The 57,671-nt window shown below is 62.6% G+C and carries 46 protein-coding genes (2 of these 46 cut by a window edge); 23 read left to right on the top strand and 23 right to left on the bottom strand.

Features of this window, described 5'->3' with window-relative positions; genetic code table 11:
• Positions 1-435: the 3' portion of an AraC family transcriptional regulator gene (locus GOB93_RS01295; protein ID WP_173581710.1), read on the top strand. It extends 339 nt beyond the left edge of the window; the window shows 435 of its 774 coding nt (coding positions 340-774); its start codon lies beyond the left edge, outside the window; it ends in the stop codon at positions 433-435.
• A 391-nt stretch (positions 436-826) separates the two neighbouring features.
• Here GOB93_RS01295 and GOB93_RS01290 read toward each other — a convergent pair whose 3' ends face one another.
• The 4 genes from GOB93_RS01290 to GOB93_RS01275 form a co-directional block, all read right to left on the bottom strand.
• Positions 827-1,033, bottom strand: a complete 207-nt coding sequence (locus GOB93_RS01290; RefSeq protein WP_173581709.1) for a cold-shock protein — start codon at positions 1,031-1,033, stop codon at positions 827-829.
• Between the two features lie 434 nt (positions 1,034-1,467).
• A complete protein-coding gene (locus tag GOB93_RS01285; protein ID WP_173581708.1) occupies positions 1,468-2,805 on the bottom strand; it encodes an NCS2 family permease in 1,338 nt (445 codons plus the stop codon).
• 65 nt (positions 2,806-2,870) lie between these two features.
• Positions 2,871-3,851, bottom strand: a complete 981-nt coding sequence (locus tag GOB93_RS01280) for an isopenicillin N synthase family dioxygenase (protein WP_173581707.1) — start codon at positions 3,849-3,851, stop codon at positions 2,871-2,873.
• A complete protein-coding gene (locus GOB93_RS01275) occupies positions 3,848-5,680 on the bottom strand; it encodes an adenine deaminase C-terminal domain-containing protein (RefSeq protein WP_173581706.1) in 1,833 nt (610 codons plus the stop codon). Before GOB93_RS01275 ends, GOB93_RS01280 begins: the two co-directional genes overlap by 4 nt.
• Positions 5,681-6,164: 484 nt before the next feature.
• On the opposite strand from GOB93_RS01275, the gene GOB93_RS01270 reads away from it, so the two are divergent.
• A complete protein-coding gene (locus GOB93_RS01270) occupies positions 6,165-7,103 on the top strand; it encodes a LysR family transcriptional regulator (protein WP_173581705.1) in 939 nt (312 codons plus the stop codon).
• A gap of 243 nt (positions 7,104-7,346) precedes the next feature.
• Here GOB93_RS01270 and GOB93_RS01265 read toward each other — a convergent pair whose 3' ends face one another.
• A complete protein-coding gene (locus GOB93_RS01265; RefSeq protein ID WP_173581745.1) occupies positions 7,347-8,144 on the bottom strand; it encodes an aminotransferase class IV in 798 nt (265 codons plus the stop codon).
• A gap of 501 nt (positions 8,145-8,645) precedes the next feature.
• Between GOB93_RS01265 and GOB93_RS01260 the strand changes: the two genes are divergently transcribed.
• Both GOB93_RS01260 and GOB93_RS01255 read left to right on the top strand, forming a co-directional pair.
• Entirely contained in the window at positions 8,646-9,869 is a 1,224-nt protein-coding gene (locus tag GOB93_RS01260) for a Gfo/Idh/MocA family protein (protein WP_173581704.1), read from the top strand.
• A 428-nt stretch (positions 9,870-10,297) separates the two neighbouring features.
• On the top strand, positions 10,298-10,744 hold the full coding sequence (locus GOB93_RS01255) for a DMT family transporter (RefSeq protein WP_173581703.1): 447 nt from the start codon (positions 10,298-10,300) through the stop codon (positions 10,742-10,744).
• Positions 10,745-10,765: 21 nt separating this feature from the next.
• Here the strand turns inward: GOB93_RS01255 and GOB93_RS01250 are convergent, their stop codons facing one another.
• The 4 genes from GOB93_RS01250 to GOB93_RS01235 all read right to left on the bottom strand — a co-directional run bounded on the left by GOB93_RS01250 (position 10,766) and on the right by GOB93_RS01235 (position 14,018).
• Positions 10,766-11,527, bottom strand: coding sequence for a M15 family metallopeptidase (locus GOB93_RS01250; RefSeq protein ID WP_173581702.1), 762 nt, complete (start codon positions 11,525-11,527; stop codon positions 10,766-10,768).
• A gap of 59 nt (positions 11,528-11,586) precedes the next feature.
• Complete coding sequence (locus GOB93_RS01245; RefSeq protein WP_173581701.1) at positions 11,587-12,918, bottom strand: anthranilate synthase component I family protein; 1,332 nt, start codon at positions 12,916-12,918, stop codon at positions 11,587-11,589.
• Between the two features lie 106 nt (positions 12,919-13,024).
• The gene (locus GOB93_RS01240) at positions 13,025-13,789 is read right to left on the bottom strand and encodes a DUF1275 family protein (RefSeq protein WP_173581700.1); all 765 of its coding nucleotides are present in this window, start codon (positions 13,787-13,789) and stop codon (positions 13,025-13,027) included.
• A gap of 64 nt (positions 13,790-13,853) precedes the next feature.
• Positions 13,854-14,018 carry a hypothetical protein gene (locus tag GOB93_RS01235; RefSeq protein WP_173581699.1) on the bottom strand — a complete coding sequence of 55 codons (165 nt, stop codon included), beginning with the start codon at positions 14,016-14,018 and terminating at the stop codon, positions 13,854-13,856.
• Between the two features lie 117 nt (positions 14,019-14,135).
• Between GOB93_RS01235 and GOB93_RS01230 the strand changes: the two genes are divergently transcribed.
• Together GOB93_RS01230 and GOB93_RS01225 are read left to right on the top strand one after the other, a co-directional pair.
• Entirely contained in the window at positions 14,136-15,170 is a 1,035-nt protein-coding gene (locus tag GOB93_RS01230; protein ID WP_173581698.1) for a bifunctional enoyl-CoA hydratase/phosphate acetyltransferase, read from the top strand.
• 524 nt (positions 15,171-15,694) lie between these two features.
• Positions 15,695-17,086 carry an NAD-dependent succinate-semialdehyde dehydrogenase gene (locus GOB93_RS01225; protein WP_173581697.1) on the top strand — a complete coding sequence of 464 codons (1,392 nt, stop codon included), beginning with the start codon at positions 15,695-15,697 and terminating at the stop codon, positions 17,084-17,086.
• Positions 17,087-17,222: 136 nt separating this feature from the next.
• On the opposite strand, the gene GOB93_RS01220 is transcribed toward GOB93_RS01225, so the two are convergent.
• The gene (locus GOB93_RS01220) at positions 17,223-17,546 is read right to left on the bottom strand and encodes a hypothetical protein (protein ID WP_173581696.1); all 324 of its coding nucleotides are present in this window, start codon (positions 17,544-17,546) and stop codon (positions 17,223-17,225) included.
• 120 nt (positions 17,547-17,666) lie between these two features.
• Between GOB93_RS01220 and GOB93_RS01215 the strand changes: the two genes are divergently transcribed.
• Positions 17,667-18,224: a nucleotidyltransferase family protein gene (locus GOB93_RS01215; RefSeq protein ID WP_173581695.1), complete on the top strand. Its 558-nt coding sequence runs from the start codon at positions 17,667-17,669 to the stop codon at positions 18,222-18,224.
• A 327-nt stretch (positions 18,225-18,551) separates the two neighbouring features.
• Here GOB93_RS01215 and GOB93_RS01210 read toward each other — a convergent pair whose 3' ends face one another.
• The 4 genes from GOB93_RS01210 to GOB93_RS01195 all read right to left on the bottom strand — a co-directional run bounded on the left by GOB93_RS01210 (position 18,552) and on the right by GOB93_RS01195 (position 22,404).
• Positions 18,552-19,214, bottom strand: a complete 663-nt coding sequence (locus GOB93_RS01210; RefSeq protein ID WP_173581694.1) for a YoaK family protein — start codon at positions 19,212-19,214, stop codon at positions 18,552-18,554.
• Positions 19,214-20,386: an oxalate decarboxylase family bicupin gene (locus GOB93_RS01205; protein ID WP_173581693.1), complete on the bottom strand. Its 1,173-nt coding sequence runs from the start codon at positions 20,384-20,386 to the stop codon at positions 19,214-19,216. Before GOB93_RS01205 ends, GOB93_RS01210 begins: the two co-directional genes overlap by 1 nt.
• A 145-nt stretch (positions 20,387-20,531) precedes the next feature.
• Entirely contained in the window at positions 20,532-21,032 is a 501-nt protein-coding gene (locus GOB93_RS01200) for a (2Fe-2S)-binding protein (RefSeq protein ID WP_173581692.1), read from the bottom strand.
• Positions 21,033-21,087: 55 nt separating this feature from the next.
• Complete coding sequence (locus tag GOB93_RS01195) at positions 21,088-22,404, bottom strand: solute carrier family 23 protein (protein ID WP_173581691.1); 1,317 nt, start codon at positions 22,402-22,404, stop codon at positions 21,088-21,090.
• A 460-nt stretch (positions 22,405-22,864) separates the two neighbouring features.
• On the opposite strand from GOB93_RS01195, the gene GOB93_RS21120 reads away from it, so the two are divergent.
• Together GOB93_RS21120 and GOB93_RS01185 are read left to right on the top strand one after the other, a co-directional pair.
• Positions 22,865-23,764, top strand: coding sequence for a helix-turn-helix transcriptional regulator (locus tag GOB93_RS21120; protein WP_198912651.1), 900 nt, complete (start codon positions 22,865-22,867; stop codon positions 23,762-23,764).
• On the top strand, positions 23,761-26,943 hold the full coding sequence (locus tag GOB93_RS01185) for a molybdopterin cofactor-binding domain-containing protein (protein WP_173581690.1): 3,183 nt from the start codon (positions 23,761-23,763) through the stop codon (positions 26,941-26,943). The genes GOB93_RS21120 and GOB93_RS01185 overlap by 4 nt, the downstream gene beginning before the upstream one ends.
• A gap of 377 nt (positions 26,944-27,320) precedes the next feature.
• Here the strand turns inward: GOB93_RS01185 and GOB93_RS01180 are convergent, their stop codons facing one another.
• Positions 27,321-27,905 (bottom strand): lipocalin-like domain-containing protein, encoded by a 585-nt coding sequence (locus GOB93_RS01180; RefSeq protein ID WP_338422259.1) that lies wholly within the window; start codon positions 27,903-27,905, stop codon positions 27,321-27,323.
• 114 nt (positions 27,906-28,019) lie between these two features.
• Between GOB93_RS01180 and GOB93_RS01175 the strand changes: the two genes are divergently transcribed.
• A complete protein-coding gene (locus GOB93_RS01175) occupies positions 28,020-28,964 on the top strand; it encodes a LysR family transcriptional regulator (protein ID WP_173581689.1) in 945 nt (314 codons plus the stop codon).
• A gap of 296 nt (positions 28,965-29,260) precedes the next feature.
• Positions 29,261-30,154 (top strand): hypothetical protein, encoded by an 894-nt coding sequence (locus GOB93_RS01170; RefSeq protein WP_173581688.1) that lies wholly within the window; start codon positions 29,261-29,263, stop codon positions 30,152-30,154.
• Between the two features lie 43 nt (positions 30,155-30,197).
• On the opposite strand, the gene GOB93_RS01165 is transcribed toward GOB93_RS01170, so the two are convergent.
• From GOB93_RS01165 to GOB93_RS01145, 5 genes are all read right to left on the bottom strand, one after another.
• Positions 30,198-31,127 (bottom strand): hypothetical protein, encoded by a 930-nt coding sequence (locus GOB93_RS01165; RefSeq protein ID WP_242010453.1) that lies wholly within the window; start codon positions 31,125-31,127, stop codon positions 30,198-30,200.
• Between the two features lie 199 nt (positions 31,128-31,326).
• Positions 31,327-32,808 carry an FAD/NAD(P)-binding protein gene (locus tag GOB93_RS01160; protein WP_173581687.1) on the bottom strand — a complete coding sequence of 494 codons (1,482 nt, stop codon included), beginning with the start codon at positions 32,806-32,808 and terminating at the stop codon, positions 31,327-31,329.
• A gap of 119 nt (positions 32,809-32,927) precedes the next feature.
• Complete coding sequence (locus GOB93_RS01155; RefSeq protein WP_173581686.1) at positions 32,928-34,076, bottom strand: DegT/DnrJ/EryC1/StrS family aminotransferase; 1,149 nt, start codon at positions 34,074-34,076, stop codon at positions 32,928-32,930.
• A 411-nt stretch (positions 34,077-34,487) separates the two neighbouring features.
• A complete protein-coding gene (locus tag GOB93_RS01150) occupies positions 34,488-35,237 on the bottom strand; it encodes a tetratricopeptide repeat protein (protein WP_173581685.1) in 750 nt (249 codons plus the stop codon).
• Positions 35,238-35,329: 92 nt separating this feature from the next.
• Entirely contained in the window at positions 35,330-36,349 is a 1,020-nt protein-coding gene (locus GOB93_RS01145) for a LacI family DNA-binding transcriptional regulator (RefSeq protein ID WP_173581684.1), read from the bottom strand.
• A 235-nt stretch (positions 36,350-36,584) separates the two neighbouring features.
• Here GOB93_RS01145 and GOB93_RS01140 point away from each other — a divergent pair, with 235 nt between their 5' ends.
• From GOB93_RS01140 to GOB93_RS01110, 7 genes are all read left to right on the top strand, one after another.
• On the top strand, positions 36,585-37,634 hold the full coding sequence (locus GOB93_RS01140) for a substrate-binding domain-containing protein (RefSeq protein WP_173581683.1): 1,050 nt from the start codon (positions 36,585-36,587) through the stop codon (positions 37,632-37,634).
• Complete coding sequence (locus GOB93_RS01135) at positions 37,631-38,398, top strand: ATP-binding cassette domain-containing protein (protein WP_198912650.1); 768 nt, start codon at positions 37,631-37,633, stop codon at positions 38,396-38,398. Before GOB93_RS01140 ends, GOB93_RS01135 begins: the two co-directional genes overlap by 4 nt.
• Positions 38,379-39,467, top strand: a complete 1,089-nt coding sequence (locus tag GOB93_RS01130; RefSeq protein ID WP_173581682.1) for an ABC transporter permease — start codon at positions 38,379-38,381, stop codon at positions 39,465-39,467. Before GOB93_RS01135 ends, GOB93_RS01130 begins: the two co-directional genes overlap by 20 nt.
• The gene (locus GOB93_RS01125) at positions 39,457-40,668 is read left to right on the top strand and encodes a phosphotriesterase family protein (RefSeq protein WP_173581681.1); all 1,212 of its coding nucleotides are present in this window, start codon (positions 39,457-39,459) and stop codon (positions 40,666-40,668) included. Before GOB93_RS01130 ends, GOB93_RS01125 begins: the two co-directional genes overlap by 11 nt.
• Positions 40,669-40,688: 20 nt before the next feature.
• Positions 40,689-41,453: a glutamine amidotransferase gene (locus tag GOB93_RS01120; RefSeq protein ID WP_173581680.1), complete on the top strand. Its 765-nt coding sequence runs from the start codon at positions 40,689-40,691 to the stop codon at positions 41,451-41,453.
• A 5-nt stretch (positions 41,454-41,458) separates the two neighbouring features.
• Positions 41,459-42,607, top strand: coding sequence for a M20 family metallopeptidase (locus GOB93_RS01115; RefSeq protein ID WP_173581679.1), 1,149 nt, complete (start codon positions 41,459-41,461; stop codon positions 42,605-42,607).
• A 266-nt stretch (positions 42,608-42,873) separates the two neighbouring features.
• Positions 42,874-45,309 (top strand): TonB-dependent receptor, encoded by a 2,436-nt coding sequence (locus GOB93_RS01110; RefSeq protein ID WP_173581678.1) that lies wholly within the window; start codon positions 42,874-42,876, stop codon positions 45,307-45,309.
• A gap of 244 nt (positions 45,310-45,553) precedes the next feature.
• Here the strand turns inward: GOB93_RS01110 and GOB93_RS01105 are convergent, their stop codons facing one another.
• Genes GOB93_RS01105 through GOB93_RS01095 form a run of 3 tightly spaced genes read right to left on the bottom strand, consistent with a single transcriptional unit; the run spans position 45,554 to position 48,790 of the window.
• Positions 45,554-46,330: a GntR family transcriptional regulator gene (locus tag GOB93_RS01105; protein WP_338422258.1), complete on the bottom strand. Its 777-nt coding sequence runs from the start codon at positions 46,328-46,330 to the stop codon at positions 45,554-45,556.
• A gap of 5 nt (positions 46,331-46,335) precedes the next feature.
• Complete coding sequence (locus tag GOB93_RS01100; protein ID WP_173581677.1) at positions 46,336-47,499, bottom strand: iron-containing alcohol dehydrogenase; 1,164 nt, start codon at positions 47,497-47,499, stop codon at positions 46,336-46,338.
• Positions 47,500-47,509: 10 nt separating this feature from the next.
• Positions 47,510-48,790, bottom strand: coding sequence for an NAD(P)/FAD-dependent oxidoreductase (locus tag GOB93_RS01095; RefSeq protein ID WP_242010452.1), 1,281 nt, complete (start codon positions 48,788-48,790; stop codon positions 47,510-47,512).
• Positions 48,791-49,158: 368 nt separating this feature from the next.
• On the opposite strand from GOB93_RS01095, the gene GOB93_RS01090 reads away from it, so the two are divergent.
• The 5 genes from GOB93_RS01090 to GOB93_RS22100 all read left to right on the top strand — a co-directional run.
• The gene (locus tag GOB93_RS01090; RefSeq protein ID WP_173581675.1) at positions 49,159-51,657 is read left to right on the top strand and encodes a TonB-dependent receptor; all 2,499 of its coding nucleotides are present in this window, start codon (positions 49,159-49,161) and stop codon (positions 51,655-51,657) included.
• Positions 51,658-51,659: 2 nt separating this feature from the next.
• Positions 51,660-52,955, top strand: coding sequence for an MFS transporter (locus GOB93_RS01085; RefSeq protein ID WP_173581674.1), 1,296 nt, complete (start codon positions 51,660-51,662; stop codon positions 52,953-52,955).
• 12 nt (positions 52,956-52,967) lie between these two features.
• Positions 52,968-53,909 carry a 2-hydroxyacid dehydrogenase gene (locus tag GOB93_RS01080; RefSeq protein WP_173581673.1) on the top strand — a complete coding sequence of 314 codons (942 nt, stop codon included), beginning with the start codon at positions 52,968-52,970 and terminating at the stop codon, positions 53,907-53,909.
• A 16-nt stretch (positions 53,910-53,925) separates the two neighbouring features.
• Positions 53,926-55,248 carry an LLM class flavin-dependent oxidoreductase gene (locus GOB93_RS01075; RefSeq protein WP_173581672.1) on the top strand — a complete coding sequence of 441 codons (1,323 nt, stop codon included), beginning with the start codon at positions 53,926-53,928 and terminating at the stop codon, positions 55,246-55,248.
• Positions 55,249-56,169: 921 nt separating this feature from the next.
• Positions 56,170-57,671, top strand: the 5' portion of a protein-coding gene (locus tag GOB93_RS22100; protein ID WP_338422257.1) for a TonB-dependent receptor plug domain-containing protein. 877 nt of this gene lie beyond the right edge of the window; only the first 1,502 of its 2,379 coding nucleotides appear in the window; its start codon is at positions 56,170-56,172; its stop codon lies off the right edge, out of view.

Genomic DNA, 57,671 nt, shown 5'->3' with positions numbered 1-57,671 from the left:
CGTGCCGTGGATCTGCCGGCCGAAAACGAGCCTGCGGCCGGCACAATGGCCCTGATGAATCTCATTCGGTGTGAGATGCAGTCACTGACAGCGCTGCCGTTATCCCTGCCGTTCCCGGGCGATAAGAAGCTTGCATCCCTGTGCCGGAAATTCCTTATCCGTCCTGATATTCACACTACAATTGATGAGTGGTGCCAGTCGCTCCGCATGAGCCGCCGCACCTTTACACGTCTGTTTCGGCGTGAAACCGGTCTGTCCTTTGCAGAGTGGCGGCAACAGGCGTGCCTGGTTGCCGCCCTGCCCCGTCTCACGGCAGGAGAATCCGTGACTGCCGTGGCGCTCGCTCTTGGGTACGATAATCCCGCCGCCTTCACAACAATGTTCCGACAGCGGCTGGGAACGTCACCGCGTTATTATCTGAACCGATCGCACTGATCGTTTGGCCGGGTTTCGGTAAGCCCGGAATGAAATGGTACCATCCCTTTAAACATACAAATCGTTGACAGTTCCCCGGGCGGCTAAACATGTCTAAACGACATTTTTGAGTGCAGGATTGAAAAAACCAAAGGGAGGCAAGGCAGGCGCATAAAGCTGCCGGATGCTGCCCCTGATCTGATCTCCCGACGACAACTTGCGGAGACAGCCGCACAGATCGAAACACTGCGCACCCCGGCGCGAATGTAATGTCCGCTTCAGGGACGTTGACAATTGCGTACCAGGGTCATCAGGGATGGGCGTAAAAAAAAACAGTCCCAAACGACACAAAAACAAAAAAAAGCCGCCCCGGAGGGCGGCTTTCTGCACATCGGAAATGTGTCTTAAAGCGTCAGGCCGCCTTGAGACTCACTGCAGATGATTTGCCGTTCCGGCCAGCCTCAAGCTCGTAAGAGACATGCTGACCTTCGGTCAGGGTATGCATTCCGGCGCGCTCGAGTTCAGAGATATGAACGAACGCATCCTGCCCTCCGTCATCAGGCTGAATGAAACCAAAACCCTTGGTAGAGTTGAACCATTTTACGGTGCCTGTTGCCATAACGAGGCTCCTTTTTAACAACAGCGGTCGTGCACAAAACACACACGAAATCATAACTTTTAAGGAGAAAAACTGACGCAACACGCGTCGATACCCGAATAAAAGCACCCGCTGGCCGACACAGATGCGCCGAAGACAGGACAAATGCAAGGAGAAACTGTCCGGCGCGTCAGATCAGACGACAAAACATCCCCCGGCGCACGATCCGCACCGATGCCGCCCGCACCGGATCACCGCAGCGGTCGCCATCCAAATCAGATCCATGACCCGACGCCATAATCCGTCCGGTAATCACACCGGACAATACCATCCCATTGCATAACAGAACCTGAAACACCCCGGAATTTCTTTGCATCATCAGAATATTATTCAATATCGGGATAATACTCCATCATATTCTTCCCGCGTGAACCGCCATAATCAGTCCTCATCCCTCACCCCGGAATCAGCCGGACCTTCAGAACCAGATCGACCGTCAGCATCACATCGAGCAGAAGGATGACCGGCGACATGTCCCGGTGCCGGCGCGAGAAAACCATGATGAGCGTGTAGGAAAGACAGCCCGCCGTCAGCGCCACCATGAAATCACCGGCGACCGCCATGATGAGGATGATCAGCAGGGCCGGCACCCAGTCCTCGGCCCGCTGCATATCCACATCCGCAAGGCTGCGCAGCATCGAAAGTCCGATCATGACCAGCGCCGGAGCGATCGCCTGTGGTGGAACAGCCGTCAGCATCGGCCACAGACACAGCGAAAGCAGGAACAGGGCGGCCGTGATAACCGAGGCAAACCCCGTCCGTCCCCCGCTCTCGACGCCTGCCGAGGATTCGAGAAAGACGCCGGCCGTGCTGGTGCCCAGGACTGAACTGGTCAGTTCGGAAAACGCATCGCACAGAAACAGACGGTGTCCCTCCGTCACCACGCCGGGGGTCATGGACAGAGGTGGCCGGCCGGCCACCGCCACGATCGTTCCGGCGGCGGCGAAGAATTCGGAGAGAAAATAATAGAGCGTCAGCGGCAGAACCACGGGAAGATTCGCGAGGTAGCCGTGGAAATCCATCGCGAAAAAATACGCGTCCGGCAGACCGGGCCAGTCCAGCAGCCGCGACGGCAGATGCGTCACGAACCCGCCCCCCGGCAGAGGCACGAACAGGCCGCCCGCCGTCATCACCAGAATAGAGATCAGCAGGGCTCCCGGCGTCCCGGCCGCGAACAGCGCCGCCGTCACCAGCAGACCCACCGCCGTATAGATCACCGCGGGCTGAACAAGCGGCGCCACGTGCAGTCCGGACGCCGTCGCATGCACAAGTCCGCCATTCTGCAGGCCGATATAGGCGATCAGCAGCCCAAGCCCGCCCTGGATTCCGGCGCGCACCGCCAGAGGCAGCGCCAGCAGCAGGCGCTGTCGCAGCCCGCTGACAGCCAGAAGCAGAAAGAGACTGCTGCTGATGAACAGCATCGCCAGCCCGACAGCCGGCGAGAGGGACATCTGCCCGACGATGACCTGCGCGAACAGAACATTCGCCGCCATGCCGGGCGCGACCGCCAGCGGCATGCGCGGCCAGAGCGCCACCAGCAGCGTGCCGGCGAACGCCACCCAGGCCGTGATGGTCGTCTGCGCATGCCGGTCGAGGCCTGCCCCGGCCATGATCATCGGATGCACGATGAGGATATAGCTCATCGCGCTGAACGTGGTGACGCCGGCCAGAACCTCACGCGGGACCGTCGAGCCCCGCGCCGTGATGGCGAAGAAAGCGTCCAGCCGTCTCATCCCGGTGCTCTTCTCCGTCCGTTCCCGGGGGACGGCGCCGCTTCCCTCATCCCGCACGCGGCGGATCAGGCGGCCGGAGCCCGGCGGGCCTCGTCGAACCGGTGCCCCGCACGCAGGCGTTCTTCCAGATACGCTCCCGACCGCATCGGCGCATAGCGCGGCGTCTCCCCTTCCCGCAGGCAGGTTGGCAGGCAGGAGACGGACGTGTCAAAATCCGGGCTGAAAAAGGTCGGAATGGAATAGCGCTCGCGTCCGGTCCGGTTGACCACGCGATGCGGCGTGGACACGTACAGATCGTTCGTCCACACCGAGAACAGATCGCCGACATTCACGACGAACGTATCCTCGATCCAGGGGGCGGCGATCCACTCCCCGTCCCGCCGGCGCACTTCCAGGCCGCCGATCGGGTCCTGGTTCAGAATGGTCAGCATGCCCAGATCGCTGTGCGGCGGAATGCCGAACTGATCGTCCGGAGACTGCGGCGGCTGTGGCGGATAATGGAACAGCCGCAGATGCATGGTCGGTTTCTTCGCCAGGGACACGAAAAACTCCGGTTCCAGATCAAGGCTCAGGGCGAACAGCCGCATCAGGCGCTCGCCGAGTTCCAGCATCGCCGCCAGATAAGGATCAACCGCCGCCTGCAGCCAGGGGTGACGCGCCGGCCAGCGATTGGGGCCATGCAGGAAGCGGCCGGCGATGACATCCGGATCGTCCGGCGGCAGGTCCAGGGAAACCTCGTAGCTTTCCTTGAGGTCCGGACGCCACGGGGCCTTATGGCTGACACCGATCGGCATGTAGCCGCGCCGGAAACGCTCGTCGATCAGATCCTGCCGCTTATCCTCCTCCGGCAGCGCGAAATATCGCCGGGAAGCGGCGAAGATGTTCTCCGTCAGCGTGCGGGGGACACCATGGCCGGCGACATAGAAGAAACCGAGCGACAGACACGCTTCCCGCAACCGGGTGGCCAGTGCCTGCTCCCCGTCCGGTGCGGAGAGATCGAGAACCGGAACCTCATCGGCGGACGCAGCACGAACGGACGGAATCATACGGAGAGTTCCTTTTCGTCGGGAGAATGAGCGGAAGAGGAAACAGGCTCAGCCACAACGTCCGCAAAATCGTAGCGGTCCGTATCGACCAGCCCGAAATCCGTGAGGCCCACGCGCGGGACCACCGGAGAACAGAAGAAACTGAGCTGGAGCAGCGGCTGATCCGTCAGCGAGCAGCCCAGCTCCGTGATCACGGCCTGTTCGACGGCCCGCAGCCCGGCCGCGACCTCCGCGAGCGGCGCCTCCGAAATCATCCCGACTACCGGCAGGGCCTGTTCGGCGATGATCCGTCCGTCCAGCGCCGCCACGTAGCCGCCGCCGATCTCCACCAGCCGCCGTAATGCGCAGGCCATATCCTCGGGCGCAACGCCTGCGACAAACGGGTCATGCGCGTTGTGGTTGATGCTCGACGCCACGGCGCCGCGCCGCAGCCCCGTCCCGTATGCAAAGCCCCGCCCGATCCTGCCGCTACCCTGATACCGGTCCAGGACCGCGAGGCTGACGACATCCTGCTCCGGATCGGGCCGGATCAGCCCGCCACGAACCGGCAGCCGCATAGGCCTGAACACTTTTTCTCCCTCGCGGGCGATCACCCGGCAGAGCACCGTTTCCTGCGCCGTTTCCAGAGGAATCAGCAGCTTTTCCGGCGCGGGTATGGAGACCCGCTCCATCGTCCGCAACGCTTCCGGCGGACAGGGGAAGGGCGGAACCGGCGTCACCAGCTCTCCGTCCCGCGCCACGACCCTTCCTGCGCGCAGAACCATCCGCACCGTGCTGAGTTCGGCATCGGTGCTCAGGATGATATCCGCCTTTTTCCCCGGCGTGACCGAGCCGTAATCCCGGTCGATCCGCATGGCCTCAGCGGAATTGATCGTCGCCATCTGGAGGGCCGTCAGCGCCGGAATACCGGACCGGATGGCCAGCCGGACGCGGTAGTCCAGGTGTCCCTCCGTCAGCAGCCGGTCCGCCGGCACGTCATCGGTGCACAGGCAGATCCGGCGGGTATCGATCCCTTCCCGCGCGATCAGCCCGGCCAGCGCCCGGAACTGATCCGGTCCGAACCGTCCCGGACGGGGCGTCAGGAAAAGATGCAGCCCGGCCCGCAGATCCTCGCACAGTTCCTCCACATCATGCGGGGTGTGGCTGTCCTCCACTCCCGCGGCGACATAGGCCGACAGTTCGCGCCCGCTCAGCCCCGGCGAGTAACCGCTGACCGTCTTGCCGAGCGCGATCGTCACATCGATCAGCCGTCGCTGCCGCGGGTCGTTCTCAAGCGTGAAACGGGGATGGATATCCCCCGCGAGACAGGCCGCTTCCGGCAGCGCGAGCAGTTCCAGGGTCCGGGCCATGGTCCACGACCCGCCCGCCGTCTCCAGCTCAGGCGGCAGTTCCGGGACCCGCGGCGCGACCCGCAGCAGCAGGCTCATGGGCACCCGCCGGCTTTCCTCCAGCCAGAGCCGGATGCCCTCCCATCCCATGATATTGCCGTATTCATGCGGATCACAGATCGCCGTCGTCACGCCGCGCGGGACCACCGCGCCGGCAAATTCCGCCAGGGTGACGGCGCAGCTCTCCGTATGCAGATGCGGGTCGATCAGGCCGGGCATGGCGAACAGGCCGGCAGCGTCGATCACCTGCTCCGGCTCCGGCCGGCCGGGATCGGAAGGTCCCAGAGCGGCAATCCGGTCTCCCAGGATCAGGATCTCGCCGTCATGAATCTCCCGGCTGAGGACATTGACGATCCGCGCATTGCGGATCGCAACGGAGGCCGGTCTGCGGCCCATGGCAACATCGACAAGCTCAGACCGTGTAATCTGCTGCCCGTTCATCAGCCCTGATCTCCGTTTACCGCCATATCAACCCGCATCGCCTCACAGACACCGCTCCGATCCCGCATTCCGGTTAAGCCCCTTGCCGGCCCGGCCCCAAACGACCAGGCCCTCAGGCCAGCCCCTGTAACAGCCCTCCATGATGGCCTCCTGTGACGCATCCCGGTGATTCCCCGCGATGACTGGTCCCGTGACTGGCCCCTTTACCGGCACCCATGACCGGCCTGTATAAGTGGCCCGTATGACCGGCCTCTGCTACCGGCCGCCGTGGCCACACCCCTGTAACCGGCCCGTCCATCCGGCCCGTCCGGCTGATCCGTCCGGCCAGACAACGCTCCGAACATCTCTCCGGACAACTCCGGAAGCCCGGCCCGCCAGGATCAGACCGCTACCGATACAATAAGACCGGGATTTTCTCCGGGAAAAGTACAAAATAATGCTATCCATGTTCTCATATGGAGAACATTCCCAGGACCATCCGGAAATGACAGCCTTCGCCGAAACCCTGATGCTCGGCGCCCCGCTGCGCTATTTCCTGGCGACAGCCAGGGCCGGATCGTTCCGGGGCGCCTCGGACCTCGTGCATATCGCCCCGTCATCGATCCTGCGTCAGATTACCCTGCTGGAAGAAAGCCTCGGCATGCCCCTGTTCGTCCGGCGCCGGGGACGCAACACCCTCGCCCTGACACGCGCCGGCGAAACCCTGCTCGAACACGCCATCCGGATTCAGGACGAAGTCACCCGCGGCCTCGGCGCCGTCCACGGGCTGAACCGGGAAACCGGAAGCCGCCTCGTCATCGGCACATCCGACGCCCTGGCCCACGACGTCCTGCCCGACATCCTTTCCGCGCTCCGCCAGGCCCATCCCGAACTCGCCTTCGACCTTCAGATCAGCGAACCCGCCGCCCTGATCCGGGATCTCGTCTCAGGCACAATCGACGTCGTCTTCGCCTACGACGTCGTCCCGCAGATCGGCGTCACCACGCTCGCCGAATTCCGTCTGCCCAGTTCCGCCGTCATGCAGCCGGATCATCCGCTCGCCGGCCGGGCGGCACTCACCCTGGCCGAATGCGGCGGCTTCCCCCTCGTCCTGCCGATGAACCCGATCTACTGGGGGCCGATCCTCAGAAAACTGCCCCGCCGCGACGACACGCCGCTGATACGCACCAATTCCTGGCTGCTCATGCGCGATCTCGTGACACGCGACAACATGATCGCCTTTCAGACAAATCCCGGCGCCCGGAACAGACATATCGATAACGGCCTGGTCTGCATCCCGCTGCGCGACCCCATGGCGAATTACAGCGTCCTCTCGGTCTGCCTGCGGGACGGCACGGAAACCACCCGCACTCCGTTCACAACCATCATCCTGAACACCATCCGCCAGCACATCCACGCCGCCCGTGAACCCTCCGATAAATAAAAAAGTTTCTGGTGAAGCTTTTTTCAAAAAGCTTCAGAGAACGACGCCTTTTTGAAAAAAAGCGGCACCCAAAAACTTTCTTTTTTATCAGCAGTTTATCGTCGGGCGCTCTCCCGATTCTGGCCGGGGCGAACAGATGACCGGGACTTAAAAACAAACACAATCAATCCATTCAGGAATATTTTTGCTCCTGCCCGACCTCTGAAACAGTCTCCGGAATCCACCGGACAACAGCCGCACCCATCACCCGAACAGCAGCGCCCGCATCACCATTTCCTGGCCGCCATCCCCGGCGAGAGCCCGCCCGCCGATCGCCGCCACCGGCACCACCGACAACGCCGAGACCAGCCACGCCGCCCGCACATCGGCAAGCCGCGCCAGAGGCACACTTCCCTCCACACAGAACCCCGCCTCCAGCAGAACCGCCCGCGACGTCCCCGGCAGCGCCCCGTCGGAAACCGGCGGCGTCAGCACCATCCCGTCCAGCAGAACCACGAGATTCGCCGCGCTCGTCTCAGCCACCACGCCGCCCGCCCCAGGCAGCAGCGCGTCATCAAACCCCGCCGCCGCCGCCTCCATCCGCGCCATCACCGACGGCAGATAGTTCAGAGACTTCACCCGCGACAGAGGCGACGCCCCGTCCCGCACATACCGGCTCACCCCCAGCCGCACCGCACCCCGCCTGGCGGCTGGCGGCGCACAGGTCAGCAGCACCGTCGGCCGCACTTCCGCCGGCGGCATCACCCCGCGCGGCCCGCAACCCCTCGTTACCGTCAGCCGCAAAGACCCGTCCCGCATCCCCGACGCCTCCACCAGCTCCTCCACCGCCTCCCGCAGCATCGACGGATCGGGACAGGGCAGCATCAGAACCGCGCACCCCTCCGCCAGCCGCGCCAGATGCCGGTCCAGCCGCGGCACCGCCCCATGCGCCAGCCACATCGTCTCAAACAGACCATCCCCCAGCAGAAACCCGCGATCCGCCGGATCGATCCGCGCCTCTCCGGCCGGCATCAGCCGCCCGTCCAGCCACACCATCCCCATCACACACCCTCCTCAAACATTTTCCGCACCACCAGACACCCCGATTTCCGGCCACGACCACCGTCCGCGATTACCGACGACGATTACCGGCCCGACGACCACTCATGATTACTGACTATAATTACCGGGCATAATTATCTGGCCGCCGCGACCCGCGCCCACTCCGATCGCCGACACAACCGATGACCTGCGCCGGTTACCGTACTCCCCGACAAACCATTCCAAAAAACACGATCTTCAGCCGGTCCCTCCGACCCTGCCGGAGCCGCTCTCTCCGCCCGCACCCGGCCGGACTCCCACTCCCGCAGACCCCGATCCACCGGGCAATACCGCATCCGGAAAGCCGACGCCTCCCGCCACGCTCCCGCCCCGTTTCCGGACAGAAATCCGGATACCGCGCCTCGCCCGTCAGGACAGTCACAAAAAATTCCTGCGACTTCCTCACCCCCGCGACGTTTCCTTCCCCATGACCCGCAAACCCGGAAACCGGAGGACCGCCGCATGCCCCGCACCCGCTCCCATACCCTCCCCGCGCCTGTCCGGTCTTCGCCCCCGACCGCTCTCGACATCGGAAAAGTCGAAAACGATCATGTCGTCTTCGAAAACTGGCGCGGCGCCGCCGACCTGCCGCAACAGGACCCGCCGGCCTTCACGCCACCCGATCAGCGAACCGGTTTCGCCATCATGGGCCTCGGCCGCCTCGCGCTCGGCGAAATCCTTCCCGCCTTCGCCGAAACCCTGCACAGCAAACCCACCGCCCTGATATCAGGACATCCGGACAAGGCCCGCGCCGTCGCGAAACAGTACGGTATCCCCGATCACGCCATCTACGACTACAGCAGCATCCGCCGCATCGCCGACAACCCGGAGATCGACGCCGTCTACATCGTCACCCCGAACGGCCTGCACCCCGAACATCTCGCCGCCGTCGTCGCAACGGGAAAACCGGTCCTGTGCGAAAAACCCATGTCAAACACACTCGAAGACGCCATCCTCATGGACACGCTCTGCCGCGAGGCCGGCGTGAAACTGATGATCGCCTATCGCTGCCAGTACGAAAAATACAACCGCGCCGTCATCGATCTCACCCAGGGCGGCCAGCTCGGCAAACCCCGTCTCATCGAGGCCACCAACACCCAGATGCAGGGTCCCGCCGATCAGTGGCGCATGAAACCCGGCATGGCCGGCGGCGGCTCCCTCCCCGATATCGGCCTCTACTGCCTCAACGGCGCCCGCAACGTCATCGGCGAGGACCCCGAGGAAGTCTTCGCCTGGACCTTCAGCCCCACCGGAGATTCACGCTATACCGATATCGACGAAACCACCGCCTTCATGCTCCGCTTCCCCTCCGGCGCCATCGCCAACTGCGCCACCAGTTACGGCGCCCACGAAAGCAAGGACATGCGCGTCCGCCTGGAAAACGGCTGGATCAGTCTGGAAAACGCCTTCGCCTATCAGGGCCAGCGCCTTTTCGTCGCCCGCCGCGACGGCGACCATGAATCCGTCAGCGAATGGCGCATCGACGCCGGCAATCAGTTCGCTCTCGAAATCGATCACTTCGCCGACTGTATCAGAAACAATCGCGAACCCCGCACCCCGGGCAGCGAGGGCATCCGCGACCAGATCCTCATGACCGCCCTCTATGAATCCGCCCGCACCGGCCGCCCCGTCCGCACCGACACCGCCCTGCGCGCCCGCGGCCTCACCCCGAAAACCGTCTCTTAGGGACTGTTTTCAAAAGCCTGCTGTAAATTACAAAAAAGTTTCTGGTGAAGCTTTTTTCAAAAAGCTTCAGAAGACGCTGCCTTTTTGAAAAAAGGCGGCACCCAAAAACTTTTATTACTTTATCAAAGATTTGTCGTGGTGTGCCTTTTGAATCTGGCTGAGACGAGCAGAGGTTCGGGACGTAAAAAACACAGTATCATCAGTTTATTATGAAACCTTCTGTGCATTTCAGGCTTTCCGGAACAGTCTCTCAGAAACCGCATCCCGAAAGAGATCACAGTCCCTAATATTTTAACAAACCGGGATCAAAGGGACCACGTCCCTTTGTGGGGTTCGGGGCAAAGCCCCGAAAAACCACCGCACCTGCATTTTCAAAACATACTGACGCCATAAAAAACCTCGCAATGCCTCACGATGAAAGTCCCCCCATGAAAGCCGGCTGGTTCCTCCTCGCCATCCTCGCCGGACTGACCAACCCGCTCCAGTCCGCCGCGAATTCCGGCTTCAGCAAAGCCGCCGGACCGGCCCTCGCCCTCATCGTGCTCTACGCCACCGCCATCGCCACACTCGCCTGCGCGCTTCCCTTCTTCCCACACGCCGGCTCCGCCCCCGTCACCGCCCGCCTCGCGAAAGTCCCCTGGTGGGCCTGGACCGGCGGCGCCCTCAACGCCACTTTCGCCCTCTGCGCCACACTCGCCACAAGACAGATCGGCTCCGCCAGCTTCACCGTCACCGTACTCGTCTGCGCCGTCATCCTCTCCGTCGCACTCGACCATTTCGGCCTGCTCGGCCTCGAACAGCACCGCGCCTCATGGCCCCGCATCGCCGGCAGCCTCATGGCCATCGCCGGCGTCATCCTCATCAGCCGGACCTGATCCGCCGGAGAAAACTCCCGCTCAGCCCGATGACTTTCCAATCTCCTCAAACCGCACATTCTGAACCGGATACAGCGCCCAGTCCTTATAATCGAAATGCCACCACTCCTCAGGAATCAGCAGAAATCCTTCCGCCATCATGGCCTTTTTCAGAACCTCCCGCGCCGCCCGCTCAGCCGGCGTCCCACCCGGATAGTCGGACCAGGCCCGCTCTGTCATCTCGTCATACCCGCTGGGCATCGACACAGGCTCCCCGGTCCGCAGATCGTAAAGCGTCAGATCAACCGCGCATCCACGATTATGCATCGATCCCGGCTGAGGATTCGCCACATAATGATGCTTGTCCGCCGGCGTCGCGTCCCAGAACAGCTTCGTCACATACCAGGGCCGGTACGCATCATAGATCAGCAGCCCATACCCCTGCGCCCGCAACGCCCCGAGCACCCGCACCAGCGCCTCAGCCGCCGGCCGCTCCAGAAACGCATGCGAAGACGAATAAACCGGTGTGCCCAGAAAATTCCGCGTCGTCGCATACCGCACATCAAACCGGAAATCCGGCGACAGCGACGCCAGATCGACAAGATCCGGCACCCGCAGCCCTTCCTTCTGCACCGGCGGCTCAGCCGCAAGCGCCTCCTTCATCAGCTCCGCAACAGGACGCACCGGCGTCACCCGAAAAACCTTCGCCACATTACTCTCCTGCGCCAGAGCAACATTCCCCTGAACAACACCTCCCAGAAACAAACCGGCCGTCAGCACAAACACCGGAAATCGTAATGTCATCTGAATAATCCTGATCCGCCAGATTGTTACCCTATCGCATTTATCAGCAACACGAAAACTCAGCTTCCGCCCCCGAACACCCTCAGCAGCGGCGCAACCTTCAGCATCATCTCGTCATATTCCCGCTCCGGGTCAGAGAGAAACGTAATCCCGCCCCCGGCCCCGATCTCCAGCCGGTCGCCCGCCCGCGCAATGCTGCGGATCACCACCGAACTGTCCAGCGCCCCGTCCCGCCCGATCCGGAACACGCTCCCGCAATACGCCCCCCGCGCCGATCCCTCGACCGCATCGATAATCTCCATCGCCCGCCGTTTCGGCGCCCCCGTCACCGATCCCGGCGGCAGCGTCGCCCGCAGCAGATCCACCGCATCCAGCCCGCCCCGCAGCCTCCCCCGCACACAGGACACAAGATGATGCAGATGCGTAAACCGCTCCACCGCACATAACTGCGGCACCGAAACCGACCCGATCTCGCACACACGCCCGATATCGTTGCGCATCAGATCCGTAATCATCAGGTTCTCGGCATTCTCTTTCTCATCCGCAGCAAGAGCCGCCACAAACGCCGCCGCCTCGCGTTCATCGTTCCCGGGAGGCGCCGTCCCCTTGATCGGCCGCGTCTCGACCCCCCCCTCCGCCGACATCGAGACAAACCGCTCCACCGACGCGCTCAGCAGAGAAAACCCCGGCGTCCGCAGATACGCCCCGAACGGCGCCGGCGACCCCCGCCGCAACGCCCGATAAGCCGCCCCCTCATCAAACCCGCCCGGCACAGCCGCACGCCAGCGCATCGTCAGATTGGCCTGAAAAATATCCCCCGCCTCAATAAACCGGATCACCTCCCGCACCGCCTCAAGCCAGGCGCCACGCTCCATATCCGGCCGGAACACAACCTCCGGCACAGCCGCGCCTGCTCCACCCACGCCCCGCAGATCCGGCGCCGCAAGCCCACGCCCGCTCACCCACCAGAGCCTGCGCTCCAGCCGGTCGAAAACCAGCGCCTCCTCATAAGAGGCCGCCACAGCCTCCGGCCCCGCTACCAGGTGCCGCGAGACCACTCCCTCCAGCCGCATCCCCGCCTCATAAGACGCCAGCCCGATCACCCCACCCGAAAACGGCCCATCCGGAGCCCCGCTCCGTTCCGATCGCCGCATGTCCCGCAGATGCCCCCACACATCCCCCGGAACCGCCTCCCCGTTCCGCCACACCGCCCCGCCCCGGCACAGCAGCGTCTCCACCGGCCACGGACACAGAAACGACCACCGCGCCCGCTCCCCCGCCGCATCTCCGCCACTGTCGAGAAACGCTACCCACGGCTCTCCTGCGAACGCCGCAAGCGCACGCCCGGGCGCCACCCAGTCCAGTTCCTCCACCCGCAGCCCGGCAACCATCCCGAAGACACACCCGCCCTTCCGTTTCCGGCATCCTCATAAAGCCTCACACCACGCGAGACCATCACGTCACCCGCCGGCAGCATGACACCAGAGGGGCCTTACCTCAGACCTTCTCCCCCGTGTCCGGATCGCCGGAAACCGCCGCACCGGACGCCCGCATCCCGCTATGCCGGAGCGCCCCCGGAAGCGACAGACAGACCAGCAGCACCGCGAGCAGCAACAGAAAAAAGGCCGACCACCATCCGTAGAGAAACGCACCGACGATGCCGCCGGTCGTGAAAGACACAACGATCGCACCATGCAGCCACAGCCGCTCCCGTGTCCGCGCAAGCGACCCCGCATCGACGCGATGGACAAAGGAATCGAACCAGTCCGCCAGTTCGATCCCCACATCGGTCAGCATCCCCGTCATGTGCGTCGTCCGCACCCGCGCCCCCGATATGCGCGTGACCGTGGCGTTCTGCAGCCCCATCAGAAAGCTCAGCCCATAAGCCAGCGCCGGCCCGCGCGGCGTCGCCGGCAGCAGCATATCCACCAGCCCCAGCGCGCCAAGCAGACAGGCCTCCAGCAGAATGCTCCAGGCGTAAATGGACGGCAGACCCCGCCTGCGCCCGGCATTGACCAGCACGGTGGACAGCACCGCACCCGCCACAAAGGCGCCGATCAGGCCAAGACAGGACGCCACCAGACCGAAACGCCCCTCATGCAGCCCCGTCGCCAGAGCGGACACATTGCCGGTCATGTTGGCGGAATAATAACCAACCTCCAGAAAGCCCGCGGCATTGACCGCCCCGGCAATCGCGGCAAGCGAACAGCCGAGACGGCGATCGATCACCGCGTTCCGTTCGGCCCCTTCATGAACGAGCACTCCGCCCTCCTGTTCCCCTCTGGCACGCCCTCTATGGCACGCCTCCGGTGTCATGACCCGGATGTCATACCCCGGCGCCACGCCGATGCACCGCCATCCAGGCGCACCGTCCCGCCGGAACGCAGGCTCTTCCGGTTGCCCGCCGGACCTGCCCCGCCAGCCTCACAATGAACCATGACACCGCCTGAAACAAAGGCAGCCCGTCCCGGACGATGACCCGGACGATCACAGACCCGCCCCTGTCAGATTACCGTGACCACCGGACCCCGGCGCTCGCCGCACGGACAGTTCCGTCTATACTCACCCTCCAGCAAATCTCTGAGGCAGAAAACGGAGCCATCCCGTCATGGAGCAGACAAAACCGGAACCGCCGCCCGCGCACAGTCCGGTGTCCGCCGCCCAGCAGTTCATTCATGACGCCTCGGAGCCGCCACCCGTCCGGACGGGCATGAGCCATCATGTCTTCGAAAACCTGGTCAGCCGCACAGCCGGCATCCCGAAAGTGGCGACAGCCGTCGTCTGGCCGCGTGAGACCCACGCCCTCGAAGGTGCCCTGTCCGCCGCCGCGCACGGTCTCATTCATCCCGTCCTCATCGGCCGGGCCGCCGAAATCAGGGAGACCGCGAAAACCGCCGGTCTGGACCTCGCGGACAGCGAGATCGTCGACGTGCCGGATGACGTGGAAGCCGCCGTGAAAGCCGTCGCAATGGCCCGCGACGGACGCGTGCAGAGCGTGATGAAAGGCAGCCTGCACACGGACATCCTGATGCGCGCCGTCGTCTCCGCCGAAGGCGGCCTGCGGACCGGGCGCCGCATCAGCCACGTCTTCCTGCTCGCCTCCCCCCGTTATGACGATCTTCTCTTCGTCACCGACGCCGCCATCAACATTTTTCCCGACCTCGATACAAAGCGGGACATCACCCAGAACGCCATCGATCTCCATGTCGGCCTCGGTCTGGGCGCGCCCCGCGTCGCGATCCTTTCCGCCGTCGAGATCATCAACAGCAAACTCCCCAGCACCGTCGACGCCGCCAGCCTGTGCAAGATGGCGGAACGCGGCCAGATCACAGGCGGCGTGCTGGACGGCCCACTCGCCATGGATAACGCCATCGACCCCGAAGCCGCCCGGATCAAAGGCATCGCCTCGCCCGTCGCCGGCCGCGCGCAGATCCTCGTCGTCCCGGATCTCGAAGCCGGAAACATGCTGGCCAAGAACCTGATCTTCATGGGCGGCGCCGCCTCCGCCGGCATCGTGCTCGGCGCCCGCGTCCCGGTCATTCTCACCAGCCGCGCCGACAGCGTCCAGGACCGGCTCACCTCAGCGGCAATCGGCGCGCTCTACGCACACCATATCGCGGCCATCATGCACGATATAAAGTAAGAACCTGTTTCAAACGCCTCAAAGAGATAAAAAATAAAAGTTTTTGGGTGCCGCCTTTTTTCAAAAAGGCGGCGTCATTGAAGCTTTTTGAAAAAAGCTTCACCAAAAACTTCTTTATGATTTATCAGGATACTGCGCGAAAAAGCTTCTGAAACCGTCTCTGAGCACGGAAAACAGCCATTCCTTCGGTGAATTCCCTGACAGAAACGAACCGCCTCCTACCGCATCGCAAACAGTAACCGGACCACTGAAGAACTGCACCAGAGCGTATCGTCAGTCAGCGCGCAACGTATCCGGGATCTGAACTTTCCCACATGATATGATGTTTTCTCCCTGATTTTCAGGGGATATGCGGATCAGAAACAAAACCGGCCAGATGACGACACGCCGCGTCAAACTTTCCGCTCCCGCCGGCGTTCAGTCCGGATAACACCATTTTCGGAACGGGCTCCAGGTGACGCAGAGCGTCGCAACACCGGCGCCGCGCAACAGGCCGCCCCGCTCCGCCGATCATGGAGGTCATCATGGCTTACAAAACAGTCAATCCCTATACCAACGAAACCACGGCGACATTTCCCGATCTCAAAGACACCGAACTGTCGACATGTCTCGATCGGGCACAGTCCACATACGAAAACTGGTCCACGACCTCCTTCGCGGACCGCCGCACCATCGTAAAAAAAGCCGCACAGCTCCTCCGTGAACAGACAGACGATTACGCCCGCCTGCTCACACTGGAAATGGGCAAGCTGTTTCGCGAAAGTCAGGCCGAAGTCGAGCTGTCCGCATCGATTCTCGATTATTACGCGGATCACGCGGAGGAATTCCTCGCCCCGCAGAAAGTGGACGACCTCGCCGGACGAGGCGACCAGGCGATGATCATCAGCCAGCCCATGGGCATCGTCCTGGCGATCGAACCCTGGAACTTCCCTTATTATCAGCTCGCCCGCGTCGTGGGGCCACAGTTCATGGCCGGCAACGCGGTCATGGTCAAACACGCCTCGAACGTTCCGCAATCCGCCGCCGCGTTCGAGCGCCTGTTTCTCTCCGCCGGCGCTCCCGAAGGCCTCTACACCAACCTCTACGCGACCCACGAACAGCTCGAACGCCTGATCGATGACCCGCGTATCGTCGGGGTCGCCCTCACCGGCAGCGAAGGCGCAGGCGCTAAAATCGCCGCCCGGGCCGGAATGAATCTGAAAAAGACCACGATGGAACTCGGCGGCAGCGACGCGTTCATCGTCCTGTCCGACGCCGATATGGATCAGGCCGTTAAATGGGCGGTCTGGGGCCGGATGAATAACGGGGGCCAGTGCTGCGTCGCATCGAAACGGATCATCGTCATGGATGATATCGCCGATGAGTTTCTCTCCCGCTTTCAGCAGGCTCTCGAAAAAATGCGTCCCGGAGACCCGATGGACGACGCAACGGAAGTCCCCCCGATGTCATCGCAGGCCGCCGCAGACCAGCTCAGAAAGCAGGTGGAAGAGGCCGTTCAGCACGGCGCGAAGGCTCTGAAAGCCGGCCCCGTGCCCCCCGCTCAGGGCGCCTTCATGCAAACGACGATCCTTACCGACCTGAAACCGGACAACCCGGTCTACCATCAGGAACTGTTCGGTCCCGTCGCCATGTTCTTCCGTGTCAGCGATGAAGACGAAGCAATACGGATCGCCAATGATAGCCCCTTCGGCCTGGGCGGCTCGGTCTTCACCCGCGACACCGCCCACGGCGCGGAAGTGGCCGCACGGATCGAAACCGGCATGGTCTTCATCAACCACCCGACCTGGACCCGCGCCGATCTTCCTTTTGGCGGCATCAAACGATCCGGTTACGGGCGGGAACTGTCCTCACTGGGAATACAGGAATTCGTCAACAAAAAGCTGATCGACATCGTCCCGGTCAATGCCGCCGCCTGAGCGGCATCCTTTTCGATACGGAGTGCCGGATAAATCACCTTCCGTCACCACAACCAGGAGACTGTTCCAAAAACCTTCCCGTGAAACCTCCTGTAAATTAAAAAGAAGTTTTTGGTGAAGCTTTTTTCAAAAAGCTTCAGAAGACGCCGCCTTTTTGAAAAAAGGCGGCACCCAAAAACTTCTGTTTATTATTCCACCCCGTTGTTACGGAACAGTCTCTGAGAGAAAGACCGCGGCGACGTTCTGCCGGACGATGCAAAAAATGCCCTGCCGTGTCGCTTTCTCTCATACGTCTTTTCCCTTGTACGGAAAAGACGATGAAACATGACAGCAAAAAAATGCCATCCTCTCCGGTGACGTCAAAGCAGCAGACCAGACGCGTCCGGTGGAGACCCTGAGCGATACGAAAGCGCGGCCACGGAAGACTATCCCTGATCCGCTCCCACTGACTGTCACTCAACTCACCCGAACGTCTCCGGCCACCTCTCAACATAGCAGGAAGCAGAAATCACCGATTGCCCGACAGCACAAAGCCGGATTCAGGCTGGCCTGACTGACAACACGCTGTAAACTGCGGGCAATGGACACCCTGAGTAAAATAAGCACGCTTCTTCGCACCGATCCGCTGCGCTGGCGTCTTCTCGGAGCAGTCCGGTCACTGAACCTCCCCGATTGCTGGATCGGCGCGGGTTTTGTCAGAAATGCGGTCTGGGACCACCTGCACCGACGCCCGGCGTCCTCCCCCGGAAGCGACATCGATGTGATCTGGTTCGATCCGGATCGCACAGACCCCGAAGAAGACCGCCGTCTCGAAGCAGTCCTTCAGGCAAAAGAGCTCTCCGTTTCATGGTCCGTCAAAAACCAGGCGAGGATGCATGAACGAAACGGCGACCTCCCCTACCTGTCAGCCGTCGACGCCATGCGATACTGGCCCGAAACCGCAACCGCCATCGCAGCACGACGTGACGCCAGCGACCACTGCCAGATCGCCGCGCCATTCGGAGCGGCCGATCTGCTGAACCTGATTCTGCGCCCGACACCACATTTTTCCTGCGAGAAGAAGAGCATTTACAGAACCCGGTTACGCGACAAAGGATGGACATCCACCTGGCCCCTGCTCCGCGACGCCGGAAGATGACGCTAACAGAAAATCAGTACGGACTCTGCCCGGATATACCAATATACCCAGGCTCCGAAAACCTTCCCACGAAACCACGTGTAAATTACAAAAAAGTTTTTGGTGAAGCTTTTTCCAAAAAGCTTCAGAAGACGCCGCCTTTTTGAAAAAAGGCGGCACCCAAAAACTTTTATTGTTTTTCCAAAGATTTATCCCGCAGTGCGCTCTGATCCCGGCTGAAGCGAACAGCCGACCGGGACTCAAAAACCCATAACATCATCAGTTTTCTATCAGAATCTTTGTGCATTTAAGGCTTCTGAAACAGCCTCTTATATTTAACCAACCCGGTCAGCCCGTCTTCTCCGCCTCATCCGGCCACAGAAACGACAGCGCCGCCAGAACCGGGACCGGGAACAGAAAAAAGCCCGATGTCGCATGCCGCACCGGAACGGAGAGAAAAGCCCCGGCGATACAGCTTCCCCAGGCGAGGCCAGGCAACGCGGACGCCAGGGAAAAAGCAGGCTTTCCGTTTTTCAGACCGCAGAGAAAACCGGCAATATTGTCGGCAAATTTCACAATATTGTTTGTCACGACAATCGTCTGGACAGACACCCCGGAAAAGCGCGAAAGAACCTCCCCCTGCATCGCCATGGCGACCGTGAGAAAAAGCGTTTCCAGCGTGGAACCGGTCCGGACGGAATGAGACCAGTGCACGAACTGGGCAAGAACCAGCAACCCCGCAATCCACAGCCATTCATGCCGATATGCCCGCAGGGACCGGCGCAGAAGACTGGCCGCAAAAGCGCCAGTGAAAAACAGACCCAGCACCGTCCCGACAACAGCAGCCCGGGACCAGTTTCGTTCCGCGAGAACAACGCCGAATGTCGTCGAATTGCCGGTCATGGCGGCACTGAAAATGCCGTGAAGCTCCACATACCCCACGGCATCGACATAACCGGCCACCAGCCCCAGCGCGATCACGCGCAGGGCCGAACGCGCCAGAGGAGTCATCAGACGATAAGCGGTTTGTCCTGACGCAGTTTCGACAGCGTCTCATCATCGAGATTGAGATGCTCTTTCACCATCTGACGCGGCGACAGCCCCAGCCACTGATTGGCCGAGAAATCGGCGAAATGGTCGCTCTTGAAAGCCTCCAGAAAAACCATCGGCTCATCGCCAATGTTTTCCAGATAATGCCCCATCCCGAGTGGCACATACCCCACATCGCCCGCACAGTAATCGAACGTCCGCGCCTTGCCGCCTGATGCGAAAACCGTCATACGCGCCCGGCCACGCACGAAATACTGCCACTCGTCATTGTTCGGATGCCAGTGCAGCTCACGCATCCGCCCCGGCTCGACAACATTGATCGCCGCCGCAATGGTCGAGGCTGCCGGAAAATTGCGTGAATCCACAACCCGCACGGTCCCGCCAGCCGCTTTCGCAGGCTCCTGCTTCAGAAAACGATGCGTATACCGGATCGGCGACGGCCCCTGCGGACATTTGATCGCATCTTCCTTCGCAACCGTCGGTTCGGTTCCGCTGAAGATCCACCGGGTCTTTTCAACATCCGTCGGCAGATTGGCAAAAGCGGATTCCGGCACGCCGAAATTCTTCGCCAGAATATGCCGCGGCGTATGCGCGAACCAGTCGCTGATCAGAAACGTCTCGTTTTCGGAAAAATTGGCGTCATCAAAGACAAGAAGGAACTCGCAGCCCTCATTGCCAAGCCCCTGAATGGAATGCGGAATCCCGGCCGGAAAATTCCAGATATCCCCGGCCTCGACATCATCCACAAAAGGATGTCCGCTGGTATCCAGCGCCGTCACCCGCGCCTTCCCCGCAATCATGAAGCCCCATTCAGCTTCCTTGTGATAATGCAGCTCACGGTACCCGCCCGGCTTGAGCCGCATGTTCACCCCCGCCAGCGTCGTGGCCGCCGGCAGCTCGCGGATGGTGATCTCCCGCGCCCAGCCTCCGGAGCCCAGACGATTCCGCGCGTCGGCATAAGAGAATTTCAGATTGGGAATGGTTCCGGCATCCGTGTCCGGAGAGGCCAGAAGATCCGGAACCTCACGTTCACGAGGAAGATTGCGCGGCCCGAGAATGGAAGCCCCCCTGTCGCCACGGATCGGCTCGGGAGCTTCGGATTTTGAGTCGTGCCAGGGAAGATCGGTCATCATGTGTCTCCTGATCTGCATCCGCTGAAAACTATGACAAAGTATGTCCAGATGGAGACAGGGACCATTGATCCTCGTCAAGACACAGAATTTTACAGGCACTCCTCACAGTAAAGTGACAACGATACAGCCTCATGCCTCCAGGTGTTCACCCGGCAGCCGCCTCATCCGCCCTGCACCCGCTCCGCTCAGCCCGCACCCGGCTCACCGCGCGCTCCAGCGCATACCCTATCGACCGGTACCCCGTGCACCGGCAGATATTCCCCGCCAGAACCACCGGAATCTCGCCGGCCTCCGGATCGTCCCCGATCAGAAACGGCAGCGCCGCCATGATGAACCCCGGCGCGCAATACCCGCACTGAAACGCCGTATGCGCGATCATCTCTTCCTGCAGAATCCGCCCCTCCGGATACCGCCCGATCCCCTCCAGCGTAACAATCTCCGTATCCCGGCCATCCAGACGCCACATCCGGATCAGACACGCATTCACCGCCTCCCCGTCCAGAAGCACCATGCAGCCCCCGCAGCGTCCGACCCGGCAGGCCGGCCGGCACGACACCGCCCCGCATGCCCCGCGCAGAAAATCCACCAGCGACATGTCCGGATCGTCCGGCTCCGGCGCCACAACCCCGTTGACCAGAAGCGTCATCGCAAAATCTCTGAATTTATCAGCGGAGAGAAAAAAACCGGACCCGCCCCGGCATTCACCCGGCCGCCTCGCGCCGGAACACGAACTGAATCACCAGACAGGCCAGACAGCACAGCACCGTCCCGTTCGCCGCGAAAAGCTGCACCGCCGGCGGCAGCGCGGTGAACAGCTCCGGACGGATCACCGGCAGCAGACTCACCCCCAGACCGAGCGCCACCGTAATCGCGTTCCCGTCCTTCCGCAGATCCGCAAGCTGCATCTGCTGAATGCCCGCCACACTGATCATCCCGAACATGAAAAACGAAGCCCCGCCCAGAACCGGCAGCGGAACACAGGAAATCACCGCCCCCAGCTTCGGACACGCCCCCAGCAGAATCAGCAGCACACCCGCCGCCGCCACAACAAACCGGCTCGCAACCCCGGAGAGCAGAATCAGACCGGTATTCTGCGAAAAGGTCGAATAAGGCGCCCCGCAGAACATCCCCCCAATCGCCGTCGAAAGCCCGTCCGCCCGAAACGCCTTCACAATCCGCTCATGCGGATCGGGCACATTCAGCGCCCGGGTCAGAATCATGCAGTTGCCCGTCGTCTCCACCAGCGTCACTGCCATCACCAGAACCATCACCAGAACCGGCGCCAGATGAAATGTCGGAACCCCGAAATGAAACGGACGGATCCAGCCCAGCCAGTCCGCCCGCGCCAGCGGCGCCCAGTCCGCATGCCCAGTCACGCTCAGAAGACCTGTCATCACCGCAATGCCCGCCAGAATCGCCGCCGACCGCAGACTTCCCGACAGAAACCGCTGAAACAGCAGAATCAGCGCCGCCGTCCCGACAGCCACCGCAACCGAGGCCCCCGTCCCCAGCCCCGGCACCGTCATCACGCTCCAGTTCAGCGAAACCGGAACCAGCGTCAGCCCGATCGAGAGAATCACCGTCCCGATCACAACCGGCGAAAACACCGACAGAGCCCGCCCCGCCACCGGCGCCATCAGAAACGTGATCACCCCCGCCGCAATCGCCGCCCCGAACGCCGCCGGCAGCCCGTAGCTGTGACCGATCGTCAGCAAAGGCGGCAGACACACAAAGGATGTCGCCTGAATCGCCGGCAGCCGCGACCCGATCCCCGGCAGACCCAGAACCTGTATCAGCGTCGCAATCCCCGAGGTCGCCAGACTGGCGCAGATCAGCGCCGACGCATCCAAGGGCGGCAGATGCAGCGCCGTCGCCACAATCAGCGGCACAGCCACCGTCCCGGCATACAAAACCATCACATGCTGAAGCGCATAGACAAACAGCCTGACCGGATGCGGAATCTCGTCGATCTCACACAGCCATACCGTCGGCGTCACACTGACCGGCGCATCGGACATCGACACTCCCCCCGAAAATGCACAGCCCGGCCCCCGCCAGGCACAACACGATCCGTCCGCTCGCGGAACAGACCGCATACGCAACAGACCGGAAACGACATCATCCCCCGACGGAAACGAAAAGTCACCGGAAAGAATTATCCAATGCCGATATTGTTTAATCACCGCAACAGATTTATTCCGGATAGCCGAAGGAACACCGCACACCCCGAACCGCCCCGGCCGGAACAAAGCCGCCCCCGGTCCGGCAACGCGGGGAACGGCAAACCGGAACCGGCAAAACCGGGGCTGGCAAAACCGGGGCTGGCAAAACCGGGGCTGGCAAAACCGGAGCCGGCGGGACCGGAGGATAGTACACCCCGAGGCCGGCATGACAGGGCGCCGGCAATACCCCCCGGCAGAGACAGACAGAGCATTACGGACAGAACGTTACAGACGGATCATTACAGCGGGGGCAGTCATGAACAGCGCGGACAGCAACAGCACGAACCCGGACAGGACAGTCCGGAACAGAACGGGCCAGAGCGGAACGAACCGGCACCGGACGGACCAGAGCAGGACCAGCCCGGACAGAGCAGCTCCGGGCAGGGCAGCCCCGGACAGAACGGCGACAAACAGAACAGGCCGCAACAGAACCGCCCCGACCGGCACGCATTCCGACAATGCGGACCGGAACAGTCCGGACACACCCCACGGACCACACCCGATCCTCTCACTGCTGAAACGCGAAGGCGACCGCTCCGCCGCCGACCTCGCCCTCCGCCTCGGCACCTCGACCGAAAACGTGCGCCAGCAGCTCAGCCGCCTCGCCGCCGGCGGTCTCGTCAGAAAAACCAGCGCGCCCGGTACAGTCGGCCGCCCCCGCCATATCTGGTCCCTCACCCCCGCCGCCGCCGCGCAGTTTCCGGACGCCCACGCCGACCTCGCCACCCGCATGCTCCACGCCATCCGCCAGACCTTCGGCGAGACCGCCCTCTCACGCCTGATCAGCCTCCGCGAAGCCGAAGACAAACAACGCTACAGCAACGAGCTTTCCGGACTCACCCACCCCGCCGACCGGATCGCCCGCCTAGCCCGCCTCCGTAGCGAGGAAGGCTACATGGCGGACTGGCAGCGCAACCCGGACGGCTCCTTCGACCTGATCGAAAACCACTGCCCCATCCGCGACGCCGCCGGCCACTGCGTCGAATTCTGCGCGGCAGAACTCGCCGTTTTCAGATCCTGCCTCCCCGACGCCGCCACCATCGAACGCACCGAACACATCCTCTGCGGAGACCGCCGCTGCGTCTGCCGCATCACCCTTCCGGACCAGCCCGCGTCCGGGTCCCCGTCCGCATCCGCATCGCCGCCCGCGCCATGAAAACGCTGCCTCACCCCACTTTCCTGCGCCCCACAACCCTGCACGACGCCGCCATCGCCCTGACCCGCCCCGGAGCCCGCCTCTCGGCCGGCGGCACCGCCATCGAAACCGAACGCGCGGCCGGCGCGCCCCGCCTCGATCTCCTGATCGATCTCTCCCTGATCGAGGACCAGGATTTCCGGACCTGCACCCCGGACCGGATCGGCGCCGGCGTCTCCCTCGCCACCATCGAACACGCCTCCCACCTGCCCGCCCTGCTCCGCCAGGCCGCCACCAGCGTCGCCGCCCCTTCCATCCGCCGCCTCGCGACCCTCGGCGGCCAGATCGGCGGAAAAACCGGCTGCACTCTCCCCGCTCTGCTCGTGCTCGACGCCAGCGTCATCTTTCGCGATCAGAACACGGAACACACCTTGACCCTCGCCCGCTGGCTCGCCGCCCCGCGCGGCCTCATCACCGGCATCAGCCTCCCGCCCCTCGCACCCGCCGCCCTCACCGGATTCAGAAAAACCGGCTTTAGACAAAGCTTTTCCCCTTCCGCCATCACCATCGCCAGCCGCGTCGAGCACACCCCGCGCAACCGCTTCCGCACCGTCCGCCTCGCCGCAGGCGGCGGCCCCACCCCGCCGGCACGCCTGCCGGACACGGAAGCCTGGCTCGCACGACAACCCCCCGACGCCGTCGACTGGCGCCAGTTCCGTCAGCGCGTCTTCCATGAAATCCGCACCACCGGCGACCTGAAACGCTCCGCCGCCTGGCGCGCCTGCGTCGCCGCCAACACCCTCGCCCTCACCCTCGGCGGCCCCGCCGCCCTGCCCGCGCCCCCCGAACACACCCGGCACACCCCAAAGCCACTGCTGCCGCTTCCTCCGGAAACCGAACTCACCCGTCCCACCTCCCCTCATCAGCGCCCCGACATGGCCGCCAAAATCCACGGCGAGCCGCATTTTCATACCGACCGCCGCCACACCCCCGACGGCACACCCCTGCTCACCGCCCGCATCCTCCGCTCTCCGGTTCCGCACGCCCTCATCACGGAACCGGATGTTTCCGAAGCGAACTCCATGCCCGGCATCCGCGCCATCATCACCGCCCGCGACATCCCCGGCGACAACGCCTATGGCATCGTCCGCCAGGATCAGCCCGTCTTCGCCCGGGACCGCGTCCGCTATACCGGCGAGGCCATCGCCGCCATCGCCGCCGACACCCCCGCCCAGGCCGATGCCGCCCTCGCGAAAATCCGTGTCCGATACGAAGACTTACCCATCGTCAGCGACCCTGTTCAGGCCCTGGCGCCGGATGCTCCCCTTCTCCATCCGGACCATCCCGACGGCAATCTCTGCGCCCGCGCCACCATCACCCACGGCGATCCCGGCCCCGTCTGGGAGCGCTGCGCCGTCATCGTCGAGGCCACATACATCACGCCCCGTCAGATGCACGCCTATATGGAAACGGAAGGCGGCTGGGCCAGACAGCGAAAAGACGGAATCCTTGAAATTTACGCCGGCTCGCAATACGGCCTGCGCGACCGCCATCAGCTCGCCCGCATCCTCGCCCGCGATCCGGAAAGCATCCGCGTCGTCTCCGGCCCCACCGGCGGCTCCTTCGGCGGCAAGGACGACCTCACCGTCCAGCCCGCGCTCTGCCTGCTCGCCCTGAAATCCGGCCAGCCCGTCAGCCTCCGTCTCGAACGCCGCGAGTCCGTCATCGCCGGCCAGAAAAGCGCCCCCTTCCGGATTCACATGCGCACCGGCTGCGACGCCGAAGGCCACATCCTCGCCCACCAGGCCGACCTCATCGCGGATTCCGGCGCCTACGCCTCGCTCTCCCCCGCCGTTCTCGACACCGCCGTCGAACACGCCTGCGGCCCCTACCACATCCCCAACCACCACATCGAAGGCCGCCTCGCCTACACCAGTAACGGCGTCACCGGCGCCTTTCGCGGCTTCGGCGCCAACCAGGTCAACTTCGCCCTCGAATCCCAGATCGACCGCCTCGCCGCGAAACTCAGCCTCGATCCGGTCACCATCCGCGCCCGCAACCTCCGCCGCCCAGGCGATCCCGGCGCCTTCGGCCACCAGGTCGCCTCCTCCGAAAACGTCGCCGAAATGCTCCGCGCCGCCTCCGCCAGCCCGCTCTGGACCACGCCCCGGGGTCATCTTTCGGGCAGCCACCTTCCGGACCGCGCCGTCACAGCCGGGGTCGGCATGGCCCTCATCTACCAGGGCAACGGCCTCGGCTCGCAGCTCCCCGACCCCGCCGCCGCCCGCCTCCGCCTGCGCCCGGACGGCAAAATCGAGGCCGCCGCCGACCTCGTCGAAATGGGCCAGGGCGTCGTCGCCGTGCTCCAGACCGTCACCGCCCGCGCCCTCGGCTGCACCCCCGAAGACGTCGCCCCCCTCGCCGGCGACACCGATATCGGCCTCGATTCCGGTTCCACCTCCGCCTCGCGCGGCTCCATCTCCGCCTTTCTCGGCCTCGAAGGCGCCGCCATTCCCTTCCGCGAACAGCTCCTCACCGCCGCCTCCGCCGCACTCGGCCTCCCCGCATCGGAGCTGCGCCCCGGCCCCGGCGGCATCCACAGCGCCACCGGCAACAACGCCCCGCTGATGTCCTACGCCGAACTCGCCGCCACCTGCCCGGACGCGCTCCCCGAAGCCAGCTTCCACAGTGCCATCCCCGCCGCCCGCTGGACCCGCGACAACGCCCGCTTCCTGTTCTGCGGCGGCGCCGTCATCGCCCGCATCGAACTTTCCCTCGCCGACGGCCAGATCCGCGTCACCGACACCGAACTCCACTCCGCCGCCGGCCCCGTCCTCAGCCACGCCGGCTATATGGGCCAGATGGAAGGCGCTCTCCTCCAGGCCACCGGATTCAGCCTGATGGAAAACATCCCCTTCGTTTCCGGCCACAGCCAGACACAGAATTTCGACAGCTACATGCTCCCGACCATCGCCGACACCCCCGAAACCGTCCGCATCTTCGCTTACGAGGAACTCGATCCCTCCGACCCGGCCCGCTCCCGCGGCATCGGCGAAGTCGGCATGTCCTCCCTCGCCCCCGCTCTCGCCAACGCCGTCGCCGACGCCTGCGGCACCTGGCCCGAACACGCCCCATTCCGCCCCGAAACCCTCCTCAACGCCTGCGGCACCGGCCCGCATGCGCTGCAAGAACCTTCGTAATATAAAAATTAAAAGTTTCCGGGTGCCGCCTTTTTTCAAAAAGGCGGCACCCGGAAACTTTGATTACTTGTTCAAAGACTTATCGCTGAGTGCTGACTGAAGCGAACAGATAAGCGGGACGTAAAAAACATAACATCATCAGTTTGTTATGAACGGTTTTGCTTCTTTGACCCCGATTGTCAGACGATAACGGGGTCAGGAAGGAGCATTATGCACAGCACATCCCGGCACTCCGGATACAGAGCAATGCCCCGCGCCCCGCAAGTTCAGCACCGGCACAAAAAAATCCGGGCATCGAGGCCCGGACTCCGCGAAGATCACACGACCTCCGCAACCTGTTCAGAACACCGGACAAGCCGGAACCACCAGCTCGCGCCTCAGCGCGCCCGGCGAAACCGGATAATGCTGCGTGACAGCTTCCCGTCACCCCAGTTCGGCATATGCCGCCACGGGGTCAGAACATTCGCATACTCGCCATCCGTGGTCACCGTCCGGCGCTGCTCGGACCCGACCCATTCCGGAGCCCAGGCCGTCTCCACCGAAGTGATCCACTGATTCCCCTCGATCCGGTACCGCCCGATATACGCCACCAGCCGCTTCATCAGCGCCGCCCGGTCGCTCTCCGTGGCGGCCGGCTGCCGGCCCGTGCCCTCCAGATTGAACGCAACCCAGTTATCCGGCGTGAAGATCACCCGCCCACGCGGCGAATCCCCCATCGCATCGATAAACTCGCCTGTCTCCTTCAGCTCGACCTGATAGGAAACCAGCTCCCACGTGCCCGTCAGCGCCGCTTTCAGCGCCTCATCCCGCAGGCCTTCCGCCTGCCCCTCTCCGGCCCGGCTCTCTTCGCCGGCCGGCGCCTCACCCACGCCACCACGCGCCTCCTCAGACATCACACGCAACGCCGAAAGCTGATCCCGGCCGGACCTTACAGAGGTTTCTTTTTCCAGGGTGCTGCTCACGTGACCGATCTCCCATTGTTTTGAAGAGCGTTGTACTTCACACATCGGTGAGGCCGGTAGCATCGGCGCGCGTAAAACGCTTTTTCACTGAACGCAAAAAGGAGTGCACACTCAATGCAGGGCGAAGTCAGCGATCTCCGGTTCTTCACCTCCCTGGTCGAAGCCGGAAACATCACCGCCGCCGCCCGCGCCACCGGAAGCTCGCCCGCCGTCATCTCACGCAAGCTCGCCAAACTCGAAGCCCGCCTCGGCGTCACCCTCATCGTCCGCACCACCCACCTCTTTCGCCTGAGCGAAGCCGGACAGCTCTATTACGACCGCGCCCTCGACATCGTCGCCGAAATCGACCGGCTGGAAAGCGAGATCACCTCATCCGAATCCGAACCCCAGGGCACGCTGACCGTCGGCGCCCCCATGGAACTCGGCCGCCGGCAGATCGCCCCCTTCATCGAATCCTTCAGCGACAGCTATCCCCAGCTCGCCATCAGCCTCGCCCTCGCCAGCGAAGGCATCCACGACGCCGCCGACGGGCTGGATATCAGCATCCGCCTCGGAATGCCCAACACACCGGGCAGCATCACCACCCTGCTCGCCACCACCCGCCGCGTCCTCTGCGCCTCCCCCGCCTATCTCCGCAACCGCCCCGCGCCCGCCCGCCCGGAAGACCTCACCAGCCATGACTGCCTGTGCATCCGCCGCCAGAAAACCATGACCGTCATCAACAAATGGGCCATCGGCAACGACACCGAAAGCACCACCGTCACGGTAAATCCGAAACTTTCCAGCACCAACTGCGAAATCATCCATGACTGGGCCGTCGCCGGACGCGGCATCGCCTCCAAGCTCCTCAGCGATGTCCACCACGACATCGCCACAGGCCGCCTCGTCCGGGTTCTGCCCGGCTGGTACGGCGAAACCGTCGAACTCTACGCCGTCATGCAGCCCCGTCAGAACTCCGCCGCCAAAGTCCAGGCCTTCCTCAGACAGCTCCGCGACTTCCTGAAAAATTCCGACGGATTCAGCAAAGATCTGACCAGATCCCACGCCTCCGCCGCCTGATCAGCCGCCCTGCCGCACCACCGGCCTCGTCGCCGGAAGGCCCATATTTCTCACCAGTCGAAAAAACAGAGTTCCCGATAAAATTTCATTGCCTTACTGCCAGAGAACCTGCTTTTCTGCGGCTCAATAAAATACAAAATAACCGGATACCTCGCCATAGACTCCGGCTTCTGCAAAAACCGCACAGCACAATACGTTACCGGGCAAAGACAGCCCCGGCATCAGCATGATCCGTCTCAGCGCCCTCGTTCTCAGCAATCCCGCTCTCACCGAAAAACGCACGGAAAGGTCGTCGCATGTCAGCAGGCAGCTCCCGCAAAAGACATTTCGGAACCTTCTGGTACGGCGGCCAGCTCAGCGCCCTGGAACAGGCCTGCGCAAACTCCGTTCTGTCATTCGGTTACGATATAACGATCTTTTCCTACAGCCCGCTCACCGGCCTCCCCCCGGGCGTTACCACAGCCAGCGCAGGCGAAATCCTCCCGGAGGATATGACACGGAAATTCTTCTTTAACGGCAAGCCCGACACCAGCCATTTCTCCGACCTGTTCCGCTACGAGATGATCCGACAGAAAAATCTCATCTGGGTCGATCTCGACATGCTCATGCTTTCGGAACTGCCCCGCACGCTGCCAGACGATATCGTGGTCCGCGAAGAACAGGGCAACATCAACGGCGCCATTCTCTATCTCTCCGGACCAGAACTGACCGAGGCCCTCATCACCGACGTCAAGGGAATGACGGGCCGCAATCTCCGCTGGGGAGAAACCGGACCGCTGGCGCTGACCAGACTGGTCTCAGCCCGCCCGGACGACATCGCCCTGTCCACTCCCGCGACATTCTATCCGATCGGTCATAATGAGATCTTCAAAGTCTTTCTGCCGGACTATCGCGAAGAATGCCGCGCCCTGTGCGCACAGGCGTCGATGATGCACCTCTACAACAACATTCTCGTGAAAATGGGCTACTGGAAAGATGTCGCGCCTCCGACCGGCAGTTTTCTCCATGACGCGATCGCCCGGACCGACGGGCTGAAATTCTTCAGGGAAACCTATCCCGTCGATGTCATGAAGAACGTCATCAGCAATTATCATTTCCGTCTCAACGGAAAAGAACTGGGCATCAAAAGCATCCTTCGGGAGGCCATTCCCAGCGTCCGGCGAACATACCGGCATTACCGCCCCACATGACAAACCCGCAGAACCAGTCGCAGACCATCCCGCCCGGCCCCTGTCAGTAGCCCCGAACGCGTTCGACAACCCGCGCAACACCGCGCGCCAGAGCCGCCCGGCCGATCTCCGACGGACGGACGGCACCGGGAAACCGACTCAGCTCCCGTCTCAGCGAACTGCCCGGCCAAAAGTAATCTTTCACGAAATGTGTATGCAGGAGAAGGCTTTTTATATACCGACTACGGTCCAGAACCGGATGAATAAACGCCATCTCCGCCCCGGCACGGAAATCCAGATCGTCTTCCAGAACCGGCGGAAACCACTCGTACCTGGAAATATCACCAAATTCCGAAAGGCACTCACACCTGAAACCCGCAGGCACAAGCTCGGACAGAATCACCGCCTCGCTCAGCGGCCAGAAGGAAATATCTTTCCGCCGTGACATTTCCTTCCGTTTTTCAAAAAGAAACGCCAATGCTGCGCGTGAATGAATCGTGATGCAGTTGAGCGAAGCCCGACAGGACTCACCCGGATAAAGATCCTGACAGAACTTCGCCCAGAACCAGTTCTTCATATCCCGACGGACAAGAGTCACGGTCTCCGCCCCGCTCCCCACGACCCGATCCATCAGCTTACGCACGCCCCCGAGAACCCAGGCGTCATACTCAATAAACAGATAATAGTCGTAATCAGGTATTTTCTGAAAAACCTGATAATGCGTATAATCGGCATTCCACCAGAGCAGACTGCCTTTCTCATAACGATCGGCCAGCCCCAGAGCGATCATTTCAGCCTGATTTGTCATCAGGATATTATCCTGTCGCGGCGGATTCACGGTGCCACTCGTGTTATCGACCGACAGATAAACATCAAAGCCGGAAGCCACCTCCTGCATCCGCGCCAGCTGCCGTTCGACAAACGGATCCCAGGAAAAGCATTTCACGACCACAGCACAGGAATAATCAGGACCAGGCATTACCGGAGGCATCATCTCATTTTCCCGATGCATAATAAACCGTCACCGGAATGCCCCCGGAACCTGCAAAACACGTCATCCATCCGAATTAGCAAACCAGGATCAAAGGGGGACCATATCCCTGTGTATGGTCCAGGGCGTAGCCCCGAAAACCCCCTCTGTATAATTGAAAAACACAAAATTCTTTGTGAAGACAGTCTTTACGAACCCACCACTATACGCTGTAAAGAAGCCCGGAAGCTGCAGGCGGACGCAAAGGCAAGGAACTGAGGAACACCGGTTCAACCGTCTTCTGACCCGGCCTGCCATACGATGCCGCGGAGACACCTTTCTCCCCGCCGACAGGCCCCAGAACAGCGCTGACAATCAGACCGCCCACATCCTTCTGCCAGAGCCACAGCCCGTTCGCCTGTCCCCGAAAACTCGGCTCGCCGCCAAGAGGGCCGCGCGGAACGAACCCGGCCGCCAGCCCCAGACCGAACAGTCCCGGCAGAACCTCACCGGCATCGGTCACAACCCGGCACCGGTCATCCACCAGTGGCTCCTGCGGCCCTCTTTGCGCCATAAGCCGGACCGGCCTGCCGTCCAGATCGCTGACCGGCAGGGCACGCGGACGATAACCAAGCGCAGCCACCACCACATCGGCTTCCGCAAGCAGCCGGAGAGCCTCAGGATCATTGCCCGGCATCAGACGATGAAGCCGCAACCGGGGCTCAGGAGCACGTCCCCCGATACCCCGCGCCTGCATCACCAGCTCCCGCGAGTCGAGCCGGAACCCGGCAAACCGGAACACCTTGCCGCTGATACCGCAGATGTCGTCCGGACCAAATTCGGTGTACCCCTCCCTGATCGCACTGGCGGCGTCAGGATAATAAACACGCAGTTCACGCCGATGGAGCAGCGAAACGCCTCCTGCCTGAAACCGCACGTCCGGCAGACGGTTGAGCACGGCATGACAGACCGCAACAGCACTCGTCGATCCACCGATCACGGCCATGCGGGGTGTGGAAATACCACCGAGACGGCGACGAATGTCGTCAAGCCCCTCATCGGTCAGAACATAGCCGGACTGCACAAGTCTGTCGCCGCACAGGGCGGTCAGAGACGAATCGGCCAGAGACGAATCACCCAGATATTCAGTCGCCAGACGCTCCGGAGGCTGATGCGCGCCAGTGCACAGCACCACATTCCGCGCCCGGAGAAAGCGGATTCCGCCGGCACGGTCCTGAACTTTCACCCGCCAGCCGGCAGCGGTGCGCGTCACACCCGCCGCCGTATGGCGGGTAAGAACCTCGCAGTTTCCATGCTCCGAAACCATTTTCCGCAAAACAGTCCCGACCAGATCGAGAAACCGCGCCGCCTCCTTCAGCGCCACCGCGCCCTCCCCGGCCGCGGCAAGACCACGGGTGAGAGGATGATTGCAGAGCGCCGTCAGGGGTGTCTCATCCGGCGCGCGAAGACAGTCGACAAACGTCATCCCGCTGCTGTCGGAACTGATCGCATAATCACCAAGCGCCCCCGCACCCGGTGCATCCCCCTGCTCGATGATGGCGACCCCGGCATCAAGAAGCTCGTTCAGACGGCCCTCGTAATGCGCGGCAAGAAGCGTCGCCATTCCCGCAGGGCCGCCCCCGACAATGACAAGACGAAATGAACGCTCCTGACGAAGACTCCCCACAGGGGTATTCAGCGTCATGGCAGGACTCCCGGATCGTGCCTGACGACTCCGGCGTGCCTCCCGATCGCATCAGACGAATTTTTCAAAAGCGGCACTTCCCCGCGCATGGTTGCGGGAACCCGACAGAAACAGGATTTTCAGTTAAAAGCCCGCTGCATATTCATCCGGAGCCTGGAGGAGATATACTCAATGTCGCCTTCCGTCATCGAGTATTTAACCGGAAGCGATATGATGGAAGACGCAACCTCCGCCGTGACCGGCAGACTGTCAGACCCGCCGAAAGAAGAGAAATACTGCTGCTCCGCCAGATGAGGAGAAAAATAGGACGCCGTGCCGATCCGGCTTTCCGCCATCAGCGTGAGAAGACGCCCACGCCGCTCCTTATCCGCGCCGGGAACCCTGACAGGCATGAACTGATAGGTGGAACGCTTCCCGCTCTGCTGCTGAAAAACGAACTCAGGCAGATAAGTCCGGTAAAGACCGGCAATCTCCGATTTCTTCTCCGATATCTCCTCAAGTTTCTTCAGCCCCTCCAGACCGAGCAGGGCGCTGATCTCAGGCATTTTCGAATTGATGCCGCAGATCGTCGCATGCCTGCTCTTCTCAAATCCGAAATTCCCCATCGCACGCATCTGGGCGATCGCCGTGGTGTCGGCACAGTAAATGAACCCGCCCTCACCAACACCAAGCGATTTCGTCGCATGAAGGGAGAAGACAACCGGAAACGGAAACCCTGTGCCAAAATGGCGGGAAGACAGATCCACCGCCCCCAGGGACGAGGCCGCGTCAACGACGATGGGAATGTCGTACATCTGCGACAGACCGTTGTAGTAATCCAGATCGATCGGATTTCCGAAAGTCGCATAAGGGAAAATCGCCGCGATCCGGGAAGAGAACGCCGCCAGCATCTCCCCCTCCGACTCACGGGAAGACGCCCAGGTCGCGGGATCAATATCCGTGAACAGCGGCGTAAACCCCGCCCACATGACCGCATGTCCCGCAGCCGCAAACGTGAAGGACGGCATGAGAATATAAGGCTTCTCAGAGCTTCTGATATGCCGCGTGACGTATTTGAGTGCGAGCATGATACCTATAGTAGCGTTACAGACTGTAACGCAGCCGCCGATACCAGAGAAATTATTTTCCACAAGGCTTTTTTCGAACTGCGTATTAACAGGACCATAATTACTATAAATATCAGATTCTTCTATTTCTTCTATATACGATACAAGTTTACTTAGTTTAGGCACATTTGTCTCAAGAAAAGATATGCTGCTCGCACTCATAGCAGGCTCCTGTATCGTATTGTAATAGGAACAAATTTTAGCTTGGCGCAAAAAAAGTCTCAGTCTATTTAATTATACGTCCTGTTAACACGATAATTACAGGCGAGACAAAATACGTCTAAGTTATTTTTTTTTAAATTTCCAGCGCTAAGATCTCAAAGTTAACACATCACACCATTGTGATTCACACAAAAGATCTCACAATCGCGGAAAACCGCCACTTCGGGTTGCAGACACCCCGGACCACCATATTGTTTCGAAAGTAAAAACATGCATGCTGGCGAAGACTACGTCCCGCGCCGCTGAGAAACGTCGCCAGCCCGCCGCATATCCGGGAAGGCCGCCCCCTCTCAGACTCCCACCCCGGCGCGTCAGAGCCCGGCCGTTCACATCACCCAACGCGCCACCAGCTCACTTCCCCTGAGCCGCAATCCCCATCTCCGCCAGCCGCTCCCGCACCCGCGCAAGCAGCCCCGCATCACCCCCGGTCCCCAGCCGCATCAGCGACCGCTCCATCGCCAGCAGAATGTCAGATGTCGCTTCCACAACCGCCCGCCGCCACCAGTCCAGAGCCTCCGCAACCAGTCCCGCCTCCGCCAGCGCCGTCGCGTAATTATGCTGCCCGCGATAATCACCGCCCTCAGCCGACCGGCGATACCACCCCAGCGCCGCCTCCGGATCGCGCTCCGTCTCCCAGCCTTCTTCCAGAAACCGCGCCAGAATGTTCATCGATTTCGCATGACCGTTCCGCGCCGCCTCACTGAACAGCGCAAAAGCCCGCGACCGGTCCGCCGGCATCCCCAGCCCCCGCAGCGTCAGAATCCCGAGATTATACCGGCCCCACTCATCTCCCAGCGCCGCCGCCCGGCCATAATGAACCGCCGCCCGCGCCAGATCCTTCGGACACCCCCGTCCGAAATGATGACACCGCCCCAGCATGTTCTCCGCCGGACCGAACCCGGCCGCCGCCGCAATCGAAAACCAGCCCATCGCCGCCTTCGGGTCGCTGTCCATATAGTCACTGTCGAGCAGCGCCTGGCCCCACTGCACCTGCGCCAGCGGATCGCCCTTCAGCGCTCCCAGCCGGATCGCCTCGATATGTTCGGGAAGCGGCCCCCGCACTGCCGGAGACCGCGAGGAACGACGCAGCACGGAAAACATGACCTGTCTGCACCTGTTGTTGCGAGAGCGTCGCATTATCAGGGCAATCTTTACCCCGCAACCCGCAAAAACCGCAGTTCACCCCCGATGAATCACGTCCTTGTGTCGCGCACCGAATCCCGCACGATCAGAGACGCCGCAATCCGCGTCACCCCGCGCGGCGTCTCCGGACGCGCCAGCGCATCCAGCAGCCGCTCCGTCCCGATCCGCCCCAGCTCCGCCGCATCCTGCCGGATCGTCGTCAGCTTCGGCGTCACCAGACAGGCCAGCGCCGTGTCATCGAACCCCACAACCGACATGTCCTCCGGAACCCGCACCCCGTTGCGCTTCAGCTCCTCCAGCATCCCGATCGCAATGTAATCGCTCGCCGCGAACACCGCGTCCGGCAGGACCGGATGCGACAGAATCTGCCCCACCACCTCGCGGCCAAACCGCTGCGAGTAGTCATGATGGAATATATGCGCGTCCGGACAGGGCAGACCCGCCTCCTCATGCGCCAGCCGGAACCCCTCCAGCCGCTCCTGCACACTCATCAGCGAAACCGGACCCGTCACATGAAAGATCCGCCTGTGCCCGGTCCGGATCAGATACCGGGTCGCATCCCGCGCCCCCGCGACATTGTGACAGAACACCTTGTCCTGCGCCGTGCCCGGAATGTCCTCATCCAGCAGCACCACCGCGCCATAACGACGAATATCGAGCTGCAGGCGACGATTATCCGGACGATTCGTCACGAACAGCAGACCGTCCACGATCGAATCATCGATCCAGCGCAGAAATCCCAGCTCCTTGTCCGGATGATTCCGGCTGATTCCCAGAATCAGATTGTACCCCCGCTCCGAAGCCGTCTGCTCGACCGCCTCCGCCATCTCGGAGAAGAAGGTGTTGGAAATCTCCGGCACCACGAGACCAATCGTCTCGCTCCCGCCCTTGCTCAGCCGCCGCGCAATCGAATTGCGCCGGTACCCCAGAGCCGCGACAGCCTCGTCAATCTTGCGGCCCGTCTCCTGGGGAAGCCTGATCGACTTATTCAGGTACCGCGAAACAGCCGCCTTCGAAAGACCCGCCCGATCCGCAACATCCTGAATGGTAGGTCCTTTTTTCTTTATCAACAGCGTCCGGCACCTTCAGGCCCAGGGCGTGAAAACTCCGCCACTGCGTCTTCCATTGTAATGATCAATCTCCGCGCAGACAAATACCGCAAGACACATGCCGCGCCTTTCCATTTCGGCTTGACAACAGAACCCACATCCGTTTATCCGTTTTCATCAGATAAACCGGTTTACAAACACCCGAACGGGGATACCCGGACCCGTCGCCCTGCTCAGGAACCCCGCCCCGGATGCCATGCTGACCGTGCATCGAAGAAAACTGATCTGCGGCGCACTCACCCTGTGCCTGCCAGCCGCGCGCGCCCGCGCCGCCCATGCCGGAACAGCCGCCGGCCTGGACGCCCGCACGACTACCGGCACAGCACAGTTCAGCATCCCCCGGCCGGGAGCCGCGCAGACAAACCCCGTCCGCATCGCCCTCGTCCAGACCACGGAGTCCTCGCAATACTTCAATGAAATCACGCGCGGCGTCCGAAGCCGGTGCGATCAGCTCGGCTACACCCTCTCCGTGTTCGACGCCGACAACAGCCCCGTCGCCCAGTCCGACGCCATCGAGAATTACGCGGAACAGAACGTCAGCGCCATCCTCCTCTGCGCCATCGACGTCTACGGCGTCCGCGACGCCATCAGCACCGCAGCCCGCTCCGGCGTGCCCGTCATCGCCATCGACGCCATCGTCACCGGAAAAACCATCGCCCAGATCGGCGTCGATAACATCAGCACCGCCGCCCGCCTGCTCGACGCCCTGCTGCAGCCCGGCCACACCCCGCCGGCCAGCATCGGTATCGTCGGCGCCACCAGCTCCTATATCCAGACCCTCCGCTGCAACGGCTTCCTCGACGCCATGAAAAAACAGGCCCCCTCCCTCCATGTCGCCGGCTTCGTTGACGGTCAGAATATCCTCGATTCAGCCCAGACCGCAGCCGAGGACCTGCTCGCCGCCGCCCCGGAACTCGACCTCATCTACGCCACCGGCGAACCGGCCATGATCGGCGCCCTCTCCGCCCTGCAGACCAGCCCGCCCCGCAAACCTGTCCACCTCGCCGGATGGGACATGTCCCCCGAAATCGCGCGCGGCCTCCGCAACGGAACCGTCCTCGCCACCGCCGTCCAGGACACCGTCGGCATGGGCGAAGCCGCCGTAAACGCCGCCCGCGACTGGCTCACAAATACCCCCGCCCCGCACGACATCACCGTGCCCGCCACCATCGTCACCCCCCGCACCCTCGTGGCCTCTGTCACCCCAACGGACCGCATCCGCACAACCATGATCAGACAGCCATGACCAGCCAGCCCCCCGCCGTCGAAATGCGCGGCATTACCCGCCGTTTCGGCGCCATCCAGCCTTTACGTGGCGTGACTCTGACACTCGGTCGCGGCGAAGTCCTCGGCCTCCTCGGCGATAACGGCGCCGGCAAATCCACCCTCACAAAAATCCTGTCCGGCGCCCTCGCTCCCAGCGGCGGCGAAATTCTCATCGACGGACAGCCCCGCCACTTCACGTCCCCGCGTGACGCCCAGGATGCCGGCGTGCACATGGTCTATCAGGACCTGTCCCTGTGCGGCACCATCGACGTCGCCGGCAACCTGTTCATGGGCCGCGAGCCCACACGCCGCGTCCTCGGAATTCCCCTGCTGGATACAGAAACGATGCACAGCCGGGCCGCCGAAATGCTCCAGGGCCTCGGCGTCGTCATCCGCGACACCCACGCCCGCGTCGAAAGCCTGTCCGGCGGCCAGCGTCAGGCCATCGCCATCGCCCGCGCCGCCGCCTTCAGCCCCCGCGTGCTCATCCTCGACGAACCCACCGCCGCCCTCGCCGTCATGGAAGTCGAAGCCGTGCTCAGCCTGATTACAAAACTCCGCGACCAGGGCGTCACCATCATCCTCATCACCCACCGGCTCCAGGACCTCTTCCACGTCTGCGACCGCATCGCCGTCATCCGCAACGGCGTCGTCGCCGCGGAACGCCATATCGGCGAAACCAGCATCGGAGAACTCGTCGATCTCATCGTGGGAGAGCGTTTCCATGCCCGTTCCGCACACTGATTCCGCTTCCGGGAATTCCATGCCCGCAACATCCTCCCCAACGCCGCAGAAAACCCCCGCACGCACACAGACCAGCCCGCTTCACGCCATCGCCCTCCTGTTCGAAAGACAGCCAGGCCTCGCCAGCGTGCTCTGCCTGCTGCTCGTCTGCGTACTGACCTTCTCCCTCTGCGCGCCCTCTTTCCTGTCCGTCACCAACCTCCTGACCATCCTCCGCCAGAACGCCGCCGCCTTCATCTCCGCCACCGCCATGACCCTCGTCATCACCACCGGCGGGATCGACCTCTCCATCGGCGCCGTCGCCGCGTTCAGCGGCATCACCATGGCCGTCCTCGCCACCTTCTGGCACCTCCCGCCCGCCTTCGCCCTCGCCGGCGCCCTGCTCGCCGGCACGGTCGCCGGAACCGCCAACGGCCTCCTCATCACCCGCGTCGGCATGGCCCCCTTCATCGTCACCCTCGCCACCATGTCCGTTTTTCGTGGACTCTCCCTCCTCATCGCCCAGGGCTACTCCCTCCCCCTGCCCGAAAACGCCCCTCTGCTCGAATGGCCCGGACGCGGCTGGATCGGACCCGTCCCGGTCCCCGCCCTCATCATGCTCGCCTGCGTCGCCGCCGGCAGCATCACCCTCCACCGCACCCGTTTCGGGCGTTACATCACCGGCATCGGCTCGAACCAGGAAGGCGTGCGCCGCACAGGCGTCAACGTCCGCCGCATCTCGCTGACCGTCTACGCCCTCAGCGGCCTCGCCGCCGCCCTCTCCGGCATCCTCATGACCGGACGGCTCGGCAGCGCCTCCTCCAATATCGGCGTCGGCTTCGAACTCGATGTCATCGCCGCCGTCGTCCTCGGCGGCACCAGCCTCACCGGCGGCTACGGCACCGTCATTGGCTCCGCCCTCGGCATCCTCACCCTCGCCTGCCTGAAAAACGGCCTCATCCTCGCCCACGTCTCCCCGTTCCTGACCCAGATCTTCACCGGCCTCATCACCATCGGCGCCATCTGGATCAATATGAGCCTCAAAGGACGCGATCTCTTCGGAATCAGGAAAAACGGCGATGACAACTGAACCCTCCCCGAACACCCCAGGCACGACCGCGCCGGCAACGACTACCCCGGCAACAGACACCCCGCCTCCGGGTTCCGTCGGCGTCGCCAGCGGCCGCGTCATGACCGTCAGCGGCCCCATCACCCCCGATGAGATGGGCGTCACCCTCATGCATGAGCACATCCTGCTCGACGCCTCGAAGAAATGGACCGCATCTCCCGAAACGTCAGGTCTCTCCGGCCCCGCCTGCCCCTGCCACTCCTCCTGGGCCATGCGCCCGCTGGCCATGGACATGCTCGGCGAAATCGCGATGAACCCGCTCGGCAACCGCGACAACTGCATGCTCGACAATGCGGAACTCGCCACTGAAGAGCTGAAGAAATTCCACGATCTGGATGGCCGCACCGTCGTCGATCCCACCAATGTCGGCATCGGCCGCGACCCCGCCACATTGCGGAAAATCTCACAGGAGACCGGCCTGAACATCGTCATGGGCGCCGGATATTACCTCCAGCCCTCCCACCCCGGTTACGTCCATCCGGAAAGCACCGACCAGCTCGCCCGCCGCATCATCCGCGATGTCGGCGGCGCCGGACCGGACGGATCAGAAGAAAACGGACCGGAAGAAGGCGGATCAGAAGAAGACAGGGCCCCCCGCATCCTCGCTGGCATCATCGGCGAAATCGGCATCTCCTCCGTCATGACGAAAGACGAGGAGAAAGTCCTGCGCGCCGCCGCCATCGCCTCGGCCGTCACCACCGTCCCCCTTTCCGTTCATCTTCCCGCCTGGATGCGCGTCGCCCATACCGTGCTCGATATCGCGGAAGAAGAGGGAGCGGACCTCAGTCATGTGATCCTCTGTCACATGAACCCGAGTTTTTCAGACCCGGACTACCAGCACAGTCTCGCCGACCGCGGCGCCTGGCTCGAATACGACATGATCTCCATGTCGTATTATTACCCGGAAGAAGACGCCCAGTGCCCGTCCGATGATGAAAACGCCACAGCCATCACACGCCTGTTCGAACGGGGATACGGAAAGAAAGTCCTCGTCTCCCACGACGTGTTCCTGAAAAGCATGCTCACCCGCTACGGCGGCCACGGATATGGATACATCCTCCGTCACTTCGTGCCCCGCCTGAAACGATACGGGCTGCAGGATCGCGACATCGAACAGCTGCTCGTCACCAACCCCCGGCGAGCCATGTGTGGCGGAAGATAACCCCGAAAAAGGAAAACCCAGTGTCCGAGAAAAAGAAAATCCTCCTCGTCGGCGAGTCCTGGATCAGCTCCGCCAGCCACGCCAAGGGATTTGACCAGTTCTTCACCACCACCGCCCATAACGGTGCCGTCAACTTCCTCAAGGCCATGAGCGACACCGCCTACGACATCACCCATATGCCGTCTGAAATCGCCCAGAGCCAGTTCCCGGCAAAGGCGGAAGACCTCGCGCAATACGCCGCCATCATCCTCTCCGATGTCGGCGCCAATACCCTGCTGATCCACCCCGACACCTGGCTGCACAGCAAAACCTTCCCCAACCGCCTGAAAGTCATCGCCGAATATGTGAAAAACGGCGGCTCCATCATGATGGTCGGCGGCTATCTCAGCTTCCAGGGCGTCAACGGACAGGCCCGTTACCGTAACACACCGGTCGAAAAACTCCTGCCCGTCACCTGCCTCCCCTATGACGACCGTCAGGAAACCCCCGAAGGCAGCGCCGTCAAAGTCGTCAGCGCCACACACCCCGTCGCCTCAGGCCTGCCCGACACCTGGCCGGTCCTGCTCGGCTACAACGAGGTCGTCCTGCATCCGGACGCAACACTCGTCGCCACCGTCGGCGAAGATGACCACCCTCTCATCGCCGCGCGCGACATGGGCAACAGCCGCTCGCTCGTCTGGACCAGCGACATGTCCGCCCACTGGATGCCCGACGACTACCTCGCATGGCCCGGCTACAGAACCCTCTGGGTCAACTGTCTCGACTGGCTGACAACACGGGGCTGAACCGCATGACCGGAAACCACACCGATCCCGTCAGACTTCTTCAGGACCTGATCCGGATTCCCAGCATCAATCCGCCCGGCGACGAAGCCGCCTGCGCGGAACTCTGCGCGGAAATCCTCACCGGCATCGGGTTCGACGTCACCACGCACGGCTTCGGTGAACGCCGGGTAAACCTCGTCGCCAGACCACCCGGCAAACAGCCGGGTAATAATCTCGGCTTTTCCGGCCACCTCGATACCGTCCCGCTCGGCGGCGGCACATGGACACACCCGCCCTTCTCCGGCGAAATCGCCGATGGCCGCATCTATGGTCGCGGCAGCTCGGACATGAAAGGCGGCATCGCCGCCTTCATCGCCGCCTGCGCCCGCCATCACGCCGAAACCGGGACCTGTCCCGACGTCACCATCATCCTGACCGGCGGCGAGGAAACCGGCTGCGAGGGCGCATCCGCCCTCATCTCCGATTCCCTTCTCGCCGGCTGCACCTTCATTGGCCTGCTGATCGGTGAATCCACCCGCAATTACCCCGTGCTCGGCCATAAAGGCGTCGCCTGGTTCGAATGCACCGCTGAAGGCCGCACCGCCCACGCCGCCATGCCGGAATTCGGCGTGAACGCCATCTATCATGCCACCGACGCCATCACCCGCATCCGCGCCGCCGATCTCGGAGAAGACGACCCGATCCTCGGGAAAACAACCGTCTGTATCGGAACCTTTCATGGCGGCATGAACATCAACTCCGTCCCCGACAGAGCCAGTTTCACCGTCGACGCCCGGACCAGCAGCCCCGCCACACACAGCCGCATCGGCGGCACGATCAGAACCTGCCTGTGCGACGCCCTGTCCCTGCAGACCCGCCTCAACATCCCGCCCGTCGTCGCCCCGCCCGATAATCCCTTCGTGCAGGCCGTCCGGACAGTAGCCACCCGTCACGGCATCCCCGACCGGGGCGTCGTCACAGTGCCCTATTTCACAGATGCCGCCATCCTGTCACCGGCTTTCGGCAATGCGCCCGCCGTCATCATCGGTCCCGGCGAGCCCGATATCGCCCACCAGACGGACGAATACTGCCCGGTCGACTCTCTCCTGACCGCCACGCATCTCTACAGAGACTGCATCGAATTTTTCTCAGCCTGTCCCGGCATTCCGGGATAACCCCGGCCCGTTCCATCAGCCCGCCGGTTTATCAGCACTTTTCCGCACCTGACTCATCTCCTCACCACCGGTTCCACGCCATTTCAGACCGTATCATTCTTTTAATAACGATAACGAAATATATTGACGGCGATCTTTCCGCCACCTATTAAATAAACCGGTTTATCTCTCCCGATCACAAGGCCTGCGCAATTCGTCAGCCGGATCAGGAAGATCTCGAAAAATCATGTCCTGTCCACGACGCGCACGTTCTACGGAGGCAACCCATGGGTCAAAAAAGCGCGCTGCTCACCACCTCGGCACTCGCCATCCCCCTGCTCGGCCTGCTCGCCACCCAGAAGGCGGAAGCAGCCCCGCGCCGGCATCCCCCGGCGAAACTCACCACACCCGCTTCAGCATCCCCCGCAAAGAAGCCACCCGCACCAAAACGCCCTGTCAGCACCATGGAAAGTGCGAAAGCGGAAGAAATCCGCGTCGCCTCCGCCCGTCTGCGCATCTCGTCCGGCGGCGGTATGCTCCAGCGGCGCGATGACACCCGCTCCGTCCAGTCCGTCAGCGCCGATTACATTGCCAAACAAAATCCCACCTCCAACGTCGTCGGCCTGCTGGCAATGATGCCAAGCGTCAACTCAATGTCTCAGGACCCGACCGGAATCCTCAGCAACGGCATCATGGTCCGCGGCCTCACCGTCGACGATATGGGCTGGGTGCTCGACGGCGCTCCGACCCTCTCCCCGGGCGCCGGACGATTCCAGGCGGAAATGCTCGACAGCGAAAACATGGACCGGGTCTCCATCACCCCCGGCTCCAGCTCCACCGACGACCCCGTCACATCCGCCACAGGCGGCGTTATTTACACAAAGATGAAGGACCCGACTGCAAAAGCCCGCGCCCAGGTCGATTTCACCTATGGCACCTTCAACACTTATCGCGGCTTCATCAGGCTCGACAGCGGCGAGATCGGCCATTCCGGCGTCAGAGCCTTCGTCTCCTACTCAAACGCCTCGACGGATTTCTGGCGCGGCCCCGGTATCGCGAAAAAGCAGCATGTCGACTTCAAACTGCTCAAGTCGTTCAATAACGGCAGCACCATCGCGCTCGAATCCGTCTTCAACAACAACAAGAACGGCTATTATTACTATCCAACCCAGGAAGAATGGCGCCAGACCCGCTGGGTCAACCCGGACGCCACCTACAGCGGCATCCATGACGGCTCCTATTACAAGCTGAACCAGACATCGCTTTTCTACAGCGGCACCGTTCTCGCCCCCGCCCACGTCGTGCTCACGCCGCACCTGACCTGGGACACCACACCCTATTTCTGGTACGGCTTCGGCTGGGGTCCCGGCGGAACAACCCTGACCCAGGGGCAGACTTACCTCGGCAACCAGCGCGTCGATATCAACCTCGCCCAGGGGACCGGCGGCACCGCCCAGAACGGGCAGCAATACCTCGCCTCCACCGGCTTCGGCGGCCCGACCTATATCGGCGGCATCAACTCGAAACTCGCATGGACCCAGGGCCACAATACCCTGACCTTCGGTTACTGGTACGAAAACTATAATCTGCGCGAGAAAGACCCCGTCGGCTTCGTCAACCAGGAAACCGGCGACCCCGCCGATCTCAGCCACTCCTACAATTACTATCGCTTGCCAAACGGAAACCCGTATTACTACGACAACTATTTCCTGCACTACCAGATCAACGCGCCCTATGTGATGGACACGCTGCGCCTGCTGAAAGACCGGCTGATTATCAACGCCGGATTCAAGGACGTCATGGTCACGCGCGGCGTTGACAACTATGTCCCCGGCTCCACGCCCCACATGGGAATCAGCGAAAACATCCCGCTGCCCTCCTTCGGCGCCCGCTACAATTTCGACCGCGCCAACCAGATCTACATCAACGCCGAAGGCGATTACCGCCAGCCCTTCATGGGTTCGACCGCCCAGCAGTACAGCGTCTCCACCGGCGCCCTCACAACCGGCGCCACCTCCCCGAAATCCCAGTACGCCATCAAGGAAGAAATCGGTTACCGCTACAACGGCGACAAAATCGTCGCCTCTGTCTCGTTCTTCAACATGAACATGACCAACCGCCTCCTCACCCTCAACACCTACCAGGAAGGCGTCCAGGTCCAGCGCGAATTCAACGCCGGCGGACAGACCAGCCGCGGCGTCGATGTCCAGCTCGGCACAACCCCGCTCTGGGGACGCTTCACCCCCTACGTCACCTTCGCCTATCTCGACGCCCGCCAGGACAACAACCTGCAGACCGTCAACAGCGCCGGACAGACAGACTATCTGCGCACCGCCGGCAAAACCCAGATCGCCAGCCCGCATTACCAGGCCGGCCTCGGTCTGTCCTACGATGACGGCACCTTCTTCGGCAGCGTCAATCTCAAATATATCAGCTCACAGTATTCAACACTGATGAACGACGAAAAAATGCCCGGCTACATCACCAACAGCGTCATCCTCGGATACAGACTGCCGAAATTCGTCGTGTTCAACCGCCCGTCCATCCAGGTCAACCTGAACAACATCAACAATTCCACCCAGAGAACCGGCGTCTACGGCTACAGCGACAACGCCAAAGCTACCACGGGCGTCTTCGGCGGCACCATCGCCGGCGGCGCGCCAACCTATTACGTGGAACCAGGCTTCTCCGCCCTCATGACCGTCCGCGTCCCCATCGAGTAACCCTGCGAGAGCGTCCTGCGCACGACGCCCTTCATCCGGCTTAATTCAGCAAACGGGGATCAAAGGGACCGTGTCCCTTTGTGGGGTTCGGCGCAAAGCCCTGAATTTCGAGAGGCTTCAGGGAACGCCGCCTTTTTGAAAAAAGGCGGCACCCAAAAACTTTTTTCATAAACATTCCCTGAATCCGTCGGGACGCACAGAGTCAGAAAACATGTCGATATAACTCAGGATTCCGGAATACCCCCTACCCGCGCGGCTTCTTCCCCCGCTTCCCGCGCGGCCCCGCCGAACGCTCGCTCACATCGATCGCCGCGCGCAGATGACTGATCATCTCCGCCTTCGCCACATCCTCCTTGCGCCGGATCAGCGCATCGGCAATGCGCCGGTGCTCGGCAATCGTCCCGTCGACCGAATACTCCTGCAGCGACACCAGATTTCCCACCTTGGAAAACCAGATCTGGTCATAACTGACCTCAAGCTGATGCGTCAGAAGCCGGTTGTCGCCCCCGTTCGCAATCGCCACATGAAACAGCGCGTCCAGACGCTCATAATCGTAAAACCGCTTCTGATCCGCCGCGTCCTGCTGCTCCTCGACAATCGCCCGGATCTGCTCCAGCGTCTCCTCACTCGCCCGCCGGCAGCACAGAACGATCGTGCTCGCCTCAATCGCCTCCCGAAACTCATACAGCTCGCGAATGCGCTCCAGCGGCGGCTGCACAACCGTGTAAAACCGCCCCTTGCGCCCGATCAGATTGTCCTGATGCAGCCTCTGCAGCGCCTCACGCACCGGCGTCCGGCTGACCCCGTACCGCGCGGCAATCTCGTTCTCCTGAAGAACCGCGCCCCCCGGCGTCCTGTCATTGATCAGATCCTGCCGGAGAATGAGATAAAGCTCCTCGCCGGTATAATGCCGGCGCACCCCGCCATCTTCCGCCACACCAGGCAGGTCCGCTTTCGTCATGACGCCAGACACCACATCTCTCACCACCGCATTCGCCGGAACATTCGCCAGCACATCCACAGGCGCTACAGACTAGCCCCGAAAACAGCGGTGGCAACATCCGGCGTCACCGTCCGGTTTTCCCCAAGCGCATAGGACGCCCCGTGCGTCCGCTCCAGCGCTTTCAGCAAAGCCGAAACATCATCCCGCCCGAGATCATAGCCCGACAGACGGGTCTCAAACCCAAGCCGCTCGAAAAACGCACGGGTCAGCCCGATCGCCGCGTCGATTTTTTCATCGCCGGTCCCGTCCCGCACGCCCCAGACCCGCTCAGCATACTGAATCAGCTTCGCCCGCTTCTCCCCGCGCCGCACCTGCAGCGTCGCCGGCAGCACCACCGCCAGCGTCCGCGCATGGTCCAGACCATAAAGCGCCGTCAGCTCATGCCCGATCAGATGACTCGACCAGTCCTGCGGCACACCCGCCCCGATCAGCCCGTTCAGCGCCAGCGTCGCCGCCCACATCAGACAGGCCCGCGCATCGTAATTCTCCGGCTCGGCCAGCGTCACATCCGCCACATCGAGCAGAACATGCAGCAGCCCCTCGGCAAACCGGTCCTGAACCGGCGCATCGACCGGATAGGTCAGATACTGCTCCAGCACATGCACGAACGCATCCACAATCCCGTTGGCGATCTGCCGCGGCGGCAGCGTGAAAGTCAGCGTCGGATCGAGAACCGCGAAAACCGGGAACACATGCTCGCTCCGGAACGCCCGCTTCGTGGACAGTTCCCCCCGCGTAATCACCGCTGTCCCGTTCATCTCGGACCCGGTCGCCGGCAGCGTCGGAATGGCCGCCAGCGGAACCGCCGCGCGGATTTTGCTGCCGCGCGTCTCCAGAATCTCCCACGGATCGCCCTCATACAGCGCCGCCGCCGCCACGAACTTGGCACCGTCGATCACCGAACCGCCACCCACCGCGACCAGAAAACCGATCCTCTCCTCGCGCACCAGCGCCACCGCCCGCATCAGCGTCTCATAAGACGGGTTGGGCTCGATTCCGCCGAATTCCAGAACCTCATGATGCGAAAGCGCCGCCAGAACCCGCGCCATCGTGCCGTTCCGCACCACGCTCCCGCCGCCATAAAGCACCAGAACCCGCGCCCCGACGGGAATATGCGCCTCCATCTGCGGAAACATGTCCCGGCCGAACAGAACACGCGTCGGATTGCAGAACGAAAAATCCAGCATGGCGAAATCCTCAGTCGTCGTTGAGATGAAACCGCTCCAGACGGAACGGCGCCGCGGACGCAGCCGGCGCCTCGCCCATGACAATATCCGCCATCAGCCGGCCCGAAGCCGGCCCGATCCCGAAACCATGCGCCGAAAACCCGGTCGCCAGAAACAGACCCGGATACCGCGCGACAGGCGAGAGAACCGGCAGCGCGTCCGGCATCACATCGATCGTTCCCGCCCAGGAGGACGCAATCCGCGCGGACCGGAAAACCGGCGCGTCCTCCTTCAGATGTTCAAACGTCTCCTTCAGCGTGTCGATATCCGGCGCCGGATCGCAGGCCCGGAAATCCTCGAACGGATTGGACTGCCCCGGCCCGAACCGCCGCTCAAGCCGCAGTTCCTTAAAAAAGCTCGTCCCGGCCCGGACCCGGAGAAGCTGCTTCTGCTTCAGATAGTTCGGCAGATACTGCCGCATGAACCGCACCGAGTCCGGCGTCACCCAGGTCAGCGACGAATTGCGCCGCGCCACCGTGTAGCCCCCGTCCCGCCGCCGCCGCAGGCAGTAGCGCGTCGACGCCACATTGACTTCCGGCCCGCCCTCCACCGGCGTCGTGCGCAGAACCGAAGCCGTCACCCGAAGCTGCGGAATGACGATCCCGACCGTCTTGCACACCCAGCGCGACCACGCCCCCGCCGCCACCACAATCCTGTCCGCCGTCACACGTCCCGTCTCGGTCTCCACCGCGCAGGCCCTGCCACCGGAAATATCGATGCGCCGGATCGCATTGCCAGTCACAATGCCGACACCGGCATCCAGAACCTTCTTCTCCAGAAAACGCATGGCCAGATCAGGCTCGATCCCGGCATCGCCCGGCGCGAACAGAGCCCCGGCCCAGCGCCGGTGAAACTGCGGCAGAAGCTCCGCCGTCTCCGCGCTCCCCAGCTCCCGCGTGTCCAGCCCGCGCCCGGCCGCATGCTCCAGCCAGCTCCTCAGCCCGGCCCACTCCTCGCCGTCGCCGGCCAGAGAGACCAGACCACAGCGCCGGAAACCGAAATCGCCCTCCTCCGCCCATTGCCGCCAGAGCGGCCGGCTCGCCAGAGCCAGCTCCAGCTCCGCCATGTCCTGCCCGATGGTGCGCATCCAGCCCCAGTTCCGGCTGGACTGCTCATAGGCCGCCTCGCCCTTGTCGAACACCATGACCGAAAGCCCCCGCCCGCGCAGGAACAGGGCCGTGGACAATCCGATAATGCCGGCACCGGCAATGACGACATCATAATGCTGACTCATACTCTGCTGCGACGTCATGGCGTACAGGCTCCGCATCCGTTTCAGGACTCTCCGGCGAATCCCCGTTCTCCGCATACACGCTTTCCGCATACCGGCGCAGGTCAGGAGTGTCCGGCGCAGAGACTAGACCGCTTTTAAGTATACTGAAAAGAGGGAAACAGACTATCGCGTTACAGAAAATTTCCTTTTTTTCTCATATTTTTCAGGAAAATAAGAAAATTATAGATACTCCATCAAAACGATGTGGACAGGCGCGTTATTTTCAGCATACCGTAATGCCATGCACGGAACGAACCTCTCCGTTCAGCCAGGCATGTCAGACCATTCAGTATACGCGGCGACACCATCCGCCACAGTCTCCACCGCGCAGACAGTGAGGCCCCCTCATGTTCCGTCCCGGACTCCGTTCTCCTGGTGTAATGGCCGCAGCCTGCGCGGGCGCGTCCCTGCTCGCCATCGCCGCAGCGTCAGCCCCCGCCACAGCGGCCACAGCGGCGGTCCGGGCAGCCCATACCCGGCATCCCTCCCACGGCAGCACCGCGAAACCCGGCGCCATAGCGACCGCTAAAACAGCGGCCGCTAAACAGGCAGGTACCCAAAAAACAGGCACACAGGCGGCCGCCGCAAAACCCGCCCCGCACGCCACCTCCATGCAGGGCGGCAGCGAGGACCTCTCCGTCCGCGCCACCCTGTCCGCAACCGGAATGACCGGCAGACCCCCCGGCGGCGGCCTGATGGCGAAACAGACCTCGCCCTACGCCCGCAACACCATTACGCGCGACTACATCGCCGCCCAGTCGCCCACCACCAACGTCCTGAACCTCGTGCGCAACACACCCGGCGTCGTGGTCGCCGGCGCCGACCCCACCGGCGCCACCGACCGCATGAGCGTCTCCATCCGCGGCATGAACCAGAACGAAATCGGCTACGAATTCGAAGGCATGAATCCTTCAGACGTGCTCTATTACAATCCGTCCTCCTCCACCTGGGCCGACACCGAGAATATCGGCTCCATCACCGTCTCGCCCGGATCGCCCGACCTCATGGCCCCGACCTTCAGCGCCGTCGGCGGCCTCATCAGCGCGAAAATGCGCAGCCCGTCACAGAAAGCCGGCGGCCTCGCCGATTTCACCTTCGGCGGCAACGATCTGGAACGCGAATTCATCCGCGCGGACACAGGCGAAATCGGTCATTCCGGTTTCCGCTCCTACGCCTCGTTCTCCAACACCACCGGCACCAACTGGCGCGGCCCGGGCGGCCTGAACCGCTGGCACGTCGATTTCAAGGGCGAAAAGACCTGGGGCGACGGCAACTCTATCTCCCCCTTCATGTCCTATAACGACGTCACGGAAAGCCTCTACACCTACCCGACTATGGCGCAGTGGCGCGAATACGGAGATTCCTATAATTACGCACGGAATTTCACCGGATCGAACACCAGCTACTACAAGTTCCACCAGTACGAATGGCGTCACGCCCATGCCAGCGTCCAGACACATTTCAATCTCGGCCACGGGCTGGAACTGACCGCGACCCCTTATATTTACGACGTCGACGGCACCCTGAACGGCGCCACCACCCTCAGCCAGACCGGCAGCTTTCTCGGCAACGAGTCCGCCGGAACCCTCCAGTTCCCGTCAGGCACGTCCGGCAGCGCCGTCGGCGTCTCCGTCGATCATTTCCGTGAGTCCACTTTCGGCTTCAACAGCGCCCTGAGCTGGAAATACCATCATAACGAACTCTCGCTCGGATACTGGTATTCCTACGTGAACTACACCGAAGACCCCTCCTACTCCCTGCCCGGCGCCAACGGCCAGGCCGCCAATCTCTGGGGCCAGTATCCCGTCCTCACCGGCAGCGGCCAGAGACTGCTGCAGTGGAACGCCCACGTCATCCAGCAGCTCAACGCCATCACTCTCCAGGACACGTACCGCGCGCTGGGCGACCGCCTGACCATCTCCGCCGGCATCAAAACCGTCATGATGACCCGCAACGCCACCAACCTGATCCCCGGCGCCACCTACGCCACCGGCTTCAGTGACTTCCAGCCGCTGCCCCGCGTCGCCATCAGCTACCAGATCACCCCGCACGACCAGATCTATGTCAACGGCACCACCGCCTTCCGCGAAGCCGCCGCCGTCACCCCCTCCATCGACATGTTCAGCGTCGCGACAGGCAAGATGACCAGCGCGCACTCCGGCGCCGTCAAACCGGAATACTCCATCGCGGAGGAAGTCGGATACCGCCATTACGGCGCGTTCAACTTCACCGTCTCCCTGTTCAACTACAACTTCACCAACCGCCAGATCACCAGCAACCAGCTCGTCAACGGCACCACCATCACCTCGTCGCTGAACGGCGGCGGCCAGACCACACGCGGCGTCAGCGCCGAGTTCAGCCTCCCCGCCTGGCATCATTTCTCGCCTTACCTGTCCGGCCAGTATCTTCACTCGACCATCGACAACAACATCGCCGCCGGCGGCGACTACCTGCCGACAAAAGGAAAAACCGCCGTCCTGACACCGAAATTCACCGGCTCCATCGGCATCTCCTATGACGACGGGACCCTGTTCGGAAACTTCTCGTTCAACTATATCGATTCCCAGTACACCACCTTCATGGACGACCAGAGCATCCCCGCCTACAAAACCGCCAATCTCAGCATGGGATACCGCTTCCACGATATCGGGTTCCTCAAACGCCCGCAGATCCAGCTCAACCTGGTCAATCTCGGCGACTCCCGCTACCTCTCCGGCGCCTGGGGCCTCACGTCAAACGCCGTCGCCACAAAGGGAATTTACGGACACACCATCGCCGCCAGCCAGCCAACCTACATCACCGGCGGAAAATTCTCCGGCCTCGTCTCCCTCACCACCGGCTTCTGAACATGGCCGCACCCGGCGCCCCGCCCGGAACCTCCGCCACCTCCCCGCCCGTCCGGAGCCAGAAACGCACCATCCTCGCCACCACCCTGGGCGGCGCGCTGGAGTGGTACGACCTGCTGCTTTACGGCCTGTTCTCCGTCACCTTCTCACGGCTGTTCTTCTCCACCGGCCAGGGCGGCCCGCTCGCCCTCGCCCTCAGCCTCGGCAGCTTCGGCGTCGCCTTCATCGTGCGCCCCCTCGGCGCCGCCTGGCTCGGCTCCTGGACCGACCGCCACGGACGCCGCAACGGCCTCATCCTCTCCTCCGTGCTCATGACCCTCGGCACCGGCGCCGTCGCCCTCATCCCCGACAGTCGCACCATCGGCCCGCTCGCCCCCGTCCTGCTCGTCCTCTCCCGCATGGTCCAGGGCTTCGCCGCCGGCGGCGAATTTGGCAGCGCCTCCGCTATGCTCGCCGAACGCGACCCGGCGCGGCGCGGCTTCTATTCCAGCCTGCAATGGTCCGCCTCCGGCGCCTCCGTCACCCTCGCCGCCTTCCTCGCCTGGTGCGTCCACCACTTCTTTACCGACAGCCAGATCGACGCCGGCGCCTGGCGCCTCCCCTTCCTCTTCGGCCTGCTCATGGGACCGTTCGCCACCTGGATGCGCCTGCGCGGAGAAGAGTCGCAGGAATTCACCCGCGCGGAAAATCACCTTCCCATCCGCGAGATTTTCAAAAACGACAAGCAGCGCATCCTGCTCGCCGTCGGCGCCGTCGGCCTCGGCGCCACCGGCAGCGCCCTGAACGTCTACATGCCAACCTACGCCCGGACCTTCCTGCACCTGTCCGAAACCGGCTCCCTCGCCGGAACCGTGGTCTCCGGCGTGCTGTCCATCGTCGTGCCGCCCCTCTTCGCCTCCCTCGGCGACCGGGCCGGACGGCGAAAGATGATGATCGCCGCCGCCACGACCGGCGGCCTCATCGCCTGGCCCCTCTTCGCCTGGCTGACCGCCGCCCCCTCCGCCGGCCGTCTGATGGCGGTCCAGTCCGCCTTCATCCTGTTCATCTACGGCGCGTATTACGCCTCCGTGCCCGCGCTCATGGCCGACATCTTCCCGCCCAGAAACCGCGCCAGCTCCATCGCCCTCAGCTACGCCGCCAGCCAGCTTCTCTTCGGCGGCTTCACCCCCGTCCTGCTCTCCACCCTGACCCGCAACTCCGGCCTCCTCACCATACCCGGACTCTGGCTGCTCGCCGTTGCGTCGATGAGCGTCCTGTGCCTCAGTCTCGCAGGCCCCCTTATGCGAAAAAAAGGCTGAAGGACTCACATCATGACATGTCTCGCGATCAGAGCGGGCGGCAGCGCCGCCCTTCCCGAGTGGACCGAAGCGTTCGGCCAGCTGATGCCGGAGCTGAAGGTCATCGGCTGGAAAGAAGCCTGCCAGACGCCCGAAGCCGTCGATTTCGTGCTGGTCTGGCAGCCGGAAGGCGAGATCCTGCGCAAAATGACCGGCCTGAAAGCCATCATCAGCAGCGCCGCCGGCGTCGATCACATCACCCGCGATCCCCTCTGGCCCCGCGAGACCCCCCTCTACCGCATGGGCGACACCGAACTCGGCCCGCAAATGTCGGAATACGTGCTCTGGGCCGCCCTGTGCTGCCTGCGCCGCACGTGGACCTGGCAGACAGCGCAGCAGAAACACGAATGGCTGCCCCCGGTCACAAACCGCCTCGCCTCGGATATGACAATCGGCATCATGGGCCTCGGCAATCTCGGCCAGGAAGCCGCCAGCCGCCTCGCCGCCACGGGGTTCAGAGTCGCCGGCTGGGCGCGTTCGAAGCATGATCTGCCGGGCATCACCTGTTACGCCGGCAAAGACGAATTCACTCCGTTCCTCGCCTCGCTCGACACGCTCGTCTGCCTTCTGCCCGCCACCCGGGAGACGAACGGCATCCTGAACGCCACCACCTTCGCCGCGCTGCCACGCGGCGCGTCCATCATCAATGCCGGTCGCGGCAGCCATATGGTCGAACAGGACGTTCTCGACGCCCTCGACAGCGGCCAGCTCGGCGGCGCCGTGCTCGACGTGTTCTCGCCCGAACCCCTCCCCGCCGACAGCCGCCTGTGGTCACACCCGAACGTCATCATCAGCCCGCACGCCGCCGCCGAAGCCTCCCGCCCGGCCAAGGCCGCCCATGCCGCCGGCGTCATCCGCGCCCTCCTGAACGGCGAGGAAGCCCCCCTCCGTTACCAGCCCGATCGCGGCTACTGACCAGCAGGACCATCCAATGAGCGAACGCCGCCTCGCCCTCGGCCTCTCCATGCGCTATCTCGGCTACCACGCCGCCGGATGGCGCCACCCGGACGCCGATGCCGCCGGCACAACGTCGTTTGCCCATTACCGCACCGTGGCGCAGGACGCCGAAGCCGCCGGTTTCGACCTCGTCTTCCTCGCCGACGGCATGGCCGTCCGCGCCCGTGACGAACCGAAAGGCGCACTCGCCCAGTCCTCCCAGATCGCCGATTTCGAACCGCTCACCCTGCTCTCCGCCCTTGCCGCCGTCACCAGCCGCATCGGCCTGGTCGCCACCGCCTCCACAACCTACAACCAGCCCTACTCCCTCGCCCGCCAGTACGCCTCGCTCGATCTGCTCAGCGATGGCCGCGCCGGCTGGAACGTCGTCACCTCCTGGTCGGACGCCGAAGCCCGTAATTTCGGCCTCGAGACAAATCCCGACTACGCCACCCGCTACCGCCGCGCCGAGGAATTCGTCGATGTCGTCACCGGCCTGTGGGACTCCTGGGACGAAGACGCCCTGCTCCACGACAAAGAGAACGCCCGCTTCCTCGATCCCGCGAAACTGCATCCCCTCAACCATCACGGCGCCGAATTCCGCGTGCGCGGCCCGCTCAGCGTCCCCCGCAGCCCCCAGCGCCGCCCCGTCATCGTCCAGGCCGGCGCCTCGGAAGCCGGCATGAACCTCGCCGCCCGCACGGCGGACCTCGTCTACACCGTCCCGCAGTCAAAAGACGCCGCCATCGCCTTTCGCAAAGACCTCCGCGCACGCGCCGCCGCCTTCGGCCGAGACCCGGACTCTCTCCGCGTCCTCCCCGGCATCACCCCCTTCACCGGCGCCACCGATCAGGACGCCCGCGCGGGATATGACGAACTCAACGCCCTCATTCCCGACGAACTCGCCCGTCAGTATCTCTACAACCAGATGGGCGACCTTTCCGCTTACCCGCTGGACGGCCCCGTCCCCACGCCCCCGGCCGACGCCGCCGTCGGCAGCATCGCGAAAAACCTCTGTGACATGGCGCAGAAAAACAATCTGACCCTGCGCCAGCTCGCGAATATCATCGCCGCCGGTTACGGCGCCCGCGTCATCGTCGGCGCCGGCGAAAGCATCGCCGAAGAAATGCTGGACTGGTTCCACAGCGGCGCCGCCGACGGCTTCAACATCTGCGCACCTCTCCTGCCCAACGCCATCAGCGCCTTCTCCGCCCATATCATGCCCGCTCTGGAAAAATCCGGCCTCCTGACCGACAGAACCATCCCCACCCTCAGAACCCGGCTCGGCCTCCCGGACGTGAAAAGCCGTTACGCATAAACCCGTTCCGCACTTACTGCCTGTAAATCATAAAGAAGTTTTTGGTGAAGCTTTTTTTCAAAAAGCTTCAGAAGACGCCGCCTTTTTGAAAAAAGGCGGCACCCAAAAACTTTTGTTTTTATCAAAGACTTATTGTGGGCTGCTTTTGATCCCGGCTAAGGCGAGCAGATAACCGTAACGCAAAAAAGAATCACACCATCATCGTGTTATGAGAATTTTGTGCGCTCAGGGCTTTGCCCCGAACCCCACAAAGGAACGCAATCCCTTTGATCCCACCCTGTTAAAATAAATAGACGAAGAGCAGAGCCCTGCCTGATTCCTGTTCGCAAATACATAAACACCTTTTATAACAGACTGACGATCCTATGTTTTTTCATTCCGATTGCCTGCTTTCCTCAGCCAGAATCAAAAACATTTCGCGATAAATTTTTAATAAAGAAGTTTTTGGGTGTCGCCTTTTTCCAAAAAGGCGACGTCTTCTGAAACCTTCCGGGAAAATCTCTACCAAAAACTTCCCTATAATTTATAGTAAGGTTCACAAACAGAATTCCGAAACAGCCTCTTATTATTTTTATCAGTGCATCATAATGAAACACCCATCGAAACAGGACGTCCGTCCCCGGACAGAACACCGCGCCCTTCGCAAGAAACCGGCAAACCACCTCCCCCCACAGGACACCGGCCCGCATACGCCCTCACAGACAGAAACCGCATTTTTCTGTTCGTTACGGTTAAAAAATATATGGACACAACCGGACCCGGCCCATAATCTCAGCATACCGGAATCGTAATGATCCCCCGCTTACGGAAAACGGCCCCGCCGTCCGGCATACAGAATTCGTCCACCACGCCTCCAGAATCCGTCGCCTCCACAGAAAGTCCCTCCCTCCCACACACGCCCCAGCCCCCGGAGACACACACGTGCCGCGATTAACTCATTTCGTTATCGGAACAACAATCTTCGTCGGCGTAAACCACTTCTCCCTCGCCGGACAGGCGCGCGGACAGACAGCCCACACAGCCGATCTCCCCGCCGCCGATGAGCAGGTGATCGTGACCGGCACGCGCGATCCGCATCAGACAGCCCGCAAAAGCACCAGCCCCATTCAGGTCGTTACCGCAAAACAGCTCGCCGCGACCGGCCAGAGCGACATCCGCGACGCCCTCATCCAGCTCGCCCCGTCCATGACCCGCTCGGACATGAATATCGGCAACTCGAACATGACCGACGCCATCAGCCTGCGCGGCCTCACTCCCAACCAGACACTCGTCCTCGTCAACGGCAAACGCCGCCACACCACCGCCGTCCTCTCCACCTACCAGGGGCCCCAGCAGGGCACCAGCCCCGTCGATATCGACCTCATCCCCGTCTCCGCCGTCGATCACGTCGAAATCCTCCAGGACGGCGCCGCCGCGCAGTACGGATCGGACGCCATCGCCGGCGTCGTCAACATCATCCTCAAACACGATACCAAAGGCCTCCAGGCCCAGGCCATCAACGGCGGCTATTACGCCGGCGACGGCTTCACCTCCGGCGAATCCCTCAACTGGGGCACCTCCCTCGCCGGACGCGGCTTCTTCGACCTCAGCGCCGAATACAAATACATGGACCACACCTCGCGTGACGGCATCGACAACCGCACCGGCGTGAAAGACAACTTCCTGCTCGGAAACCCGCGCCAGATGCGGGAAACCATCGGCTACAACATGGGTTTCCACATCACACCGGATATCGAGCTCTACTCGTTCTCCACCTTCGGCCACCGCGACGGCGAAAGCATGCAGTATTTCCGCCCGTCAACCGTCATGCCCTCGATGTACCCCGAAGGCTTCAGCCCCCAGATCACCCTCGGCGAAAACGATTACAGCGTCACCGTCGGTTTCCGCGGCACAAAATTCGACTGGGACTGGGATGTCAGCACAACCTACGGCGGAGACAATGCCACAATCGGCATGCTCAACACCGAAAACCCCTCCCTCATCGCCGATTTCGGCTCCTCCCCGTCCCGCTTCAATAAAATGATGACCCTCAGCAACACCCAGTGGACGACAGACGCCGGCCTCCGTCACGCCTTTCACGTGCCGTTGCTGGCCGCACCGCTGAATTTCGCGATCGGCGCGCAGTACCGTTACGACAGCTATCACATCGGCGCCGGTCAGTACGGCGCCTGGTACGGCGCCGGCCCCGCCGCCGATCACGGCCTGAGCCCGCAGAACGCCTCCGACAGCAACCGCGACGTCACCGCCGGCTATATCGATCTCTCCACACAGCTCCTGCCAAAATGGCAGGTCGATTTCGCCGGCCGCTTCGAGCACTACACAGACGCCGGAGACACCGAAACCGGCAAGGTCTCCTCCCGCTACGATTTCAACAAATACTTCAGCCTGCGCGGAACAGTCAGCAACGGCTTCCGCGCCCCGAC

The organism is Acetobacter musti, from assembly GCF_011516835.1.
Classification (GTDB): Bacteria; Pseudomonadota; Alphaproteobacteria; order Acetobacterales; family Acetobacteraceae; genus Acetobacter; species Acetobacter musti.
This window is presented reverse-complemented; position numbering and strand designations above follow the sequence as displayed.

Bases quoted from the DNA above. Each gene is read 5' to 3' on its own strand.
- GOB93_RS01290 (WP_173581709.1), bottom strand. From the start codon at position 1,033: ATGGCAACAGGCACCGTAAAATGGTTCAACTCTACCAAGGGTTTTGGT.
- GOB93_RS01285 (WP_173581708.1), bottom strand. From the start codon at position 2,805: ATGAGACGGCTGGACGCTTTCTTCGCCATCACGGCGCGGGGCTCGACG.
- GOB93_RS01280 (WP_173581707.1), bottom strand. From the start codon at position 3,851: ATGATTCCGTCCGTTCGTGCTGCGTCCGCCGATGAGGTTCCGGTTCTC.
- GOB93_RS01275 (WP_173581706.1), bottom strand. From the start codon at position 5,680: ATGAACGGGCAGCAGATTACACGGTCTGAGCTTGTCGATGTTGCCATG.
- GOB93_RS01270 (WP_173581705.1), top strand. From the start codon at position 6,165: ATGACAGCCTTCGCCGAAACCCTGATGCTCGGCGCCCCGCTGCGCTAT.
- GOB93_RS01265 (WP_173581745.1), bottom strand. From the start codon at position 8,144: ATGGGGATGGTGTGGCTGGACGGGCGGCTGATGCCGGCCGGAGAGGCG.
- GOB93_RS01260 (WP_173581704.1), top strand. From the start codon at position 8,646: ATGCCCCGCACCCGCTCCCATACCCTCCCCGCGCCTGTCCGGTCTTCG.
- GOB93_RS01255 (WP_173581703.1), top strand. From the start codon at position 10,298: ATGAAAGCCGGCTGGTTCCTCCTCGCCATCCTCGCCGGACTGACCAAC.
- GOB93_RS01250 (WP_173581702.1), bottom strand. From the start codon at position 11,527: ATGACATTACGATTTCCGGTGTTTGTGCTGACGGCCGGTTTGTTTCTG.
- GOB93_RS01245 (WP_173581701.1), bottom strand. From the start codon at position 12,918: ATGGTTGCCGGGCTGCGGGTGGAGGAACTGGACTGGGTGGCGCCCGGG.
- GOB93_RS01230 (WP_173581698.1), top strand. From the start codon at position 14,136: ATGGAGCAGACAAAACCGGAACCGCCGCCCGCGCACAGTCCGGTGTCC.
- GOB93_RS01225 (WP_173581697.1), top strand. From the start codon at position 15,695: ATGGCTTACAAAACAGTCAATCCCTATACCAACGAAACCACGGCGACA.
- GOB93_RS01215 (WP_173581695.1), top strand. From the start codon at position 17,667: ATGGACACCCTGAGTAAAATAAGCACGCTTCTTCGCACCGATCCGCTG.
- GOB93_RS01210 (WP_173581694.1), bottom strand. From the start codon at position 19,214: ATGACTCCTCTGGCGCGTTCGGCCCTGCGCGTGATCGCGCTGGGGCTG.
- GOB93_RS01205 (WP_173581693.1), bottom strand. From the start codon at position 20,386: ATGATGACCGATCTTCCCTGGCACGACTCAAAATCCGAAGCTCCCGAG.
- GOB93_RS01200 (WP_173581692.1), bottom strand. From the start codon at position 21,032: ATGACGCTTCTGGTCAACGGGGTTGTGGCGCCGGAGCCGGACGATCCG.
- GOB93_RS01195 (WP_173581691.1), bottom strand. From the start codon at position 22,404: ATGTCCGATGCGCCGGTCAGTGTGACGCCGACGGTATGGCTGTGTGAG.
- GOB93_RS21120 (WP_198912651.1), top strand. From the start codon at position 22,865: ATGAACAGCGCGGACAGCAACAGCACGAACCCGGACAGGACAGTCCGG.
- GOB93_RS01185 (WP_173581690.1), top strand. From the start codon at position 23,761: ATGAAAACGCTGCCTCACCCCACTTTCCTGCGCCCCACAACCCTGCAC.
- GOB93_RS01175 (WP_173581689.1), top strand. From the start codon at position 28,020: ATGCAGGGCGAAGTCAGCGATCTCCGGTTCTTCACCTCCCTGGTCGAA.
- GOB93_RS01170 (WP_173581688.1), top strand. From the start codon at position 29,261: ATGTCAGCAGGCAGCTCCCGCAAAAGACATTTCGGAACCTTCTGGTAC.
- GOB93_RS01165 (WP_242010453.1), bottom strand. From the start codon at position 31,127: ATGATGCCTCCGGTAATGCCTGGTCCTGATTATTCCTGTGCTGTGGTC.
- GOB93_RS01160 (WP_173581687.1), bottom strand. From the start codon at position 32,808: ATGACGCTGAATACCCCTGTGGGGAGTCTTCGTCAGGAGCGTTCATTT.
- GOB93_RS01155 (WP_173581686.1), bottom strand. From the start codon at position 34,076: ATGAGTGCGAGCAGCATATCTTTTCTTGAGACAAATGTGCCTAAACTA.
- GOB93_RS01150 (WP_173581685.1), bottom strand. From the start codon at position 35,237: ATGTTTTCCGTGCTGCGTCGTTCCTCGCGGTCTCCGGCAGTGCGGGGG.
- GOB93_RS01140 (WP_173581683.1), top strand. From the start codon at position 36,585: ATGCTGACCGTGCATCGAAGAAAACTGATCTGCGGCGCACTCACCCTG.
- GOB93_RS01135 (WP_198912650.1), top strand. From the start codon at position 37,631: ATGACCAGCCAGCCCCCCGCCGTCGAAATGCGCGGCATTACCCGCCGT.
- GOB93_RS01130 (WP_173581682.1), top strand. From the start codon at position 38,379: ATGCCCGTTCCGCACACTGATTCCGCTTCCGGGAATTCCATGCCCGCA.
- GOB93_RS01125 (WP_173581681.1), top strand. From the start codon at position 39,457: ATGACAACTGAACCCTCCCCGAACACCCCAGGCACGACCGCGCCGGCA.
- GOB93_RS01115 (WP_173581679.1), top strand. From the start codon at position 41,459: ATGACCGGAAACCACACCGATCCCGTCAGACTTCTTCAGGACCTGATC.
- GOB93_RS01110 (WP_173581678.1), top strand. From the start codon at position 42,874: ATGGGTCAAAAAAGCGCGCTGCTCACCACCTCGGCACTCGCCATCCCC.
- GOB93_RS01100 (WP_173581677.1), bottom strand. From the start codon at position 47,499: ATGCTGGATTTTTCGTTCTGCAATCCGACGCGTGTTCTGTTCGGCCGG.
- GOB93_RS01095 (WP_242010452.1), bottom strand. From the start codon at position 48,790: ATGACGTCGCAGCAGAGTATGAGTCAGCATTATGATGTCGTCATTGCC.
- GOB93_RS01090 (WP_173581675.1), top strand. From the start codon at position 49,159: ATGTTCCGTCCCGGACTCCGTTCTCCTGGTGTAATGGCCGCAGCCTGC.
- GOB93_RS01085 (WP_173581674.1), top strand. From the start codon at position 51,660: ATGGCCGCACCCGGCGCCCCGCCCGGAACCTCCGCCACCTCCCCGCCC.
- GOB93_RS01080 (WP_173581673.1), top strand. From the start codon at position 52,968: ATGACATGTCTCGCGATCAGAGCGGGCGGCAGCGCCGCCCTTCCCGAG.
- GOB93_RS01075 (WP_173581672.1), top strand. From the start codon at position 53,926: ATGAGCGAACGCCGCCTCGCCCTCGGCCTCTCCATGCGCTATCTCGGC.